Here is a 56,005-nt window from a genome sequence, read left to right as displayed (position 1 = left end):
CACTCCGCGATCGCGAGCTTCTCCGAGTGATCGCGGATCGCCTGCGGCTTGTTGAAAACGCGCGCGCCGTTGCGCTCGGCGATCTCCAGCAGCCAGGTAGCGTTGACGTATTCGAGGTCGAACGGCGGATCCTTGCGCATCAGCACGGCATCGAAATGCGTGAGCGGCAGATGCTCCGCCTGCTCGGCCGCGTACCACGGCCAGCGGTCGCTGTTCGCCTCGTCGCCGACGATCGCGATTCGCCGCACGCTCGCCTCGACCTTGACGCCCGTCCACGCGAGATGCTGCGGCTCGCACGCATAGAGCACGTGGCCGCGCCGCGCGGCTTCGGCCATCATCGCGTAGGTCGTGTCCTTGTAGATCTTGAAACGATCGAGCGGGTCGGCGATAAAGAGGATGTTCATGAGAATTCGCTAGTTCGGTGCGCGGCCTGCGAGCTTACCGCAAGCCGCCGCTTCTCACCTTGTTCACACCTGAATGGCTTCCGGATCGGTCTTCTCGAGTTCGAGCGATGCCGCCAGCAGCCCGAGCCGCGCGACCACGCCGTACATGTAGAAGCGATTCGGCGGCGCGGCGCCGGGTTTGGCGTGCGTGTCGGGCAGCGCCGTGTGCTCGAAGCCGAGCGGCACGAAGTGCATGCCCGGCGCGTTGAGGTTCTGATCGCGTTCGCGCGAGTCGTGCACGCGATAAAAGCCGCCGACCACGTACCGGTCGATCATGTACACCACCGGTTCGGCGACCGCGTTCTCCACACGCTCGAACGTATGCACGCCTTCCTGCACGATCACGTCGTGGACTTGCAGCCCTTCCTTCGCGTCGTTCATCTTCGTGCGCTCGCGCTTGGTCAGCGCGGCAACCTCGCTCGCGTCGTGGACGGTCATCACGCCCTTTCCGTACGTGCCGGCGTCCGCCTTGATCACGACATACGGACGCTCGCTGATACCGTACTCGCGATACTTCTTCGCGATCTTCTTGAGCACGCCGTCGATCGCTTCGGCAAGCGCTTCCTCGCCGGTGCGCGCTTCGTAATCGACGCCTTCCACGTGCGCGAAATACGGATTCACCATCCACGGATCGATCTCGACGAGCTTCGAAAACTTCTTGGCGACGTCGTCATAGCAGGAGAAGTGCGTCGATTTGCGGCGCACGGCCCAGCCTGCGTGCAGCGGCGGCAGCAGATATTGCTCGTGCAGATTCTCCAGCACATGCGGAATGCCGGCGGAGAGATCGTTGTTGAGCAGGATCGAGCAGGGATCGAAGTTCTTCAGGCCCAGACGCCGCGGCGTGCGCTCGAGCGGCTCCAGCACGATTTTCTGACCATCCGCGAGCGCGATGGTCACCGGACCGTGGATGTTCTCGTCGAGCGTCCCGAAGCGGATATTGAGTCCGGCCTGCCGCATGATCAGCGCGAGGCGCGCGACGTTCTCCAGATAGAACGCGTTGCGCGTATGGCGCTCGGGGATGACGAGCAGATTCTTCGCGTCGGGGCAGATTTTTTCGATGGACGCCATCGCCGCCTGCACCGCGAGCGGCAGCACTTCCTGCGGCAGATTATTAAATCCGCCGGGAAAGAGATTGGTGTCGACGGGCGCGAGCTTGAACCCCGCGTTGCGCAGATCGACCGAGCAGTAAAACGGCGGCGTGTGCTCTTGCCATTCGAGCCGGAACCACCGCTCGATAGCAGGCATGGCCTCGAGAATTTTCCGCTCGAGGTCGAGCAGCGGGCCACTTAACGCCGTAACTAGGTGCGGAACCATTGATTACTCGCGGACGGAAGACGAAAGATTGTAGAGCAATTGCTTTGCCTAATTGGGTATGAACCGCCAATTGACAAGGTTTCCCGGCAATTGCCGCCCGCGCGTGCCTTGACGAAAACCCGACGAAAAACGGTCGGGCAAAAAAATGCCCGCCATGAAGGCGGGCGAAGTCGCTGCGCTCGTTCTTTGCGTCGAAACGGACGTCCTCCCGCGACGTCCGCCTGGCGACGAATGCCTTACTCGACGTGCTCGCCGTGCAGCGTGACGTCGAGACCTTCGCGTTCCTGTTCTTCCGTGACGCGCAGGCCCATGGTCATGTCGATGATCTTCAGCAACACGAAGCTGACGACGCCGCTGTAGACCAGCGTGACGAGCACGCCCTTCGCCTGCACCAGCACGCTGCCGTCGAAGCCGCCGATGTCCTTCACCGCGAACACGCCCGTCAGCAGCGCGCCGATGATCCCGCCCACGCCGTGCACGCCGAACGCGTCGAGCGAATCGTCGTAGTTGAACTTGTGCTTGAGCCACGTCGCCGACCAGAAGCAGACCACGCCCGCGACGATACCGATCACGATCGCGCCCGTCACGCCGACGAAGCCCGAAGCCGGCGTCACCGCCACGAGACCCGCGACCGCGCCCGAAATGATGCCGAGCACCGACGGCTTGCCCTTCGTGATCCACTCCGCGAACATCCAGCCGAAAGCGGCGAAGGCGGTGGCGATCTGCGTCGTGAGCATCGCGAAGCCGGCACGGCCGTCAGCCGCGACTGCCGAACCCGCGTTGAAGCCGAACCAGCCCACCCACAGCATCGATGCGCCGATCAGCGAGAGCACGAGGTTGTGCGGAGCCATCACTTCACGGCCGTAACCGACGCGCTTGCCGAGCACCAGACAGCACATCAGGCCCGCGATACCGGCGTTGATGTGAACCACCGTGCCGCCCGCGAAGTCGAGCACGCCAGCCGACGCGAGCCAGCCGGTCGGTTCCCAGACCATGTGCGCGACCGGCGAGTAGACGATCAGCGACCACAGCGCCATGAACACGAGCATCGCCGAGAACTTCATGCGGTCAGCGAATGCGCCGGTGATGAGCGCCGGGGTGATGATCGCGAACGTCAGCTGGAACGCGAAGTAGACCGACTCCGGAATGGTCGTGGCGAGGTGGCTCACGGTGAGCGTGGTCGCCTTGTCGCCCTTGATGTAGGCCATGCCGTGCAGGAACACGCGCGAGAAGCCGCCGAGGAACGAACCGCCCGGCGTGAACGCGATGCTGTACCCGACGACGGTCCAGAGAATCGTCACGAGACAGCAGATCGCGAAGCTCTGCATCGCCGTGGCGAGCACGTTCTTCTTGCGCACCATGCCCGCGTAGAAGAGCGCGAGACCCGGGACCGTCATGAACAGCACGAGGGCGACCGAGGTCAGCATCCAGGCGGTGTCGCCCGAGCTGATCTTGGTGGAATCGACCATGACCGGTTCGGTCGGCGCGGCGGGCGCGGCATCGGATGCGCCCGATGCTGCCGCCGCAGCCGATGCGGCATCGGCGGACGACGCCATCGCCGTGTTGGCGGAGGCCGGTGCACTTGCGGCGGTATCGGACGACGCGGGTGCCGAGGCAGCGGCCGGAGCGGACGCATCCTGGGCGAGAGCGGTGCCGACATTCGCGCCGACCAGCGCGCCCGCCACCAACAGTGACATCAAAAAGTTACGCATTCTTCTGGTTCCTCTTATCGCCAATTTCTTGTTAGAGCGCGTCGGCGCCGGTCTCGCCGGTGCGGATGCGAATGACCTGTTCAATCGCGGTGACGAAGATCTTTCCGTCACCGATCTTTCCCGTGCGCGCGGCGCGTTCGACGGCTTCGATCGCCTGATCGACGATGTCGTCCGAAACGGCCGCCTCGATCTTCACTTTCGGCAGGAAGTCGACGACGTATTCCGCGCCCCGATAGAGCTCGGTGTGCCCTTTCTGTCGGCCGAAGCCTTTCACCTCGGTCACCGTGATGCCCGAGACGCCGATGGCCGACAACGCTTCACGCGCTTCGTCCAGCTTGAACGGCTTGATGATTGCGGTAATGAGCTTCATGTGTCCCTCGCTGTGGTGTGCTGATCCTTCGATGCCTTCTAAAGCGGGATGCGCTGGGTGCTACCGCGACGTCTGCCCTGCCGGGCCGCTCAGAGAAGCGTGCAGAAAAGGTCCGCGCCAGTTATGCAACTCGTATGCCAAGCGAGTGTTCATGGGGGATTCCGGCGGTTTACGGAAACCTTCCGTTGCGGGGTATGCCGAACGGCCAACGTGCGCCGCGCGTGCTGGCGCCGGGGTGTGTTCGTTGCTAGAGTGGTCTCGAAGTCCCGCAAAAAGGGGCATGGGCGGACAACGCGAGTGAGCGGCAGCGCTAAAATCGCGGCGCCTCAACGGTGCTCCGGGCATGCCGGCACACTCGGCGGCACGCACCAAGATCGAACATTCGATAATTCGGGGCACTGACCTAACAATGAATGCACTTTTTTAGTGCAAGAAGGGAGAAAACGATGAAGCAGCCCAACGACGTGTTCAACGATCTGCAGCAGAAGATGAGCGATCTCTTCAAGAACTCGCCTGCGAAGGACGTCGAAAAAAACATGAAGGCGATGCTCTCGCAGGGGTTCTCGAAGCTGGATCTCGTGACGCGCGAGGAATTCGACACCCAGACGCAAGTGCTCGTGCGCACGCGCGCACGCCTTGAGGAACTCGAGAAGCGCGTCGCGCAACTGGAGCAGCGTCTCGCGGGCGGAAGCGCCAGCACCGCGCAGGACTAAGCGCCAGCCTCATCGCATACCTCGGCTAGCGAGCCGTGAGTCTCCAGTTTTATTGCCGGCGCGGTTGAAGCGCCGTTTCAGGTGAAATCATGTCGCTTGCCGTGGTACGCAGCCGCGCGCCCGCTCCTGGGCGCGCGCCCGAAGTCGTCGTCGAAGTCCATCTCGCCAACGGGTTGCCGTCGTTTTCCATCGTCGGTCTGCCCGATCTCGAAGTCCGCGAAAGCCGCGAGCGCGTGCGCGCCGCGCTTCAGAACTGCGGCTTCGACTTTCCCGTCCGCAGAATCACCGTCAATCTCGCCCCCGCCGATCTGCCTAAGGAAAGCGGTCGCTTCGATCTGCCGATCGCGCTCGGCATTCTCGCCGCGAGCGGGCAGATTCCAGCCGAATCGCTGGAGCATCGCGAGTTCGCCGGCGAGCTGTCGCTGACCGGCGCGCTGCGTCCGATGCGCGGCGCGTTCGCAATGGTCTGCGGCGCGGCGCGTCACTACGCATCGATGCGCGCTTCGGACGCGCGCATCCCGGAAATCTACGTGCCGCTCGCGAGCGCGGCGGAGGCGGCGCTGGTGCCGGGCATCGATGTCTTCGGCGCGGCGGACTTGCCGACGCTCTGCGCGCATCTGAACGATGTCCCCGATGCGCGACTCCGACCGATTCACGCCGCACCGCTCGCCCCGACAAATACGCCAGCCGCCGATCTCGCCGACGTGATCGGTCATCCCGCCGCGCGCCGCGCACTCGAAGTAGCGGCGGCGGGCGGACATCACCTCTTGATGGTCGGGCCGCCCGGCGCGGGCAAATCGATGCTCGCCGCGCGCCTGCCGGGTCTGCTTCCGCCGATGAACGACGACGAAGCGCTCACCTCGGCGGCGATCCTCTCGGCGAGTTCGATCGGCTTCACGCCCGAGCAGTGGCGGCGGCGGCCATTTCGCGCGCCGCATCACTCGTCGAGCGCGGCGGCGCTCGTCGGCGGGCGCAATCCGCCGCAGCCGGGCGAGATCACGCTTGCGCATCTCGGCGTTTTATTTCTCGACGAATTTCCCGAGTTCGATCGCAAGGTGCTGGAAACCCTGCGCGAGCCGCTCGAAGTCGGGCAGATCACGATTTCGCGCGCCGCGCATCAGGCGGATTTTCCGGCGGCCTGCCAGCTCGTCGCCGCGATGAACCCGTGCCCGTGCGGCTGGCGCGGCGATCCGAGCGGACGTTGCCGCTGCTCGCCCGATGTCGCCGCGCGCTATCTGCGCAAATTGTCGGGTCCGCTGATGGACCGCATCGACATTCAGATCGAATTGCCGGCGTTGTCGCCCGCGGAATTGTCGGCGCGTGTGGTGGAGCGCGGCGAGTCGAGCGCCAGCGTCGCGGCGCGTGTCGCGGCAGCGCGCGACATCCAGATGCAGCGTCAGGGCAAGATCAACCGCGATCTCGATGGCCGCGAAGCCGACGGAGTCTGCCGCCCCGATTCCGCGGGCGAAGCGTTGCTGCGCGCGGCAGGCGAGCGTTTCGGCTGGTCGGCGCGGGCGTATTACCGTGTGCTCAAAGTTGTGCGGACGATCGCCGATCTCGCCCGCGCCGATATGCCCGATGCGTCGCATGTCGCCGAAGCGGTTCAGTATCGCCGCCTGTTGACGGCCGCGTGATGCCCTAAGGGCGGACGCTGGCCCACGCCCTGCTAGCGGAAAAGCGCTTGTCAAGACTTGACTTATGCACACTGAGGCGATCCGGGGCGCTTTTTCATCCGATCAAACCCCTGTTTTCAGTTGATTTTGCAGACCATTGATTTTATTGAATTATTTAACTTGCCACGAACAAAGGCAAAGTAAGGTAAACCGTATGAACTGGGCTTTTGCGCGGCACCGCACACTCTTTTCCACAATGTTATCCACAGACATTGTGGATAGCGGAAAAAGTCCATACGAATCCGTGAATTAGCGCGTAAACTTACGAAGGAACTTAGCTTCTCTCTGCCGCACTAAGGCACTCTTAAATCAGTACCTGCAGAATTTCGAGGCCTTCCTCTAAAAGAGTTTGAAGGACGTAAAAAACTGATCCGCCTGCTCCCGTGGCGGCGCTTTGTCCGACACGATCGCCAGTTGATAGACATGCGCGCCACGCGCGACGAATCGCGCCTGGATCGTCCGCGATTCGCGCCTCTCCCCGCCTTCGCCCTTCACTTCCATCTCGCTCCCCAGCACGCGCCCACCGGCGGCAAGCTCGATTTGCGTCGCGCGCGCGGCGGGCTGCGCGTTGACGTTGCGCGCGAGCCCTTGCTGAAGGAAATCGAGCGTCGCGCGCTGCAATTGCGGATCGGCGCTCGGCAGCACTACCGTGCCGACGGCGAACACAGCGTCGCCGGCTTCGGCGGTTTGCATGCGCATCGTCATCGGCTGGCCGGCGATTTCGATCTTGCGCTCATCCGAACGCGGCTTCGCCGGCAACGTCACTTCATAGCCGTCGTCGTTGTTCATCACGGTGCGCCAGTCGTATGACGGCGTGCAGGCTAGCAGCGCGCCGCATGCGACAGATGCGCACACCAGTTTGTTCGCCGAAGCAATGTTCGGAAGAAAGCGCACAGTCGCGCGATGCAAAAGGGACGGAAACACGGAGAAAACTCGTTTCATGAGGAACCACTACGTGAAAACCATCATTATCGCGCTGCAATGCCGGGCTTATCGGCGTGTCATGAAGCCATCCCGAAATTGGCGCTAAAATACGCAGCAGTCTCCATCGCGGCGGTGTCCGCCGTTTGCGGGAGAGCAACACGAGGTTCGACATGTCCCAATCCACGCAAGACACATCCACGCGCGCCAAGAGCCCACTGCGCTACATCGTGATGGCGCTCGTCGCGGGCGTGATCGCCTGCACCGGGTATTTCGCCTTCGGCGGCCAGCAGAAGGTGCCGGACGCGACCTTCACGCTGCTTTCGGGACAGAAGATTTCCACATCCGGCGATCTCAAGGGCAAGGTCTATCTCGTCAACTTCTGGGCGACGAGCTGCGAGACCTGCATGAAGGAAATGCCGCAGATGATCGACACGTACAACAAGTTCAAGGGCCGTGGCCTGGAATTCGTCGCGGTCGCGATGAACTACGACGCGCCGATGTACGTCAGCAACTACGCGCAGACGCGCAACCTGCCGTTCAAGGTCGCGATGGACGACGGCAGCGCCGCGAAGCAGTTCGGCAACGTGCAACTGACGCCGACGACCTTCGTCATCGACAAGAACGGCAAGATTCTGAAGCGCTATGTCGGCGAGCCGACGTTCGCGGAACTGGATCAACTGCTCGACAAGGCGCTGGGTTCGGCTTAAGCACGCTCGACACAAGGCAAAAGATAAAGGCCCGCTGGCTGCAACCAGCGGGCCTTTTTTATCGCTCGGACGAATCGCCCTTCACGACGATTCCATATCGTTTGATCTTCTCGTACAGCGTCGCCTTGCCGAGCTGCAGCCGGTCCGCAGCCACCGCGACCGCGCCGCCGCAGTGCTCCAGCGCTTCCGCGATCACCGCGCGCTCGAACTGCTCGGTGCGTTCCTTGAGCGATTGCGTCGAGACATCGAGCGAGGCCGCGCCGCCGTCATCGAGAATGCCGAGCACCATGCGATCCGCCGCGTTGCGCAGCTCGCGCACGTTGCCGGGCCAGTCGCGCTGCATCAGATCCGCGCGCTGACGATCCGTGATGAGCGGCGCGGGGCGCTCGTAGCGCACGGCTGCATCGAGCAGAAAATGTTCGAAGAGCGGAACGATGTCTTCGCGGCGTTCGTTGAGCGGCGGCAGCGTGATCGTCACCACGTTCAGCCGATACAACAGGTCGCGGCGGAACGTGCCATCGGCGACGTGTTCGTTCATGTCGCCCTTCGCGGCCGCGACGACGCGCAGATTCGCGCGCACCGGCTGATTCGAGCCGAGCCGCTCCAGCACGCCGTCCTGCAGCACGCGCAGCAGTTTCACTTGCAACGAAAGCGGCATGCTCTCGATTTCATCGAGAAAAAGCGTGCCGCCCGACGCGTGTTCCAGCTTGCCGACACGCCGCTTCTGCGCGCCGGTAAACGCGCCCGCCTCGTAGCCGAACATCTCCGATTCGAACATCTGCTCCGGGAGCGCCCCGCAATTCACCGCGATGAACGGCTTGTCGCGACGCGGCGACATTTCGTGCAGGCTGCGCGCGATCAGTTCCTTGCCCGCGCCCGTATCGCCGTTGATGAGCACGGAAGCATCCGTCGGCGCGATGTTCGCGATCAGCCGCCGCACCTGCTCGATCGCCGGACTGCGCCCGATGATGCGGCTTTGGCCCGCCAGCTCCCGCCGCAACGCCTGATTTTCGAGCACCAGCGACCGGCGCTCCAGCGCGCGGCGCACCGCTTCGATCAACCGCTCGGACGCGAACGGCTTTTCGATGAAGTCATACGCGCCGTCGCGCATCGCCTGCACGGCCATCGAGATATCGCCGTGGCCGGTAACGAGGATCACCGGCACTTCGGGCGCGCGCTCGCGACATTGCGCGAGCAGATCGAGGCCGCTCGCGCCGGGCAAACGGATATCGCTCACGATCACGCCGGGGAAACTCGCGTCGATCGCGCGCGCGGCGGATTCGACGCTGCCGTGGCCGGTCACGTCGAAACCCGCGAGTTGCAGGGTCTGCACGCTCGCGCGGCGCACGAGTTCGTCGTCTTCGATGAAGATCACCTGCAAACCGGTGCTCATTGTCTTGTCTCGATTCAATGTTTCGAATGCTACGCGCGACGCAGCGTCAGTACGAATTCTGCGCCGTACGATCCGTCCGCGTCGGCCTGTGTGCCGCCTTCGGGTCCGTCCGCGACGATCGGCGCCTCGCGATTGCGCGCGAGCAGCGTGCCGCCGTAATCGCGTGCAATCGCCGATGAGATCGCGAGCCCGAGGCCCAGGCCCTGCCCCATTTCCTTCGTCGTGAAGAACGGCTCGAAAAGACGCGGCAGCGCGTCGGCGGGAATGCCGGGGCCGTTATCGCGCACCACGAGTTCGATCGTGTCCGCGTGCACATTCAGTTCGATGACGATGCGCGGCTTGTCGCACGACGCGACCGCATCGAGCGCGTTGCCGATCAGATTGATGAACACTTGTTCGAGCCGCAAATCCTCGCAGCGCACGAACATGGGCGCGCTGCCTTCCGCAAGCTCGGGCGCGATATCGACGGCGACATTCTTCGTGCGCGGCCGCAGCATCGAGAACACTTGGCGCAGCGCTCGCGCGACGTCCGCGCGCGCGTTCTTCGGCCGCGCCTTCGTGACGAAGAGCTTCAACTGATTCGTGATGTTGCCCATGCGCTCGGTCAGCGATGCGATCGCTTCGAGATTCTCGCGCGCCGCCGCCTGATCGCCACGATCGATCAGCACGCGCGTGTTGTCGGAGAAACTGCGCAACGCGGCGAGCGGCTGATTGAGTTCGTGCGTGATGCCCGCCGCCATCTGGCCGAGCGCGGCGAGCTTGCTCGCCTGAATGAGTTCGTCGTGCGCGGCGCGCAAATCCTGCTCCGCACGCGTGCGCTCGTTGACCTCTTTCGTCAGTTGCGCGTTCGCTTCGGACAAGTCGGCCGTGCGCTCCGCGACACGCTGATTCAACTCGGCGTACGCGGTCTGCAGCAACTCGCGGCTGCGGATCATTTCGCGCACGCGCGCGCGGCGCATGCGCCAGTAGAACGCGAGCAGGCACAGCGACACGAACACGAGCGCCGTGACGATGACCGCGTTCTGCGCCGCGCTTTCGACGGGATCGAGCGCGGCCATCGTGATCAGTTGCCAGTCGGGCTCGCCGATCGAACGATGCGTCGCGAGATACGCCGGCGCCTTGCGCCCGCCGCCGACACGCACGATCTGCGCGCCGCCTTCGAGCGTTTTCACGACGGTCATCGGCAGCGGCGTGATGGCTTGCTGCGCGTACTGGCGCGTCGCATAGACCGACGCCTCGATGTTCTGCGGCAGCGGCCGCACCGTGTGATATTTCCACGCCGGCACCGACGAAAGAAAGATCACGCCGTGATCGTCCGTGACGATGAGCGGCTCGGACGCATCGGCGCCTTGCAGCCATTCGAGATTGAGCTTCACCACCGCGACGCCGATGATCTCGCGCGTGCCCTCGCGATAGACCGGCTGCGAGATGTAATAGCCCGGTTCGATCGAGATGGTTCCGATGCCGAAGAAGCGGCCGACGCCGCCTTTCATCGCATCGATGAAATACGGCCGGAAGTTATAGTCCACGCCGACGAAGCTGTCCGCCGCGTTCCAGTTGCTCGCGGCGACGCTGATGCCGTTCGAGCGGACCAGATAGGTGACCGTGGCATGCGCGCGCGCGTTGAGATCTTCGAGATAGCGGTTCGCGCGCTCGACGTTGGCTTTATCGGGATGATCGAGTGCGTTCTGCACGACAGGATGCCGCGACAGCAGATACGGCAGATATTCGTAGCGGTCGAGCGTGCTCTTGAGCGTGTTCGTCGTGCGATCGACGCGCGCGGCGGCATTGAGCCTCAGTTCGTCGATGCCGCTCTGCCACGCGAGATGCCACGTGAGCGCGCAGCACGCCACGAGCGCGGCGCACAGCGCGAAAAACACGAGGATGCGACGCGTCACGTGAGCAGAATCCCGCGAATGAGGATCTGTCATTGTGGCATACGCGCCTTCTGGGTAAGGCTTCGAGAACGAGCCGGCGAGCGAACGCGGCGAAGCGCTCGTGGATCGAGGCTTCGCCGCGTTCATGATGTGCTCGCGCTCAGACCGTTTCGGCTTCGTTGCGGTCGGTCACGTCGACTTCGCGTGACAGCGCCGCCTTCAGCTTGCTGCGGTCGAGTTCCTTCTCCCACGCCGACACGACGACCGTCGCCACGCCGTTACCGACGATGTTCGTCAGCGCGCGGCATTCCGACATGAAGCGGTCGATGCCGAGAATCAGCACCATGCCCGCGAGCGGAATGGTCGGCACGACGGCGAGCGTCGCCGCCAGCGTGATGAAGCCCGCGCCGGTCACGCCGCTCGCGCCCTTCGACGTGAGCATCGTCACCGCGAGCAGCGTCAACTGCTGGCCCCACGTGAGATCGGTGTTGGTTGCCTGGGCGATGAACAGCACGGCCATCGTCATGTAGATGTTGGTGCCGTCGAGGTTGAACGAATAACCGGTCGGCACGACGAGACCCACGACCGAGCGCGAGCAGCCGAGCTTTTCGAGCTTGAGCATCAGTTGCGGGAGCGCCGCTTCCGAAGACGACGTGCCGAGCACGATCAGCATTTCTTCCTTGATGTACGCGACGAACTTCAGGATGCTGAAGCCGACCATGCGCGCGATCGCGCCGAGCACGAAGACGACGAAGATGATCGAGGTCAGATAGAACGTGCCGACGAGCTTGAGCATCGGCAGCAGCGAGCCGATGCCGTACTTGCCGATGGTGAACGCCATCGCGCCGAACGCACCGATCGGCGCGAGCTTCGTGATGATGCCGACCATGCCGAACAGGATGCTCGACAGCCCTTCGATGAAATTCGTCACGACCTTGCCGCGCTCGCCGATATGCGCGAGCACCGAGCCGAACAGCAGCGCGATCAGCAGGATCTGGAGGATTTCGCCCTGCGCGAACGCCGACACCAGCGTGTCCGGGATGATGTGCATGAAGAAGTCGACCGTGCTCTGACCGTGCGCCTTCGTCGCGAACGAATCGACGGCCTTGTGGTCGAGCGTGGCCGGATCGACGTTGAAGCCGACGCCGGGCTTCAGGATGTGCGTCGCGGCGAGGCCGAGGATCAGCGCGAACGTCGACACGATTTCGAAGTACAGAAGCGCCTTGCCGCCGACGCGCCCGACCTTCTTCATGTCTTCCATGCCGGCGATGCCGGTGACGACGGTACAGAAGATGATCGGTCCGATCACCATCTTGATGAGCTTGATGAACCCGTCGCCGAGCGGCTTCATGTCCGTGGCGAGCGTGGGATAGAAGTGCCCGAGCGCGATGCCGATGATGATGGCCACGATCACCTGCACGTACAGGACTTTATGGATAGGTTTTTTCACGATGGTTCCAGGCAATAACAAGCGATTGGCAGAGGTACAGCCAGCGGCGAGCTTGGACGTGGAGAAGCTTTCTGGGTGCGCGGATGAATCTGTGGGATGCGCACGCTGAATCGCGCCGCGTAAGCGAAAAGCCGCTTCGTCGACGGACTCAGGGACGTTTGGATGCGAGAGGGTTCATCTGTTTGTCTCCTTGACTTTTATGGGCGGCTCATGGGCCGTGCCGTTTATATCGCAAGGGCGATGCCAGGCTTCGTGCTTTTTAAGTCGTTGATTCGCTGGGATATTTCTTAGTGCATGATCATGCGCAATCCGGGTTTCTGGAAATCCGGAATGCGGGTGTCCGATGATCTGGACGGCTGCAACATTCATTCAAGCATAAAAAAACCCACGGTCGCCCGTGGGTTTTTTCTTTTCAGGCAGAGCCGGAAGCGCTCAAACCACGCCCGCACCGTGCGCCTGCAAATCCGCGTGATAGCTCGAACGCACCATCGCGCCGACCGCCGCGTGCGTGAAGCCCATCTTGTACGCCTCTTCCTCGTACATCTTGAACGTATCCGGATGCACATAAGCCCGCACCGGCAGATGGTGTTCCGACGGTTGCAGATATTGACCGATCGTCAGCATATCCACGTCGTGCGCGCGCAGATCGCGCATCACCTGAAGGATTTCTTCTTCCGTTTCGCCCAGACCGACCATCAGGCCCGATTTCGTCGCGACTTCCGGATGCAGCGCCTTGAAGTCCTTCAGAAGCTTCAGCGAATGGTGATAGTCCGAACCCGGACGCGCTTCCTTGTAGAGGCGCGGCACCGTTTCGAGATTGTGGTTCATAACGTCGGGCGGCGCGGCGGTCAGAATGCCGATCGCACGATCCAGACGGCCACGGAAATCGGGCGTCAGAATTTCGATGCGCGTTTCCGGCGAATGCTCGCGAACCTGTTTGATGCACTCGACGAAGTGCGCCGCGCCGCCATCGCGCAGATCATCGCGATCGACGGACGTGATCACCACGTACTTCAGCTTCAGCGCGCCGATGGTGCGCGCGAGATTCAGCGGCTCGTCCGCGTCGAGCGGATCGGGGCGTCCGTGGCCGACGTCGCAGAACGGGCAGCGGCGTGTGCACTTGTCGCCCATGATCATGAACGTCGCGGTGCCTTTGCCGAAGCATTCGCCGATGTTCGGGCAGCTCGCTTCCTCGCACACCGTATGCAGGTTGTGCTCGCGCAGGATGTGCTTGATCTCGTTGAAGCGCGAGTTGCCGGTCGCCGTGCGCACGCGGATCCAGTCCGGCTTCTTCAGCTTCTCGATCGGGATGACCTTGATCGGAATACGCGACGTCTTCGCTTGTGCCTTCTGCTTTGCAGTGGCGTCGTAGACAGGAGCAGCGGTATCGCCGGCCAGGTTTGCGGTTGCGTCAGTCATTCGGTCGATCCGGTTGTTGCGGCGGAAGTTGCGGGGAGGCCGCCGATTTGAAGTGCCAGCCGTTCGGCGAGCACGAGAGCTACGTCGCGCCAGTCGGCCGCGACGCCGAGCGTCGCCATGTCGACCGTTTCGAGTCCCGCGTAGCCGCACGGGTTGATTGCGAGGAACGGCTGCAAGTCCATGCTCACATTGAGGCTCACGCCGTGATAGCTGCAGCCGTTGCGAATCTTGAGTCCGAGCGCGGCGATCTTCGCGCCTTGATGGAGCTCGCGCGAACGAACGTTCGCGCCTCGTTCGGCCTGCCGCGCCGATGGCCGCGCCACATAGATGCCCGGCGCGCCGGCCTTGCGGTCGGTCGCGAGATTATACGTCGCGAGGGTTTCGATCACGGCCTCTTCGATGCGCCGCACGAGCTCGCGCACCATCAGTTTGCGGCGCCGCAGATCGATCAGCAGATAAGCGACGATCTGCCCCGGCCCGTGATACGTGATTTGTCCGCCGCGATCCACCTTGACGAGCGGAATGCCGCTTTGAGCGAGCAGAAGATGCGCGGGATCGCCCGCGAGACCGAGCGTGAAGACGGGCGGATGCTCGACGAGCCAGATTTCGTCCTGCGTTTCGGGCCTGCGGGCGTCGGTGAAGGCGCGCATCGCGTCGAAACTCTGGCCGTACGGCTCGAGGCCGCGCCAGCGCAACGCGACCGGAAACTCACCGGAACTGAGCACGGTGTCGGGCGCGTCGTCGAATTCTTGTGGGACTGCGAGCGATGTGGCGGACATGGTGCCGGTAGTTTACCGAAATAGCCCCATGCCCGCCGATGGTGAATTCGCATGCCTTCGATGGCAAATGCGAATAGTTGGCTCAGACGGTGCGCCATCCGGCGCGGAACCGCTGCGCGAGGCGCTCGATGCTGGTCGAAACCCAGTGCATCGCACGCTCGTCGCAGCGCGGCAGGATCGTGAAGACGACATAAGCCGGACGGTCGCCTTCGACGGAAAGCCAGAGCCGCTCGCGTTCGCGCAGCTTGAGGTTATCGCCGGGGACGAGCCAGTAATCTTCGATGTCATTGCTGCGCGTCGCCCAGACGGCGCTGCCGTGGACTGTGAGACGCGTACCGCGTGCGATGCGCATCGGCACGGTTTCGCCGGGCTTGATTTCGAAGGTGACGCTTGTTGATATTTCTCGCATGATCGACTCCGCCAAGGGAACGTTTCGATGACTACAATCCTAGGCGTGGCAAGGCATCAGGCAAAACGATCAATTTTCACTGCTATGTGAGCTGTATTGACAACGACAACGCCGACAATCCACATGGACCTTCGACAGCTTCCCGCTCTGAACGCGCTGCGCGCCTTCGAAGCCGCCGCCCGACACGAGAGCTTTTCCCGCGCCGCCGACGAGCTTTTCGTCACGCACGGCGCGGTCAGTCATCAGATCCGCGCGCTGGAGGCCGAACTCGGCGTGTCGCTCTTCGCGCGCGACGGCAAGCGCGTGCGTCTCACCGACCGCGGCAGGCAATACGCGGCGGAAGTGCGCGCGGCGCTCGTCGCACTGGCCGAATCGACGCGGCGCATCCGTTCGGGCGATCGCGACCGCCGGCTGATCGTCTCGATGCTGTCGTCGTTTTCGGCGCGGTGGCTGACGACGCGCGTGGGCCGGTTCATCGAAAAGCATCCGGAAATCGATCTCGAATTGCTGTCGACGAACGCGCTCACCGATTTCAACCGCGACGACGTGGATGTCGCGATCCGCTTCGGTTTCGGCAAGTACGCGGGGCTGCACTCGGAGGAATTGCTCGACGAAGTGTTCTTCCCCGCGTGCGCGCCGAATTTTCGCGGCGGCGAGTTGCCGCGAACGCCGCGCGATCTCGCGAACCTGCCGTTATTGCGCTCGGAAGATGAGCGTTGGCGCCCTTGGTTCGACGCGGCCGGGCTTACCGATATCGAGGAACCGAGGCGCGGCGTTCTGTATGAGGATTCGTCGAATCTGCTGCAGGCGGCGATCGACGGTCAGGGCATCGCGCTCGTGCGCCGCTCGCTCTCGATGCAGGAAATCGGTGCGGGACGGCTCGTGCGGCTGTTCAATATCGACGGCCCGAGCCCGTGGAAGTACTACTTCGTGTGCCCAACGGCGCTGCTTCAGACGAAGCGCGTGCAGGCGTTCAGGGAATGGGTTTTCGAGGAGGCCGAGCAGTTCAGGCTGCTCTACGAGCGCACGCCGGCGGTGTGCGACGCGCCGGCGGGCAAGATCAAAGCACTACCTTGACCATCGGATGGCCGGTGAGCGCGCGATAGATGTCGTCGAGATGCGGGCGATTCTGCGCGCGCACGGTGCAGGTGAGCCCCGTGTAATTGCCGCCGGACGACGGACGCGCCTCGACACGCGATGCGTCGAAGTCCTTGTCGAACTCCTTGAGCAGGCTGACGATCGTGTCGTGAAATTCCGGATGCGTCTTGCCCATCACCTTGATCGGGAAATCGCAGGGAAAGTCGAACAACTCGTCGGCGCTGTGCGCGGCGGAATCGGTAGGATCGGTGGATTGTTGCTTGTCGGTCATGGCTTTCTCCTTCACTTCGCGCTTCATTTGGCCCGCGCGGCCTCTTCCGCGAACTCGCGCGCCTTGGCCCGCTGGTAGGCGTCATAAAGTGCAGCATAGATCGGACCGGGCCGGCCGTCGCCGACGCTTTTTCCGTCGAGCGTGGTGATCGGCATGACTTCCTTGGTCGCGGAGCTGATCATGACTTCGTCGGCCGAACGCAACTCGGCTTCGGCGATATCGCGCTCCTCGAACGGAATGCCCGCCTCGCGCGCCAGTTCCTCGATGAGCCCGTAGCGGATGCCTTCCAGAATACGCGGCCCGCGCGGCGCGCCCAGCAAGGTGCCGCCCTTCACGATCCACACATTTGAGGACGAACCTTCGGTAAGCAAGCCGTCGCGCAACTGGATGGTTTCGAGCGCGTCGTTTTCGGCGGCGTGCTGCGCCATCAGCACGTTGCCGAGCAGCGATACCGATTTGATGTCGCAATGCAGCCAGCGCTTGTCTTCGGCGGTCACGGCCACCGCGCCGCGCGCACGATCCGCCACGCTCGGAAACACGAGCTGGCCGAGCATGACGAACACGGTCGGCGTGATGCCCGCCGGAAATGCATGCCCGCGCCGCTTCGCGACACCGCGCGTGACCTGAATGTAGACGAGCGCGTCGCCGGTGCCGACGTTTTCGCCGATGGCGCGATCGATCAACGCGCGCCAGCCGGCGTCGTCGAAAGGATTGTCGATGCGGATCTTGCCGAGACTGCGATTCAGCCGCGCGAGATGCTGCTTGAGGCGGAACGGCAGGCGAGCGCCATCGGCTTGCGCGTAGAGCGGCACGACTTCATACACGCCGTCGCCGAAAATGAACCCGCGATCGAGCACGGGAATGCGCGCTTCGGAAAGCGGCCCCCACTCGCCGTTCAGATAAACCGTGGGATCGAAGACTTCGGCTTGGCTCATCGGGACCGCTCCTTTCTCAACCTGTCGTTCAACTTCGCTTACTTGGATTACTTGCGCTTTTGCCACCAGAGCAGCGCCGAATCCCACAGGCGGCCGAAGATGCCCGCTTCCGGCACGTCCTGCAGCGCGACGAGCGGGAATTGCGCGACTTCCTTGCCGTCGGCCATCATCTTGACGGAGCCGATCTGCTGGCCCTTCTTGATCGGCGCGACGAGCAGATCGCTGTGCGTGACCGTCGGCTTGACCTTCTCGCCCAGACCCTTCGGCACGGTGATGTACTGGTCCGTCATGACGCCAGCCTGCACGCTGTCGGCGGCGCCCTTGTACACGCGCGGCGAGTCGATCACCTGATTCGCCTTGTACAGGCGCAGCGCGTCGTACGCGGTGTAGCCGTAGTTCAGCATCTTCAGGCTGTCCTGCACGCGGTTGTGCTCTTTCGGCTCGCCCATCATCACGGCGACGAGACGGCGGCTCGCATCGGGCACGCCGACGAGCGAGCGCTTCGCGGTCGCGATCAGGCAGTAGCCCGCGGCCTTCGTGTGGCCGGTCTTGAGGCCATCGACGGTCGGATCGAGCCACAGCAGGCGATTGCGGTTCGGCTGCTTGATCTTGTTGTACGTGAATTCCTTAACCGAGAAGATGCTGTAGTACTCGGGGAAGTCGCGCACGAGGCGCGTGGACAGCACGGCGAGATCGCCGGCGGTCGTGTAGTGCTGCGGATCGGGCATGCCGTTCACATCGGCGAAATTCGTGTTCTTCATGCCGATGCGCTTCGCCGCCGCGTTCATCAGCTGCACGAAGTTGCTTTCGCTGCCGCCGACGAGCTCCGCCAGCGCGATAGCCGCGTCGTTGCCCGACTGCACGATCATGCCGTAGACGAGATCGTGCACGGTGACCGGCTTGTTCGCTTCGATGAACATGCGCGACTCGTCCGTGCGCACGCGGCGCACGGCCTCGCTCGGCATGACCGTCTGGTCCATGTTGATCTTCTTCGCCTTCAGCGCATCGAAAACGAGATACGCGGTCATCAGCTTTGTGAGCGATGCAGGCTCGACGCGCTCATCGGGATTGCCCGACGCGAGCACCTGATTGCTGGTGGCATCGACGAGCACCCACGAGCGCGCGGTCACCTCGGGCGGGGCTACTTGCGCGAACGCGCTCGCGGTGGCCAGCACGGTGGGCAGCACGAGTGCGGCTTTGATGGTTCGATGATGAACGATGGAAACAGAAGGGAAAGACAGGCCGGCAGGGACAAAGCGCATAGGATCGATCGGCGGAAAAAGCAGGCTGCGACGAGGACGATCGGGGATCGGATGATCGGCGAAGCACGGGTTGAACAGGCTGACCGTCGCTGTTGATCGGGCTTATCGCCAGGACAGCGGCACGCGCGGCGCCGCGGCGAAAAGCGCTCGTTCGACAGACGGACGCGAAAACGGTTCTCGGAAGCCGGCGTTTCGATGACTGCGAGAAATTCGGCGGCATCGCACGGCCGGAAACAGCGAAAAAATTCTGCGCCATTATACGCGCGGCCCGCTTCCGTTTTCCTTCGAATCTGCGCTGTTGCCGTGGGTTTTAACGTTTTTCAGGCTGCGCTTAGCCGCTTTTACCGGTCACGAAACGATGAGCGAACAAAGCCCTTCAGGCACCTTGCGACGCTCGTTCGAGGATGAAATGCTCAGCGCCACGCGTCGACGATCACGCGCTTGAGAATATGCAGCTTGCGGTGAAAGAAGTGCTCGCCGCCCGGAATCACGACGACGGGCAATTCCTGCGGCCGCGCCCAGTCGTAGACGGATTGAATCGGCACGGTGTCGTCGACTTCGCCGTGAATCACGAGCGTGGTGTCGGGCACGGGCGCGACTTCCCAGCGGCTCGCCGCCGTGCCGACGAACACCATGCGCTCGATGTCCTTCCCCGCTTCGAGCATGCGCCTCGCGACATGCGACAGCACGAACGTGCCGAATGAAAAGCCCGCGAGCACGATCGGCACGTCGGCCTGACCGGGTTGCGCGCGCATGTGGTCGATCAGCGCGAGCAGATCGTCCTGCTCGCCGATGCCGTTGTCATGCTCGCCGGCCGTCGCGCCGACGCCGCGAAAATTCGAGCGATACGTCACGTAACCGAGCTGGACCATGGTGCGCGCGAGTGTCTGCGCGACCTTGTTGTCCATCGTGCCGCCGAAGAGCGGATGCGGATGCGCGACGAGCGCGATGCCGCGTGCGGGCTGGCTGTTGGCATCGGTGCGATCGAGCGCACACTCGATCTTGCCGACCGGCCCGTCGATCAGGAATTTTTCGGTTTGCGCGTTCATGGCTGCCGTTATGCGGGTTGATCGATGAGAAGACGTTCGACGATCTTGCCGTTGGCCAGATGCGACTCCACGATTTCGTCGATGTCGGTTTCATCGACATACGTGTACCACGTGCCTTCCGGATACACGACCACGACCGGCCCGAGTTCGCAGCGGTCCAGACACCCGGCCTTGTTGATGCGCACCTTGCCTTCGCCCGCGAGGCCGAGTTGCTTCACGCGTTTCTTCGCGTGCTCCTGCATGGCCTGCGCGTTGCAGTTCGCGCAGCTCGGGCGCGGCGCGTCGGCATCGCGCTGGTTCAGGCAAAAGAACACGTGGTACTTGTAGAAGGAATCCATGAGCGTGGGCGATGAGAGTGTCGGTCGATTATAGCGAGCGATGTTCGTGCCCGCCGCGTCACACCGGCCGGTTCGCCTTGCGCGCGCGACGCCGCGCGAGCCACGCGCGCTCCGCCGCGGACGCGAGCCAGCCGAGCGCCGCATACGGCCATACCCACGCGAGCCAGTGCGCGAGCCCGTTGAAATGCAGATAGCGGCCCTGCCGCCAGTCGGCGAGCACGATATCGAAATACGGATTCACCGGCAGCAGATTGACGATTGCGAGCGAAACGACGAGCGCCGCGCCCGCGAGCGCCGCCCGCAGTCCGCGCGGCAGCGATACCGACAGCACGCCCGCCGTGATCGCGATGCCGATGCCTTCGAGCGCGCCGTCCGTCGCCCAGTCGAAAGTCAGGCCCGCGCGCGATTGCAGGAACGTCGCGCCCGCCTTCGCGAAAAGCGTGATCGCGACGAGGCCGAGCATCAGCCGGATACGCGGCGCGCGATGGCGCGTGAGGAGCGTCAGGAGCACGAGCGCCGCGAACAGGCTCGTCGATGTGATCAGCGCTTCCCACGCGTCGTCGGGCAGCAGCGCGCCGATCCGGTCCGGCCAGCTTTCGACGTCCCATGCGGCGGGCGTCCACGCGAGGATCGCGTCCTGCATCGCCGGGTCGAGCTCGTCCCATAGCACGCGCGGCAGATCGCCGCCGCCGAAGAGATACGGCGCGGGGAACATCGCCGCGAACGGCCACAGCGCCGACAAGCCGATGACATACGCCGCGTCGCGCTCGAACCACGTGAAGCGGATGCGTCGCAGGAGGCCCCGGTCGAGCAGCGCGCTCGTCGCGGGCGCGATCAGCACGCCGCCGACAAGCGCGCCGAACGCATTGGCGGCGAGATCGAGATTCGAGGCGACGCGCGTCGGCAGATACGTCTGGATGGCTTCCATCGTGCCGGACAGCAACGCGCCGCCGACGAGCGCCGCGCCCACCGCAAGCGTGCCGCGCACACGCGGATACAGCGCGAGCACGATCAGCGAACCGAGCGGCATGTAGCCGAGCACGTTCGTGACGACATCGAAGACGGTCAGATACCGCGGCAGCGGATCGGCGAGATACGCGAGCGGGCTCAGGCCCAGCGAGCGCCAGCCGGAAAAAGGATAGAGCGAACCGTAGACCACGAGCACCGCGTATGCGGCGAGCGCCTGCCGGGAAAACGCCGACGGGCGGCGCTGCCATTGCTTGATCGTCATGAGCCGCCCGGACGCCTCCGTGCTGGGCGGATGGTGAAACTACCGAAGGTCATCGCGAAGCGGAAAGGGGTTGCGCGGCAAGCCACGTGGAAAGTTGCGCGATCACGTCGTCCGATGCGGCCGCGAGCGCCCGCGCGCCGCCGGATGCGTCGGCGCTCGGCGCAGGCGCACTCGCGGCGAAACTGCGCTGGCCGATCACGCGGCCTTGCTGCGTGAGCGTCGCGCGCACGGACACGAGGCCGTGGCTTTGCTCGGGCGCGTCGAAGACCTGCTCGAAGCTCGTCAGCTCGACTTCGAGCAGCGGCACGGCGCGCACCGGATCGGCACCCGACAGGATCGGGCCGCGCGCCGCGAGCGCCTCGCGCAACCGCTGCGTGAGCAGTTGCGCGGGCGGCATCGTCCAGTGGCTGTCCGAGTAGTTGCCGGTGCGTTGTGCGTCGACGTAGCTCAGCCGATACGCGAACGAGTCGGTTTCCAGACTGCGCGGCGCGCCCACCGCGAGCACCTTCACCGGCGGCATCGGCAGGCTGTTGGCCGTCGCGTCGAGGGCGGGCGGCGCGCCGAGATCGTAATGCGCGTTGGGCATCGCGGTCGGCGTCGATCCGCAAGCCGCGAGCAGCGTGACGCAAGCGAGCGCGAACGCCGCGACTGCTCCTTTCATGTCGATGTCTGCCATGTCGTTTTCTCGATCAATGCGCTGCTTTCGCGGGCCACGTGAAGCCCGGCTCGCCCGGTCCCGGCTCCTTTTGCGGCGCGCCGAAGAGCACGCTGCGCGGATTGGTGCTGAACGCGTCGGCGGCGCGATCGACCGAACGCGCCGCCGCGCTCACGTCGTCGCCGAACGAATAGAAGCGCGGCAACGCCTCGAAGCCGACGCGCGCCGTCACGAAGCGCAGCGACTCGTTCATGTCCGCGAGCGCCGCGCCGGCTTCCTCGGCGGCCTTGCCCGCCTTGTTCAGATTGGCGACGAACGGGCCATCCGGACGATTCAGGTTCTGCACGAACTGGTTGGTCGAGGCGAGCGTGGTGTTGAGTTGCTTCAGCGTCTGCGGCAACTGGGCCACCGCAGGCTGGACCTGACCCGCGAGCGCGGTGATGCTGTCCGCCGCGCCCTGCAGGCTTTTCGTCGTGGCCATGAGCTGATCGCGCACGTCGTCGGAAAGGAATTTGTCGGCGTCCTCGGACAGGCGCTCGAACTTCTTCAGGATCACGTCTCCGCGCTGCTGCAACTGTTCGAAGAGGCCCGCGCGCATCGGCACTTCGGCAACATTTTGCGGCGACGAATCGAGCGGCGAGGTGTCCTTGCCGGTGTCGTCGAGTTGCACGAACGCGATGCCCGTCACGCCCTGAAAGCCGAGCGTCGCGAAGGTCGAGTGCGTCATCGGTGCGTTCTTGTCGACGAGAATGCGGATACGGATCTGGCCCGGATGCTCCTTGTCGAAGCGGATCGATTGCACCTTGCCGACGCCCAGACCGCGATAACGCACGGCCGCATCCGTGAAGAGGCCGGTCACGTTGGTGCGCGCGATCAGGTCGTAAGGCACGCGCACGGTGCGGTCCACGTTGAAGAAGAACACGGCGAACGCGATGGCCAGCACGAGGACGATCGTGAAGAGACCGGTCCAGAACGCGTGTGATTTGTTTTCCATCGGCAGGTTCCTTTGACTTCGCGGCGGCGTCGGTGAGGCGTCGTTCGGCTATTTGTTGACGGCGATCGGCGCGTCCTCGAGCGCGGCCGGCGGCAGTTTCGCGCGGCGCTCGGGCGGCAGCGCCTGCAACGCGCGACGCCCGCGCCGCCCGAGAAAATACTCGCGGATGAACGGATGATCCACCGCGCACGCCTCCTCCACCGGCGCCGCGACGAGCACGCGCCGTTCCGCGAGCACGGCGACACGCGTCGAGAGCGCGACCATCGTATCGAGATCGTGCGTGACGAGAACGACGGTCAGCCCGAGCGCGCGATGCAGCGTCGCGATCAGATCGACGAACTCGTCCGATGCCTTCGGATCGAGGCCGGCGGTCGGTTCGTCGAGAAAGAGCAGTTCCGGCTCCAGCGCGATCGCCCGCGCGATGCCCACGCGCTTCACCATCCCGCCCGACAGCGCCGACGGCATCTTGCTCGCGTGCTTGCACGACAGCCCGACCATCTCGAGCTTCAACATCACGAATTCGCGGATCAGGTCCTCGGGAATCTTGCCGAGTTCGCGAAACGGCTGCGCGATGTTGTCGTACACGGTCAGCGACGAGAACAGCGCGCCTTGCTGGAACATCATGCCCGAGCGCGTGCGCAGCATTTTCGCCGTTTCCTCGTCCATCTGCGCCCATTCCTCGCCGAGCACGCGGATGGTGCCCGATGTCGGCGATTCCAGCCCGAGCATCTGCCGCACGAGCGTGGTCTTGCCCGAGCCCGATCCGCCGAGCAGCGCGACAATCTCGCCGCGCCGCACATCCAGATTCAGATGCTCGTGGATCACCGTGCGCCCGTAGCGCTTGGTGAGATCGCGCACCTCGATCACCGGTTCCGCGATGACGGGCGGCGGCTGATGGCGAACGGCTGTGGCGAGCGTGGTCGACATGGCGGTCAGAGTCCGACGTTCTGAAACAGGATCGCGAACACGGCGTCCGCGAGAATCACGATGGTGATCGATGTCACGACGGATGTCGTCGTGCCTTCGCCGAGACTCTGCGAATTCGCCTTGATGCGGAAACCGAAGTGACACGCGGCGAGCGCGATCAGCATGCCGAACACGACGCCCTTGCCGAGCCCGATCCACAGATTCGCGATCGGCACGACCGATGGCAGCGAGCGGATGAAGAAGTTCATGTCGATCGACAGCACGAGCTTCGCCGCGAGCGCGCCGCCCGTCAACGCGATGATATTGGTCCACATGACGAGCAGCGGCATCGCGATGCCGAGCGCGATCACGCGCGGCAGCACGAGCCGCAGTCCGTGGGGAATGCCCATGACCTGCATCGCGTCGAGCTCTTCGGTGACGCGCATCACGCCGATCTGCGCGGTGATCGCGGAACCCGAGCGCCCGGCGACGAGAATCGCGGAGAGCACCGGTCCGAGCTCGCGGATCACCGAAAGCCCGAGAATGTTGACGATGTACTGATTCGCGCCGAACGCCTGCAACTGTTGCGCGGACAGATAGCTCAGCACGATGCCGATCAGAAACGCGACGAGCGCGGTGATCGCGAGCGCCTGCGCGCCGGCGCTGTAGATGTTGGCGGAGATTTCCGTCCACGGAATGCGCTGCGGACGCCGCACGAGCCCGACGAGATCGAGCACGAAGGCGCCGAACATCGCGAGGCCGCCGTAGAGGTGATCGAAGAAATCGAAGATGAGCTGGCCGAGGCGCGTGACGGGATCGACGCGATCGACGGGCTCGGGTTCCTCGCGCTCGGCGTCGAGCAGCGCGACGCGCTCGAAGATTTCGCGCTGGGTATCGGACAGCGCGATGGTCGCGGGCATCTTGCGGCCCCACACGCGCCACAGCGCCTGACCGCCGACGTGATCGAGCCGCTCGATCGACAGCAGATCCCACTGGCCGATCGCCTCGCGCCCGATGGCGCGCAGCCGTCGCGTGACGCCGCTCTTCGCGCGGTCGCGGGCGAGCGCGAGCGCGGTCCACTGGCCCGAGAGCCGGACCACCTTGCCCTGCTGACCGGCTTCCACTCTTAGGCGCGGCGGCGTGTCGAAGTCCAAGGATCGATGGCGCGGTGAGACGCGGTTGAACGGGAGAGGACATTGTAGCGAAGTGTGTCGCGGGGGCGAGGGGATGATCTCGCGCCGCGAAAGCCCGGAATCGGCGTCACAGCTTACAAGGCGAGGTTTCAGCAAGCGAAAAACCCGCATAGCGCCGCTACAATATCCGCCATGAACTCAACTCCCTTCGCCCCCGATGCGCCCTGGCGCATCGACCGCACCCGGCTCGCGACGCTCGCCGAACGGCCCGCCCGCGACTGGACCATCGATATCGTCGACGAAACGGGCTCGACGAACGCCGACGTGATGGAGCAGTTGCGCGCCTCGCGTCGCGGCAGCACGCCCGCGCCGCTCGCCCGCGTCGCGTATTCGCAGACCGCCGGGCGCGGACGGCGCGGCCGCGCATGGCTTGCCGAGCCGGGCAATGCGCTGCTGATGTCGGTCGGCTGCGTGCTGAAGCGGCCGATCGAAGGGCTGTCGGGTCTGAGTCTCGCCATCGGCACCGCCGTGCTCGATGCGCTCGCGCATCTGCCGCTCTCGCCATCCGCGCGACCCGCGCTGAAATGGCCGAACGACGTCCTGCTCGACGACGGCAAGCTCGCCGGCATCCTGATCGAAACCGCGTGGAATACGCCGAACGCGACGGCGGTCGTGATCGGCATCGGCGTGAATTTGCATGGCGCGGAGCAACTGGCCGCTCAGGTCGACGATGCCAACCGCCAGGCCACGTCTTCCGCGCCCGGCACCACGCCCGCGGCGCTCGCGCGCGCATGGCCCGACGCCAATCTCACCGACACCCTCGCCGCGCTCCTCAACGCGCTCGACGCCGCGCTGCCGCGTTTCGAAACTGAAGGCTTCCGGCCGTTCCGCCAGCGCTGGCTCGACGCGCACGCCTGGGCCGGACGCGAAGTCGTGCTGATGGATCAGGGCATGGAAGTGACGCGCGGGATTGCATCGGGTGTCGATGAGAGCGGCCAGTTGCTGATCGACGCGCCCGAGGGCCCGCGCACCGTCACGACCGGCGAACTCACGCTGCGCCTCGCGCGGGAGCGTCCGTGAGCGAAGCGCCGTACCTGCTCATTGATGCGGGCAACAGCCGTATCAAGTGGTCGCTCGTCGATGAAACCGGCGCGTCGCTGTCGAACGGCGCGTTCGAACACGCGCATCATTCGACCGCCGCCGATGACGCCGCGCTCGACGCCTGGTCCGGGTTGCCCACGCCTTCGAGCGCATGGATTTCGAACGTCGCGGGCATGCCGGTGCAGAACCGCATCCAGCGTCTGATCGACGCGCGCTGGCCGACGCTCCCGCGCACCGTCGTACGCGCGCGCGCCGAGCAGTGCGGCGTGATCAACACTTACGCGGATCCGACGCGCCTCGGCAGCGATCGCTGGGCCGGCATGATTGCCGCGCGGGCGGCCTATCCGGGCGAGCATCTGCTGGTCGCGACGTTCGGCACCGCGACGACGCTCGAAGCATTGCGCGCCGACGGCGTCTTCACGGGCGGCCTGATCGCGCCCGGCTGGTCGCTGATGATGGAATCGCTCGGCAGCCACACCGCGCAGTTGCCGACGCTCGACGCGGCATCGGCGCGTGAGGCCCTGAATCAGACACGCAGTCTCTTCGCCACCGACACCGCCGCCGCGCTCTCCGCCGGATGCCTGCTCGCGCAGGCGGCGCTGATCGAACGCGCGTGGCGCGACCTGAAAGCAGACTGGCACGCCGACGTCCGGCTCGTGCTCGGCGGCGGCGCGGCAAATGAAATCGCGGGGGCACTCGACGTGCCGTACACGCGACACGATTCCCTCGTGCTGTCCGGCCTCGCGCTCATCGCGCGCGACGCGACGGCGCGCCAGTCGTCTGACTGACCGATTTGTTTGATGGACGGAGCAAAAGAATGCTGCGCTGGCTGATCGCCCTTCTGATTCTCGGCAACCTGCTGATGTTCGCGGTCATGCGCGGCATGTTCGGCCCGCTTCCCGCCGCGGGCGCGCGCGAGCCGCATCATCTGTTGCAGCAGGTTCATCCCGAAGCGCTCGCTACGCGACCGCTGAGCCCCGAAGAAGCGTTCGATCAGCCGCGCGTCGGCGGACCGGCGCCTGCCGCCAACGTGCAGTCCGCGCCGCTCGGGCAGTGATTCCGCGAGCGCGAATCAGGACTGCGCGCGGACCTTTTTGAGCAGCGCGGTCGTCGATCGATCGTGCTCGAACGCGATGGCGAGCGCCTTGCCGCCCCAGCCGCGCACCAGCGCCGATTCGGCCAGCTTGTCCATGTCGTAGTCGCCGCCCTTCACGAGCACGTCGGGGCGCAGAGCATCGATCAGTTCCAGCGGCGTCGGTTCCTCGAACTTCACGACCCAGTCGACGCTTTCCAGCGCCGCGAGCAACGCCATGCGATCGTCTTCGCGATTGATCGGGCGATCGTCGCCCTTGCCGAGCGTGCGCACGGACGCATCGCTGTTCACGCCGACGATGAGCGTCGCGCCGAGCGCTTTCGCATCGGCGAGATAGCTCACGTGACCGCGATGAAGAATATCGAAGACGCCGTTGGTAAAGACGACGGGACCGGCAAGAGCCGGACGGCGCGCGGCGAGCGCTTCGCGCGTGATGATCTTGCGTTCGAAAATGGCGGACATGTCGGCGCTCGTTGCGATGTGCTGAAAGCGCGCATTGTGCCACGGCGCTTTCGACGCGAATCGAATCTAATCGATGCGGGCAGAAATGCAAACGGCCCGCCGGTTCTACCAGGCGGGCCGTTTCGTCGAAGGCGTGAAGGACTGAACGCTCAGGCCGGTTGCTCGGCCGCGCCGCCCGGCGCCGCTTGCAGACGCAGCGTCACTTCCTTGCGATAGCGATTCAATTCCTGCGCGGTCACGAACGAACGCTCGAACAGAATGGACAGGTTGTGCAGGATGCGCTCGACGACCTTCTTTTCCCAGCTATCGTCGAAGCGGATCTGGTCGTCCAGCCAGCGTTCGAGCCATTCCGGATCAGGCAGGCGCGACTGCACGGTGTCGCGCGGGAAGAGCGCCTGATTCACATGCAGGTTGGTCGGATGCAGCGGCTTTTCCGTGCGGCGCGCCGACGCCATCAGCACGCCGATCTTCGCGAACGCCGCGCGCGCGGTGTCGCCCGCATTCGCGAGCGCCTTCTTCATGTAGCGCAGATAAGCGCCGCCGTGGCGTGCTTCGTCGCGCGAGATGGTTTCGTAGATGTGCTTGATGACCGGTTCCGTGTGCCACTCGGCTGCGCGTCGGTACCAGTGATTCAGACGGATTTCGCCGCAGAAATGCAGCATCAGCGTTTCGAGCGGCGGCGCCGGATCGAATTCGAAGCGCACCGCGTGCAGCTCCTCTTCGCTCGGGACCATGTCCGGCTTGAAGCGCCGCAGGTATTCCATCAGCACCAACGAATGCTTCTGTTCCTCGAAGAACCACACGCTCATGAAAGCGGAGAAGTCGCTGTCATGGTGGTTGTCACGCAGGAACATTTCGGTTGCGGGAAGAGCGGACCATTCGGTGATCGCGTTCATCTTGATCGTCCTGGCCTGCTCGTCGGTGAGCAGGGACGCATCGAATTTGTCCCAGGGAATGTCTTTCTCCATATCCCAGCGGACGGATTCCAGCGATTTATATAGTTCCGGATAAAGCATGGTGTTCATTGTCCACCCCTGATGCCACGTATGCGACGTTATATCTAATGACTTCGGCCGGGACGCGCGTGAAAACCTGCGCGCAAGCAGCCAAGCTTTCAATTTTACGCGGGATTCGGTCGGCCTAAGACCAAAAGCGACAACGAGCGCTGAAATTCGGCGCTGCGGCGACGCGTCGCGCCGCGAAAACACTGCACTTCCTTGTGCAAATGTTGCTGTTGTGCGTCTTGTTCTACCGTGGGTGAGGAGCGAAACCTGTGCCTGAGGTATGGTCGAGTGGCGCCGAACCTGCTGCCGGCACTGCGCCGGCCGTGCAATATGACGTTCTCACATGACAGCGATGCGCATGCCACGCGAATTCCGCGCCAATGCTCGCCGCAGCGAGCGTTTTTCATCATAGCATGGCCGATTGGCGCCAATCCGCGACGGTTTCATCGATCGGGGTCAACCCCGTGACGTAGTGCACGCCGTCGTTGAACTTGCGGCGCAGCGCGGGACTGCTGCCGCCGACCCAGATGCGCACGTGCGGGGGCAGCAGGTTGCGCAGATCGGTCAGGCCGTTCGCGATGGACTGCGCCGGCAGCACCGCCGTGAACGACAGCGCGACGATATCGACCTTGTGCGCCGCCACGGCATCGACGATATCGTGCAGCGGCGTTTGCAGCCCGAGCTGGACGCAATCGCAATCGGAGAGCGTGAACATCGCCTCGGCCATCAGGATGCCGAGGCCGTGGCCTTCGCCCGAGAGCGTCGTGAGCAGCACGCGCGGACGGCCGCCGCGCCCACGAACGGCGTCGGAGAGCGGGCGCATCAGCGTGCGCATCGCGGACTGGATCGCTTCGCTGAACAAATGTTCGTGATAGACCTGCAACGTGCCCGCCGCCCACGCATTGCCGACCCGCGCCGACAGCGGCGCCGCCACGTCCAGCACGAAGCGCTCGAGCCCGTCGCGCGTCGCGCGCTTCAATAGTCCGAAGCGGAATTCATCGTAGGCGCTTGCGCGCAACAACGAGATCAGATGATCGAGTTCCGCGTCCGGCGCGTCCTGACCGACGCCCGAACTCTCGGCCAGTTGCTGTAACAGTTCGATCGATTGTCCAAGCACCTTACTCGGCCGGTGGCCCGCGTCGAGCAGGCGCTTCACGAGCCGCAGCTTCGTGACCTGGTCCTGTGGGTAGAGCCGCTCGCCGCCGGGCGAACGCATCGGCTGGGGAAAGCCGTATCGACGCTCCCAGACACGCAATGTGTCCTTCGTCAGACCAATCTCCTGAGCGATCGCGCCAATGCCGATTCCGGTTGTGCCTGACGGCGCAGCGCGCGGCGGGACGGGTTCCGGCAGTTCGGCGCCATCGGAAGCCGGGTCAGAGTCGAAGTCCTGTTCTGATGTGTTTGTCATAGACAGATCGATTTAAAGACACGCGCTTCACTCGATGCAGGTTACGTGCCCGACCCCGCATGGTGGACAAATTTATACGCCGTCGATGTTTCATCATAGACAAAATCGAAACGTGCGTCGGTGCTGAGACACATTTCCGCACTACTTTGGATCAGATGACGCGAGACGCGGTCCGATGCAGTCTTGCATCGAAGGAAAACGAATGGTGTGCCCGGCGACGCGTTGCACGCCGCCGGGCATAAAAATCAGACGGGCTTCTTGCGCGGCGCGGCCTTGCGCGCGGGCGTTTTCTTCGCGGCGGACTCAGATTTGTCCGCGGCGTCGTTCGCCGCCTGCCCGGCGTCGGTTTCGCCAGCGGCGAGCTGCTCGCCTTCCCCGCCCGTCGCGTTGAACGGGCCGGTCATGCCCGGCTGGAGCATGGCGAGATGCGCGAGCTGATTGAACTGCGATTGCAGCACGTTCCACCAGCCGGTCGGATCGAAGCCGGGCGGCGTTGCGGCGTCGCCTGCCACGTCCTCGCCTTCAGCCGCTGTCGCGCTCGCCGGCGCTTCACGTGCCGGCTCCTGCTTCGGCGCGTCCGCTTTGGCCGTGCCGCCCATCGGCCAGCCGGCGGCAACGGTCTTCTTGTTTTCCGCCGCCGCGCCTTGCGCGCTCTCGACCGACGACTGCGCATACGCGCCGAACGCCCGCAGCGTCGCGAGCGTCGCGCGCTGCACTTCCAGCGCCTGAATCGCCGATTGCAGCATGTTGAGATTGAGCTTCAGCCAGTGCTCGACGGCGCGCATATCCGTCACACGCTTGTCGAGTTCTTCGATGTTGGTGAGCGGAGCGAGCATGTCGGACATCATCGAGAGAGAGGGACCCATGCCCTGCCCGCCGCCCGGCATCGCGGCGGCGAACGGATTCAGGCGCATCAGCTCCCACATCTTGCCCATCATGTCGGCCTGGCCGAATCCGGGAAAACCGGGAATCGTGTAGGGCGGCGTGCCGCCGGCGTTATCGGTCATTCGACTCTCCTTGTTTTCTTGCGTGTGAGATTCGCGTGGCTCAGAACGGCGCGCCGCCCGGAAAGTCCGGCGCGCGCCGCTCGCGCAGCGAACGCATGCCTTCGTGGACGTCCGGCCCCGCGAAACCCATGAATTCGAGCGCGAGCGAGGTATCGAATGTCGGCCCCGCCGAGCGCAGCCAGTTGTTCAGCGCGTACTTGGTCCAGCGGATCGCGGTTTGCGAGCCTTGCGCGAGACGATTCGCCACTTCGATCGCCTTCGGCATGAGTTCGTTCTCGTCGACGGCGAGCGACACGAGGCCGATGCGCTCGGCCTCCTCGCCGCTCACCGGCTCGCACAGCAGCAGATAGTACTTGGCCTTCGCCATGCCGCACAGCAACGGCCACACGATCGCCGCGTGATCGCCCGCCGCGACGCCGAGCCGCGTGTGCCCGTCGATGATGCGCGCCGACTTCGTCGCGATCGAGATATCCGCGAGCAGACCCGCGACCAGTCCCGCGCCGACCGCGGGGCCGTGCATCGCGGAGACGATCGGCTTGCCGCAGTTGATCACGTTATAGACGAGATCGCGCGCCTCGCGCCATACGCGCGCGCGCACATCGAAGTCGTTCGCCATCTCCTCGACGAGCCCGAGATCGCCGCCCGCCGAAAAGCCCTTGCCTTCGCCGCGGATCAGCGCGACGCGCGTATCGGGATCGCGGTCGATGTCGCGCCAGATATCCGCGAGTTCGCGATGCATGTTGGCGTCGGCGGTGGAGAGGTTGCTCTTGTTCGCGCCCGCGCCGGGCATCACCACTTCGAGCACGCCGTGCGGATGGCGGCGCAACTCCAGCGACTTGTAGCTCGCGTAGAGGGAGAGATCGCTCATGATCCAGTTCAATCGAGAGTTAGCGCGGCTGATAGAGCCACTTGCCGTCGCGGATCTCGACCATCACGCGCGCGCGCTGGTCGAGGCCAATGTGATCGTTGGGCGTCATGTTGACCTGCCCGTTGGTGTCGGAGAAATTCTTCGTGCCTTCGAGCGCATCGCGCAGCGCGGCGCGAAATGCCGGCGTGCCGGGCGCGCCCGCCTTCATCGCGATCGGCACCGCGCGATTGAGCAGCATGCCCGCGTCCCACGCATACGAGCCGAATGCGGATACGGTGCCCGCGCCCTGCTTCGCTTCGTACAGTTTGATGTATTCGAGCGCGAGGCGCTTGGCCGGATGATCGTCGGGCAACTGCGCGGCGACGAGCACCGGGCTCGCTGGCAGGAACGTGCCGTTGCAGTCCGCGCCGCACACGCGCAGGAAGTCGCGGTTGCCCACGCCGTGGTTGTGATAGACCTTGCCCTTGTAGCCACGTTGCGCGAGCGTCTTCGGCGGCAACGCGGCGGGCGTGCCGGCCGCGCCGACGACCACCGCATCCGGCTTCGCCGCGAGAATCTTGAGGATCTGCCCGGTCACGCTCGGATCGGTGCGGTTGAAGCGTTCGTTCGCGACGACTTCGATCTTGTGCAGTTGCGCGAACTTCGCGACTTCGGCATAGAAGGTCTCGCCGAGCGCATCCGCCTGACCGATGTACGCGAGCGTCTTCACGCCGTGATTGCTCGCGTGCTCGGCGATCGCGGAGGCCATCATCGCGTCGGTTTGCGGTGTCTTGAAGACCCAGCGGCGCTTGTCGTCGACAGGTTCGATGATCTTCGACGACGACGCGAGCGAGATCATCGGCGTTTGCCCTTGCGCCACGACATCGATCATCGCGAGCGAGTTCGGCGTGATCGACGAGCCGATGATCGCATCGACCTGATCCTCGCTGATGAGCTTCTTCGTGGACTGAACGGCTTGCGTGGTGTCGGATGCATCGTCGAGCACGATGTAATCGACGGGCTTGCCGCCCATCTCCTTCGGCAGCAGCGCCACGGTGTCACGCGCGGGAATGCCGAGCGACGCGGCCGGTCCCGTGAGCGACAGCACGAGCCCGATCTTCACGTGCTGCGCCGTCTGCGCGAATGCCGCTGTCGTCGCGGCGAGCGTGAGCACCGCGCCCGCCAGAAATGTCCACTTGCCTGCCGCCATCGATGTCTCCTTTTCTTTTGATCGTTTTATCGCTGCGCGAAGCAGCCCGGCAAAGTGTAAGGCGAGCCTTGCGCATGCCGCATCGGGCGAAACCCGTTCAGTGCTCCGGCTGGACGACCGCCTGATCGATCGCGCCGAAGATCGATTTGCCCTCTTCGTCGAACATTTCGATCTTCACGCTATCGCCGAACTTCATGAACTCCGTCTGCGGCGCGCCGTGTTCGATGGTCTCCAGACAGCGCTTCTCGGCGATGCAGCAGTAGCCGCGCTTCGTGTCCTTGTTCGAGATCGTGCCCGAGCCGACGATAGAGCCCGCGCGCAGATTGCGCGTCTTCGCGGCGTGCGCGATCAGTTGCCCGAAGTGGAACACCATGTCCGTGCCGCAATCCGGCTGGCCGACCTTCTTGCCGTTCCAGTGCACGATCATCGGCCGATGCACGCGGCCTTCGCGCCACGCGTCGCCGAGTTCGTCGGGCGTGACGGCGACGGGCGAGAACGCGGTCGCGGGCTTGCTCTGGAAGAAGCCGAAGCCCTTCGCGAGTTCGGCGGGAATGAGATTGCGCAGCGACACGTCGTTCACGAGCATCAGCAAACGCACGCTGCGCAGCGCTTCGTCGGGCATCGCGGCCATGTGGACATCGGATGTGATGACGGCGACTTCCGCCTCGAAGTCGATGCCATACGATTCCGTCGCGCACACGATGTCGTCCGTCGGGCCGATGAAGTCGTCGCTGCCGCCCTGATACATGAGCGGATCGGTCCAGAATTCGGGCGGCATGTCCGCCTTGCGCGCCTTACGCACGAGTTCGACGTGATTCACATACGACGAGCCGTCCGCCCACTGGAACGCGCGCGGCAGCGGCGCCATGCAGGCCTTCGAATCGAACTGGAACGTGTTGCGCGCGCGGCCGAGGTTCAGCGCTTCGTAGACGTCCATGAGTTGCGGCGCGTAGAAGGTCCAGTCGTCGAGCGCGCGTTGCAGCGTCGATACGATTCCATCGGCGATGGCCGCCGTGCGCAGATCGCGTGAAACGACGATCAGTTGGCCGTCGCGCGTGCCGTCCTTCAGCGTGGCAAGTTTCATAGGGCGGTTGTGGGTGACTTGGGATGACGTTAAGGGAAATCTATTTTACGATGGTGAATCCCTCGGCTGTGCTTTCGCGCTTCATGCAATCGACCCAATCCGCCATTCCCGACGACGAAGACAACCTCGACGCCACCGACACCGCCGAGGAAAAAACACGCTCCGGCATTCAGTCGATCGAAGTCGGCTTCCGGCTGCTCGACGTGCTCACCAACGAGCCGCGCGCGATGATGCTGCGCGATCTTGCGCAGCGCGCCGGCATGAGCCCGGCGAAGGCGCATCGCTATCTCGTGAGTTTTTTGCGGCTCGGCGTCGCGTCGCAGGATCCGGTGTCGGGGCGCTACGAGCTCGGCGGATTCGCGTTGCAGATGGGGCTGGCGCGGCTCGCGCGCGTCGATGGCGTGAGGCTCGCGCGTATCGCGCTCGCCGAAATGCGCGACCGGCTCGATCAGACGGTCGGTATCGCCGTGTGGGGCAATCAGGGGCCGACCGTCGTGCACTGGATGGAATCGAGTCATCCGGCGAAGGCGTCGCTCAAGCTGGGCGACGTGATGCCGCTGCTCTCGTCCGCGACCGGGCTGCTCTTCGCCGCGTATCTGCCGCGCAGCAAGACGCAGGCGATGCTCGACCGCGAACTCGCCGCCATGAAGCGGACGATGGCCGATGTCGAGCCGCTGCTCGCCGAAGTGCGCGAGCATGGCGCGGCGCGCGTCGAAGGCATGCTGCTGCCGACGATCCACGCATTCTGCACGCCCGTTTTCGACTCGACGGGCGAACTGGCGCTGGGGCTCATCGCGCTCGGTCACGAAGGTACGTTCGATACGCGCTGGGACGGTGAAATCGATTCGGCTCTGCGCGAATGCGCGCGCGGGTTGTCGTATGAACTGGGGTACAAGGCCGGAGCGCGTTGACGGCGCTCGTCGACGCGGGCGAGGAACATCGCTTCCATCGCGCGTGTCTTATGCGTTTCGCCTGACCCGCAACTCACGTCTTTCACCCCCCGCACGATGCCACTGTTTCAGTTCCGCCGTCCTCGCCCCGCGTCGGGCGAGCCGCCCGATCCCGCTTCCGAATCCGCCACGCCGCGACGCTGGCCGCGCTGGGTGCTGGCCGTGCTGATCGTCGCGGGCCTGCACTGGAGCGCGATGCGGTGGATCGAACATAATCGGCAGCCGACGAACGCGCCGCCGGAGGCTCCGCCCGTGCAGGTGGAATTGCTGACGCCCAAGCCGATTGCGCCGCCCGCGCCGACGCCGCCCAAACCGGCCGCTCCCGTGCCGGCGCCGCCGAAGCCCGCCGCGCCCGCCCCCGCAACGAAAGCGACGCCCGCGCCCGCTCCGGTGTTGACCGCGGCGACGCCGCAGCCGGACGCGCCCGCCGCCGCGTCGGGCGTGGCGGAATCCGCGCCCGCGCAGGCGCAAACGCAAACGCCAGCGTCCGCGGCACAACCCGCAGCCGCGTCGGGCGACAAGTTCAGTGTTCCGCCCTCGGGCGAGTTACGTTACGACACGCTCGTAAATGGCGTGATGAATCAGACCGGCACGATCCACTGGATCAACGACAGCCAGCATTACGAAATGGTCGTTTCGATCCCGTTGCCCTTCGTCGGTCCGTATGTGTATTCGAGCAAGGGTCATATCGACGGCTTCGGCATAGCGCCCGAACAGTATTCCGAACAGCGCGGCCGCCGCGCCGCCGACATCGCCATCTTCAATCGCGAGACGAAGCAGATCGTCTACACGAAGACGCCGCAGAGTCAGCCGCTCACGGACGGCGCGCAGGACCGCTTCAGCGTCGTCATGCAACTGGCGAGTCTCGTGCGCGGCGCGCCGGACAAGTACAAGCCGGGCGTCACGCGGCAATTCAGCGTCGCGGACAACGACAGCAACGAAATCTGGCCGATCGAAACCGTCGGCGATGAAACCGTGCAGGCGCGCGGCGGCTTCACGACCGCGCGCCATTTCACGCGCCTGCCGCGCAAGGAAGGCGACCGCCGCAAGCTCGACATCTGGCTCGCGCCGTCGATCGGCTGGCTGCCCGTGCGGATTCTGCAAACCGAACCGAACGGCATGCAAATCGAACTGCTCTGGGCCGGCAAACTCACGCCGCCATCGCAGTCGACAGGACAAGCTGTCACGCCGGGCACGCAAGATGCGTCTGAGGAAACCGCGCCCGCTGCGCCCGAGTCGTCCGAAACGCCCGAGTCGGACAGACCGTAACGCGGCCGTCACACTCCGTGACACCGGGCACGACGAAGGCGCAGTCAATCGCGAACCGCAGTCTTTACGGAGCCGATATGCAGTTGACGATCAATCGCATCGATACACGCTATGTTCTCGACAACGAAGGCGGCGGTCCCTGGCTCGTCTTCGTCCATCAGCTTGCCGGCGATCTCTCTGTCTGGGATCAGATGGCCGGCTACTTCCGCCATGAGTTCACTGTCCTGCGCTACGACTTGCGCGGTCACGGCGAAACGGCCGTGTCGACGGATTCGTTCACGATCGACGATCTCGCCGACGATCTCGCGCAATTGCTCGACAAGCTGGGCGCGCCGTCGGCGCATGTGGTCGGGCTGTCGATCGGCGGAATGGTCGCGCAGAAGTTCGCGATCAACCATGCGGACAAAGTGGAATCGCTGACGGTTGTGGGCGCGCCGGCCTTTATTCCCGAGGACGCGCGTCCGACATTCGCGCAACGGGCAGCGTCCGTGCGCGAACACGGGACAGCGAGTATCGTGGAAGCGACGCTCGAACGCTGGCTCACGCCTGAATTCCGCAAGGCGCATCCCGAAGTGGTCGAGCAAATCGGGGATACGATCGCGCGCACACCCGCCGAGGGGTTCGCGCGCGCAGCGGAGGCGGTCAGCCGTTTCGATGCGCGAGACAAACTGGCCTCTGTGCAGAAGCGCACGCTGGTTGTCGCGGGCGAGCACGATGTTGGCACGCCGCGTGCTGCTTCTCGGGTGGTTGCAGACACGGTGCCGGGCGCGCAATTCGAATTACTCAACGCGGCGCACCTTTCACCGGTGGAGGAATCGCAACGCTTTTCCGCTTTACTGGCGGCCTTTTTACGCGATTCCACTTGATTCTCCCGTTTTTGTTGCAGAAGAAAGCCTCGATACAATCGGCATCACATCGAGGCCACCCCTTGAATTCCAACCCAGTCGCTCCAACTAAGCGTCAGGATTGCCACGGAGCAAACGAGGAATAAGGAGTGTCGCCATGCAAATGATCTACAACAGCCCCAACTATTGCGTCGTCGAATTTCCACCGCAAGACAACCATCTCGCCATGAAGGCGGGCGGTTACGAGATCGTCGACAAGAACACGCAGCGGGAGATTTTCATCGACGGCGCGCTTGCCGCGAAGTTTCGCGAGCACGTGCAGCAACTGATCTCGGAAGAGCCGTCGCTAGAAGATGTGGATGAGTTCCTCGGACAGTTCGATATCTTGATGAATCAACCCGTCGTGCTCCACTGATGCATGCACGCGCGCGGGCGGCTCGTCGCCGTCCGCGCCCGCCGCCGCGCGGACCCGCGGCTCAGGCGACACTCGCCGTTCCCAAAGACCCCGCCCCGCAATGGCGGGGTTCTTTTTTTGCCGGCATCGAACGCCATGCGTGCCCGCCCGCCGAAGGCGAGCGCCCCGCGCTGCGGCTACAATGTCAGGCTATTTCACCTTTGGTGCAGGCCTCGTCCGTCATGACCCAGAACGCCCTTCCGAAATCCCTCGCGCGCGCCTACACGCGCGGCGCCGCGTTGCCCGCGCTGCTGCAAAAACGCATCCTGATCCTCGATGGCGCGATGGGCACGATGATCCAGCGCTACAAGCTGGACGAAGCCGCGTATCGCGGCGAGCGCTTCAAGGACTACGGCCGCGACATCAAGGGCAACAACGAGTTGTTGTCGATCACGCAGCCGCAGGTCATCCGCGAGATTCACGAGCAGTATCTGGCTGCGGGCGCCGACATTCTCGAAACGAACACGTTCGGCGCCACGCGCGTCGCGCAGGCCGATTACGGCATGGAAGACCTCGCTGCGGAGATGAACATCGAGTCGGTGAAGCTCGCGCGCGAAGCCGGCGACAAATATTCGACACCGGACAAGCCGCGCTTCGTCGCGGGCGCGATCGGACCGACGCCCAAGACCGCGAGCATTTCGCCCGACGTGAACGATCCGGGCGCGCGCAACGTCACGTTCGACGAACTGCGCGAGGCGTACTACGAACAGGCGAAGGCGCTGCTCGACGCGGGCTGCGACCTGTTTCTCGTCGAAACGATCTTCGACACGCTGAACGCGAAGGCCGCCTTGTTCGCGCTCGATCAGCTCTTCGACGATACCGGCGAACTCCTGCCCATCATGATTTCGGGCACCGTCACCGATGCATCGGGCCGCATTCTGTCCGGGCAAACGGTGGAAGCGTTCTGGAACTCGCTGCGTCACGCGAAGCCGCTCACGTTCGGCCTGAACTGCGCGCTCGGCGCGGCGCTGATGCGCCCGTACATCGCCGAACTGTCGAAGCTGTGCGACACCTACGTGTCCTGCTATCCGAACGCGGGCCTGCCGAATCCGATGAGCGACACCGGCTTCGACGAAACACCGGACGTCACATCGGGATTGCTGAAGGAATTCGCGACGGCGGGCCTCGTGAATATCGCGGGCGGCTGCTGCGGCACGACGCCGGAGCACATCGCGGAAATCGCGAAAGCGCTCGCGCAAGTGAAGCCGCGCGCCTTCCCCTCGCAGTATCGCGAGGTTGCGTAAAACAGCGCGCCTGACATCGAATCAAAGACAAAGACACCATGACCGATCACACGATGCGTCTCTCCGGCCTCGAGCCGTTCAACGTCAACGACGGCTCGCTTTTCATCAACGTCGGCGAGCGCACGAACGTGACCGGCTCGAAGGCGTTCGCGCGCATGATCCTGAACGGCCAGTTCGACGAGGCGCTCGCCGTCGCGCGGCAGCAGGTCGAGAACGGCGCGCAGGTCATCGACATCAACATGGACGAGGCCATGCTCGATTCGAAAGCCGCGATGGTGCGCTTTCTGAATCTGATCGCGTCGGAGCCCGACATCGCGCGCGTGCCGATCATGATCGACTCGTCGAAATGGGAGGTGATCGAAGCGGGCCTGAAGTGCGTGCAAGGCAAGGCGATCGTCAACTCGATCTCGCTCAAGGAAGGCGAGGACGCGTTCAGGCATCACGCGAAGCTGATCCGCCGATACGGCGCGGCATCGGTCGTGATGGCGTTCGACGAAAAAGGCCAGGCCGACACGTTCCAGCGCAAGACCGAAATCTGCAAGCGCTCCTACGACATCCTCGTGAACGAAGTGGGCTTCGAGCCCGAGGACATCATCTTCGACCCGAACATCTTCGCAATCGCGACGGGCATCGAAGAGCACAACAACTATGCGGTCGATTTCATCAACGCGACGCGCTGGATCAAGCAGAACCTGCCGCACGCAAAGGTGAGCGGCGGCGTGTCGAACGTGTCGTTCTCGTTTCGCGGCAACGATCCCGTGCGCGAGGCCATTCATACCGTGTTCCTGTATCACGCGATTCAGGCGGGCATGGACATGGGCATCGTGAACGCGGGCCAGCTCGGCGTGTATGCCGATCTCGACGCCGAGTTGCGCGAAAAAGTCGAAGACGTCGTGCTGAATCGGCGCGATGACGGCACGGACCGTCTGCTCGAAGTCGCCGACAAGTTCAAGACCGGCGCCGCGAAGAAGGAAGAGAACCTCGAATGGCGCAATCAGCCGGTCGAGGCGCGTCTGTCGCACGCGCTCGTGCACGGCATCACGAATTTCATCGTCGAGGATACGGAGGAAGTGCGTCAGAAGATCGACGCCGCCGGCGGCCGTCCGATCAACGTGATCGAAGGGCCGTTGATGGACGGCATGAACATCGTCGGCGACCTGTTCGGCGCGGGCAAGATGTTCCTGCCGCAAGTCGTCAAATCGGCGCGCGTGATGAAGCAGGCGGTCGCGCATCTGATTCCGTTCATCGAGGAAGAGAAGAAGCGTCTCGCCGATGCCGGCGCGGACGTGCGGCCGAAGGGCAAGATCGTCATCGCGACCGTGAAGGGCGATGTGCACGATATCGGCAAGAACATCGTGTCGGTCGTGCTCCAGTGCAACAACTTCGAAGTGGTCAACATGGGCGTGATGGTGCCCTGCGCGACCATTTTGCAGAAGGCGAAGGAAGAAGGCGCGGACATCATCGGGCTTTCCGGCCTGATCACGCCGAGTCTCGAAGAGATGGCCTACGTCGCGTCGGAAATGCAGCGCGACGACTATTTCCGCGGCAAGCAGACGCCTTTGCTGATCGGCGGCGCGACGACTTCGCGCGTGCATACCGCCGTGAAGATCGCGCCGCATTACGAGGGGCCGGTCGTGTACGTGCCGGACGCGTCGCGTTCGGTGTCGGTTGCGTCGAGTCTCCTGTCGGACGAAGGCGCGGCCAAGTATCTCGATGAACTCAAGAGCGACTACGATCGCATCCGCACGCAGCACGCCAACCGGAAAGCGCAGCCGATGGTCACGTACGACGCGGCGCGCGCCAACAAGACGAAGATCGACTGGAGCGCGTACACGCCGAAGAAGCCGACCTTCATCGGCCGGCGCATGTTCAAGAACTATGACCTCGCGGAACTGGCGAACTACATCGACTGGGGTCCGTTCTTCCAGACGTGGGATCTCGCGGGCCCCTATCCGGCGATTCTCAACGACGAGATCGTCGGCGAATCGGCGCGGCGCGTGTTCTCCGACGGCAAGTCGATGCTCTCGCGCCTGATTCAGGGCCGCTGGCTCACGGCGAACGGCGTAATCATGCTGATGCCCGCGAACACCGTGAACGACGACGACATCGAAATCTACACGGACGAATCGCGCTCGCAGGTCGCGATGACATGGCGCAATCTGCGCCAGCAGAGCGTGCGTCCGGTCGTCGATGGCGTGATGCGTCCGAACCGCTCGCTCGCCGATTTCATCGCGCCGAAGGACTCGGGCGTGAAAGATTACATCGGCCTCTTCGCGGTGACGGCGGGCCTGGGCGTCGATAAAAAGGAACAACAGTTCGAAGCCGATCACGACGACTACAGCGCGATCATGCTCAAGGCGCTGGCCGACCGTTTCGCGGAAGCGTTCGCCGAAGCGCTGCACGCGCGCGTGCGCCGCGAACTGTGGGGCTATGCGTCGAACGAGACGCTCGACAACGATGCGCTGATCGCGGAAAAGTACGTCGGCATTCGTCCGGCGCCGGGCTATCCGGCGTGCCCGGATCACCTCGTGAAACGCGATATGTTCGAAGTGCTTCAGGCGGAAGAAATCGGCATGAGCGTGACCGAATCGCTGGCGATGCTGCCGGCCGCGAGCGTGTCGGGCTTCTACATCGCGCATCCCGACAGCACGTACTTTTCGGTGGGCAAGATCGGCGACGATCAGCTCGCGAGCTACGCCGAACGCATGGCAATGCCGATCGCGGATGCCGAACGCGCGCTCGCGCCGCAGCGCTGACGGCGAGACAACATATGCCGCGCGTGATGGCGGAAATATGCACGGAACCGGCGGGAAAATTTTGGTTTCCGTAGACTTGTCAGCGCGAAAAGCCGTCGCCATGACGGCTCACGCAATCCTTTCGTCAACGGAGAAAGTCGCATGAAGAAGATGACGTCCGCCGTAACCGTAGCGATCGCCGCGGCTTTGCTCGCAGCATCGAGCTCCGCTGCTTTCGCGCAAGCGAGCAGCACTCAGGCGTCTTCCTACTCGCCGCCGCAGTCGGAGCACAAGAAGAAGCCGAAGAAGCCGAAAAAGCCGCATACGCCTGCGAAACCCGCCGGCGCGGAAAGCGGTCAGTCGCAGTAATTCGCAGCACCGCGACCGAAGCCGTCAGACGTTTCATCGGAAGAAAAAAACCCGCATCGGCGACGATGCGGGTTTTTTGTTTGCGAGCGCTGCGAATAGCGCGAATCAGACGCCCCAGAGAATGTCCGTGTTGTCCTTTTGCGCGAGGCGCAGCATATCCAGGAACGGATAGGCGCGCTGTGCGAGCCCGATGGGAATCTCGTGCGGCTCGTGGCCTTCCTCGCCTTCGTGGAAATGGCCGTCGTGCTCGGCGCGCACTTTCTTGTCGGTGACGATGGCGGATTCGAGTTTCTGAATGGCCGAAGGCAGTTCGTCGTGAGTGATGACGCCGCGCTCGTTGAGCTGCTTGCCGATGATGCCGAGCAAGTACTCCGCGAGGTCTTCGAGCATCATGACATCCGGTGCGGCCGAGGTTTTGAATGTGATGAGCATGGCATGGTCCTTTTGTTTATGTTGGGTCATTGGCGGTTTGCAAACGAAACGCGCAGACGAGCCGGTCTCCCTGACAACATGACGACACCCTGATTCGACATATTAGCACCTGCTAAAATCCCCACTTTATGTGGTAGCCGATTCTGTTCGGCTGCGAACATCACATACCGGGGCCGACGCGCCGCACAGTCGCCCGTCCGAGTCGATGCAGACGCCGGTACGCGCCGCGTCAGCGCCCGCTCCACTGGATCACATTCAGCATGCTGCCCGCACACAAACACACTCTCGAAACGCTCCTCACCGACGCGGTCCAGCAGGTCGCGCAAGCCACTCAAGGCGCCAGCGAAGCGGCCTTCGTCACGCCCACGATCGTCCTCGAACGACCGAAGGTCGCGGCGCACGGCGACGTGGCGTCGAATGTCGCGATGCAGCTCGCCAAGCCGCTGCGCGCGAATCCGCGCCAGCTCGCACAGCAGATCGTCGATGCGGTGCTCGGCCTTCCGGCCGCGAAAGGTCTCGTCGAGAGCGCCGAAGTGGCGGGTCCCGGCTTCATCAATCTGCGTCTTGCAGCCACCGCGAAGCAAGCGGTGATCCCGGCCGTGCTGGGCGACGGCGCGAGCTTTGGCCGCTCGACGCGCGACGCGGGCAGGCACGTGCTCGTCGAATTCGTGTCGGCGAATCCGACGGGTCCGCTGCACGTCGGCCACGGCCGTCAGGCGGCGCTCGGCGATGCGCTCTCGAACCTGCTCGAAACGCAGGGCTACGACGTTCATCGCGAGTTCTACTACAACGACGCGGGCGTGCAGATCGCCAACCTCGCCGCCTCGACTCAGTTGCGCGCGCGCGGCCTCAAGCCGGGCGATGCCGAGTGGCCGGAAGCCGCGTACAACGGCGAGTACATCGCCGACATCGCGCGCGACTACATGGCGGGCGAAACGGTCACCGCGAAAGACGGCGAGCCGGTGAAGGGCAAGGGCGACGTCGAGGATATCGACGCCATCCGTCATTTCGCGGTCGCGTATCTGCGTCACGAACAGGACATGGATCTGACCGCGTTCGGCGTGAAGTTCGACCAGTTCTATCTGGAGTCGTCGCTGTACAAGGAAGGCCGCGTCGAGAAGACGGTGGCGGCGCTCGTCGATGCAGGCAAGACCTACGAGCAGGACGGCGCGCTGTGGCTGCGCACCACCGACAATGGCGACGACAAAGACCGCGTCATGAAGAAGTCCGACGGCACGTACACGTACTTCGTGCCGGACGTCGCGTATCACGTGACCAAGTGGGAGCGCGGCTACACGAAGGTCATCAATATCCAGGGCTCGGACCATCACGGCACGATCGCGCGCGTGCGCGCCGGCCTGCAAGGGCTCGGCGTCGGCATTCCGAAGGGCTATCCGGACTACGTGCTGCACAAGATGGTGACCGTCATGCGCGACGGCCAGGAAGTGAAGATTTCCAAGCGCGCGGGCAGCTACGTGACCGTGCGCGATCTGATCGAATGGTCGGGCGGTCTCACGCCGGGCCACGAGCCCGCGCCCGACCAGATCGACGAGGACACCATCCGCCGCGGCCGCGACGCGGTGCGTTTCTTCCTGATCTCGCGCAAGGCGGATACCGAATTCGTGTTCGATATCGACCTCGCGCTCAAGCAGAACGACGAAAACCCGGTGTACTACGTGCAATACGCGCACGCGCGCATCTGCACGATTCTGAGCGACTGGAAGGAACGCTACGCCGGCGACGTGTCGAAGGCGGCGCAAGCCGACCTCTCGCCGCTGTCGAGCGATCGCGCGATGGCGCTGCTCAACAAGCTCGCCGAGTTCCCGGAGATGCTCGCCCACGCCGCCGAGGAACTCGCGCCGCACGCGGTCGCGTTCTACCTGCGCGACCTCGCTGGCGAATTTCACTCGTTCTACAATGCGGAGCGCGTGCTCGTGGACGACGAGAAGGAACGCACCGCGCGCATCGCGCTGCTGGCGGCGACACGCCAGGTCCTCGAAAACGGTCTCGCGACCATCGGCGTTTCCGCTCCTCAAAAGATGTAATCGCCCGCTGCCCCGTTGCACACGCCGAAATTAGGAGTTTTCGGCGTGCGCGGACGGGAGCCTGGCGCAGGCGTGTCTTGACCCACGGCTATAATCGTCGCCCAACCAGAAGACTTTCTCGCAGGTGATTCATACGATGGCAAAACCACGCCGCACATCGAAGCAGTCGAAACAAACCGGGGGAACGTTTATCGGCATCGTGCTGGGCCTGATCGTCGGCCTCGCGATCGCCGTGATCGTCGCGCTATACATCACGCGTGCGCCCACGCCGTTCGTGGCGAAGGTCGCGCCGCCGTCGGAGGCCAACTCCGCGCCCGCCGCCGCGCAGCCGTACGATCCGAACCGTCCGCTGCAAGGCAAGACGCCGGGCCAGCCGGTGCCGCAAGCCGCGCAGCCCACGCCGCCGAACACCGCGCCAGGCCAGACCAACAATCAGACGCAGTCGTCGGGCATGCTCGACGAGCCGCAGATCGTCGAAGTGCCGCCTTCGGGCACGACGGCATCCGCGCCGAAGACCGCGAGCACGACGCCCGCGAAGAAGCCTGAAGCCGCGCCGAACGCGACGAGCAACGCCACGGCCACGCCGCCGAAGGGCGGCTCGGCGCCCACGACGGCGAAGGCCACGCCGCCCGCGCCTGGCGAGCCGAACACCGGTTATTTCCTGCAGGTGGGCGCATACAAGACGCAGGCGGATGCGGAGCAGCAGCGCGCACGCCTCGGCTTCCAGGGCTTCGAATCGAAGGTCACGCAGCGCGATGCGGGCGGCGTGACGTACTATCGTGTGCGCATCGGACCGTTCGCGAAGTTCGAGGACATGAATACCGCGCGTCAGCGCCTGTCCGACGCGGGCGTCGATACCGCCGTGATCCGTTTCTCGAAGCAATAACGCAACAAAGCGCCTGCGCGGCTGCAAGGCGGCCGCGCGAGCGCTTTGACATTTAAGCGTGGTTTAAGCGTCGTATGTCCCACTGACGAACCTGCTTTTGTTCCGTCGCGTATCCATTGCGTACCCTCTTCAATCATGAAAAAAATCTTTAGCGCGTTGGCTCTCTCCCTTGGCATCGCAGCCGCATCGATGAGCGTCGCGAGTTCGGCGATGGCCGCGCCCGCCGCCGGCAAGGACTACACGGTGCTGCAGGCGGCTCAGCCGGTCGCGGCGCCCGCGGGCAAGGTCGAGGTCATCGAGTTCTTCTGGTACGGCTGCCCGCACTGCAACGAGTTCGAGCCGTACATCGAGGCATGGGCGAAGAAGCAAGGCCCGGACGTCGTGTTCAAGCGCGTGCCGGTGGCTTTCCGCGACGACTTCATTCCGCATTCGAAGATGTATCACGCGCTCGACGCGCTCGGCGTCGCTGAAAAGGTCACGCCGGCCGTGTTCAACGAAATCCACGTGAAGAAGAACTATCTGCTGACGCCGCAGGCGCAGGCGGACTTCCTCAAGACGCAGGGCATCGATCCGAAGAAGTACATGGACGCGTATAACTCGTTCTCGACGCAGAGCGCGGTGCAGCGCGACGCCAAGCTCCTGCAGGACTACAAGATCGACGGCGTGCCGACGGTCATCGTGCAGGGCAAGTACGAAACCGGTCCGGCGATGACCAACAGCCTGCCGGGCACGACGCAGGTGATGGACTTCCTCGTCCAGCAAGTCCGCGACAAGAAGCTGTAAATGCCGTTCGCGCCGGCATGACTGCAGTTCGCCTGAAGGTCTTCATCACCGGCGCATCGAGCGGCATCGGCCTCGCACTGGCCGAGGAATATGTGAAGCGCGGGGCCGTGCTCGGCCTCGTCGCCCGCCGCGCCGATTCCCTCGCGGCCTTCGCGGCCCGCCATCCGCAAAGCGCCATCTCGATCTACCCCGCCGACGTGCGCGACGCCGATGCGCTCGCCGATGCCGCGCGCCGTTTCATCGCGGAGCATGGCCCGGCGGATATCGTCATCGCGAACGCGGGCATGAGCCGCGGCGCACTGACGGGTCACGGCGATCTCGACACCTTCCGCACCGTGATGGACGTGAACTACTTCGGCATGGTCGCGACGTTCGAGCCCTTCGTCGCGTCGATGACATCCGCGCGGCGCGGCACGCTCGTCGGCATTGCGAGCGTCGCGGGCGTGCGCGGGTTGCCGGGCGGCGGCGCATACAGCGCGTCGAAATCGGCGGTGGCGAAGTATCTGGAAGCCTTGCGCGTCGAGATGCGGCCGCTCGGCGTGGCCGTCGTCACGATCGCACCGGGTTATGTGCGCTCGGAGATGACCGCGCACAATCCGTATCGGATGCCCTTTCTCATGGACGCCGACCGCTTCGCCGCGAAAACCGCCGACGCCATCAATCGCAAGGTGCGTTATGCGACCTTTCCCTGGCAGATGCGCATCGCGGGCATGTTGATGCACGCGCTCCCGCGCTGGCTCTACGATGCACTCGCCGAACGCGCGCCACGCAAACCGCGTGCGAGCGAGTGACAAAAAAACCGGCTGCGCAAAAACGCAGCCGGTTTTTCATTTGCGGACCGCCTGACCGGAATCGATCTCCGGTCAGGTCATCGGCCGATCAGAACGCAACGTAAGCCGGGTTGTTCGGCAACTCGTATCCGACGTACACATGCCGGCCGAAGAAGAACGGCAGACCGAAGTCGAAGAAGTTCGACATGCTCAACTGGCCGCCGAGGCTATTGAACGCGAACTTGTTCTTGCCCGAGGTCAGCGTACTTGCGTTGGCGAGCAGGAACGGCACGACAGCGCTGTTGCCTTCGGTGCCGACGATGGTCGTCGACAGCGACTGCTGCGAGCTCGGACAATAGAACGCGGTCGAACTCGAGCACTGCGGGAAATTATCCTGGAAGAAATTGCCGTTCGATCCCGTGTCGAAGAACGTCTTGTACGTCTTGCCCTTGTAGGTGCCGTTCAGGTCGCCGTAGGGGTCCGTGCCGTACTTCGTCACGCCGCTTACCGTGTTGTTGCTCTGCGTGCCGATGCCGAATATCAGCACGCCGGTCGCACTGGCCGCGCCGTTATCCGGAACCGGCGGCAACTGCACGATCACGCCGTTGTTGTTGACCGCGAACTTCGTGACGGGATTCGTCACCTGCTGCGCGAGCGGCACGGCGACCGGCGAGCAGTTCGCGCCGTTGCTGCACGCGAAGTACATCGCGTTGAGCGACGTGCTCACGCATCCGTTGCCGCAGTCGTACGTCTGCGGGCCGATGCCGAGAATCCCGTTCGCGCCGATGTCGCCGGTGGTGTTCTCGTCGTTGCCCGACGGACAGCCGTTATCGCCGGTGGGCGCCGCCGATGCGTTCAGGTCGCCGATGATCTGAATCGGCACGTTCGACGCGACTTCCGTACCCATCTTCACGTCGGCGGTGCGCACGGTGCCCCACGTATAGCCGTCGGCGAAGCCAGCGCACTCGGCGAGCTGACCGCCGTTCGATGCTTGCGAAACGGGCAGATTGCCGAGCACGGACTGCGCCGCCGATCCGAGAATGCGCAGGCCGAACGACGCCGTATCGAGCTGAATGTTGTCGATCTGCTGACATACCGTCGAACCCGGCGCGCACACCGTCACCGAGACGTTCGGGATATTGACGAAGCCCGCGACGCCGGTGTTGACGTTGATCGGCACCGCGTTCGTGCCGTTGGGCGCGATCGGCTGCGCGTTCGCGCTGCTGGTGCCGGAGCTGCCGCCGCCCGAGCCGCCGCCGGAACCGCCGCCCGACGACGAGCCGCCGCTGCTGGAACTGGAGTTGTTGTCGCTGCCGCCGCCGCAGGCCGCGAGCATGACGGACAGACAAAGCACGCCGAGCCAGCGGGCGAAGCCGCCGCGTCGGGATGAAGAGAGGGCGGGATGGCCGAGTGTCGTTCGATGCATACTGAGTCTCCCGTCGCTTACTGGATATCGCTGGCGGATACGCCGGCGGGCAACGATTGCGGCAGATACGCGCTGCCCGCGAACGAGCCCATGTGACCGCCCGATTCCACGACAAGCCCGGAATCCTGCACGCTTACCTGCCCACGGCCGCCGCGCGCGGCGCGCTGTGCCTTCAGGCCCTGCTGATACTGCGGGAAATAGCTGCCGAGCAGGCTGGCGAGGTCCGGCACGCGCGGCCCGTGCCACGCGATGCCGAACACCACACCCTGCGCGGACAAGTATTCGTTGATGACCGTGCCGCTCGCGAGCGTGGTCGTGAGAACGGTGTAGTTCGACGCCGACGTTGCCGCTGCCGACGATGCGTTCGATGCGCCGCTCGCGACCGCGGCCCGAGCGACTGCTGTCGTGGACGCCGTGGCGGCGCCTTGCGGCGCGCTCATCGGCTCGCCGCCGAGCACTGCGTAGGCTGGCGCCGTACACACGCTCAATGCGCCCGCGACGAACGCGAGCGCGCTTACAAGATGCCCATGACGGGATTGCTTCGGTGCCTTCACTGGGCCTCCTATCGGTTTTCGATCGGCCGCGTGCCCCTGCTCGCGACCGGCTCTTGACGATTGAGTGACAGATGCGCCACCGCATTTCGCCCCTGTTTTTTCGAGCGCGAATACCATCAGTATGCCAGCCGCGAGGAATAGTCCTAACGTTCGCAAGCGCACACAATAAAAAACGCGGAGCGCAATGGTATGCGCTCCGCGTGTCTTTGTAACGCTGAGTACGTCGAAACGACGACTATTTGAAAGCGCCTCAGAAGCCGAGGCTGGCGAGCAGATCGTCCACTTGCGATTGATCCTGCACGACGTCGCTGCGCCCTTCCGGCTTGATCTGCGGCCCGTTGAGCAAGCTTTCCGGACTGCCGGTCGCCGACGACATCAGCGCCGCCGCCGATGCCGCGAACTGCTCGCGCCGCTCCGGCGCGATGTTTTCGAGCAGCACGCCCAGCAATTGCTGCTCGATCAGATACACGACGTCCGTAATCTTCTTGATCACCTGCCCGGTCAGATCCTGGAAATCCTGCGCGAGCATGATCTCCAGCAACTGCGCGTTGGTCGCCTGGGTCCGCTCCGGCACGCTCTGCAGGAACGTGCGCGTTTGCGCGAGAAGCTCGCCCGCCTCGCCCTGCGCGAGCGGCGCGTCGTACCATTTGGCCCAGCGGGCGTCGAGCGCCTGCGCTTCCGTCTGCATCGCTTCCTGCATCGGCTTCGCGAGCTCGATCGCGTTGAGCGCGCGCTCCGCCGCTTGCTCGGTCATCGTCGCGACATATTTCAACCGATCGCGCGCGTCGGGCACGGCTTGCGCGGCGGCTTCGACCTGCTTGTCGAGGCCGAGCTCGCGCATCGAGTCGCGCAGCGTGCGCGTGAGCTGTCCGATGCGCGCGAGGATGCGGTCGCTCGATGGATCGGCTTCAGCTTCGGCAACCGCGGCTGCCAGTTCAGTGGTCAGATCGTTCACGATCAGCTCCCGGCTTTGGCCATCTTCTCGAGAATCTTGGTGAGCTTCTCGTCGAGCGTGGCGGCCGTGAAGGGCTTCACCACATAACCGTTCGCGCCTGCTTGCGCCGCCGCGATGATGTTTTCCTTCTTCGACTCCGCCGTCACCATCAGCACCGGCAGATGCGCGAGCGCCGCGTCCGCGCGGATCTGCTGCAGCATCGAAAGGCCGTCGAGGTTCGGCATGTTCCAGTCGGTGATCACGAAGTCGAAGCCGCCGCCGCGCAGGCGCGCGAGGCCGGCCGCGCCGTCTTCGGCTTCGTCGACGTTGCCGTAGCCCAGCTCCTTGAGCAGGTTACGCACGATACGGCGCATCGTCGGAAAATCGTCGACGACGAGGATCTTCATGTTCTTGTCCATCATTACTCCCTTGAGTTCTCATGCGGCGGCGCCGCTCAATCCAAAAAGTTCAGACGCGCTGCACGCGTTCGCCCATCGAGGCAAGCCGCGCCATGACGCGCCGGCTCATTTCAGAGAGCGGCGCGATTTCGCTTGCGCCGCCCATTGCAATTGCTTCGCGCGGCATGCCGAACACCACGCAACTCGCTTCGTCCTGCGCGAGCGTGTACGCGCCCGCCTGCTGCATGTCGAGGAGACCGGCGGCGCCGTCGCGGCCCATGCCGGTCAGGATCACGCCGATGGCGTTTTTGCCCGCGTGCTGCGCCGCCGAGCGGAACAGCACATCCACCGATGGCCGATGCCGGTTCACCGGCGGCGCGTCCGACAGATGCGCGACATAGTTCGCGCCGCTGCGCGCGAGCACCAGATGCGCGTGGCCCGGCGCGATATACGCGTGGCCCGGCAACACGCGCTCGCCGTGCTCCGCTTCCTTCACGGTGATGCGGCACAGCCCGTTCAGGCGCTGCGCGAACGACTTCGTGAAGCCCGGCGGCATGTGCTGCGCGATCAGCACCGCGGGCGCATCGGGCGGCAGCGGCACGAGCACTTCGCGGATCGCTTCGGTGCCACCCGTCGATGCGCCGACGATCACGAGCTTTTCCGTCGACACGAGCGGGTTGTTGAAATGCGGCGCTGGCTTGTGCGCTGCATGCGTCTGCGTCTGCGCGACGTGGCTCACCTGCTTCACGCGCGCACGCGATGCGGCGCGCACCTTGTCGGCGAGTTTTTCGGCGTAGTCGAGCATGCCGTCGCGAATGCCGACCTTCGGCTTCGTGACGAAATCGACCGCGCCGAGTTCCAGCGCGCGCAGCGTGATTTCGTTGCCGCGCTCGGTCAGCGACGACACCATCACGACCGGCATCGGCCGCAGGCGCATCAGCTTCTCCAGAAAGTCGAGGCCGTCCATGCGCGGCATTTCGACGTCGAGCGTGAGCACGTCCGGGTTGTGCAGCTTGATCAGTTCGCGTGCGACGAGCGGGTCGGGCGCGGTCGCGCACACGTGCATGTCGGGCTGCGAGTTGATGATCTCGGTCATCAGGCTGCGCACGAGCGCCGAATCGTCGACGCACAGCACCTTGATTTTCGGCGCGTGGCTGAGTGTCATGCTTCCTCCACGGTCTTCATGCGCGACGTGAACAGTTCCACGCGCGGGCGCTTCACGTTCGACGCATTCGTCGTGAACAATTCCGCGCGCGGCTTCGCGGCCGTCGCGTTCGACTGAAACAGCTCGACACGCGCACGCGCCTTCGCGAGCCGCTCGGCGCGCTCTTCGGGCGAGCGCTGCACGAGCGCCTGCTCGCGCTCGACCACGATCGGATCGTGCGCAGTCTTCAGCTTCTTGACCATCACCTGACCGGAGCGCGGCATGAACGCGACCTTGCGCGGATGCATGCCCTGCAAATCCTCGGCGACGATGCGAATCTTCTCCAGCGCGAGATAGCGCCGCACGAACTCCGAATTGCGATCGCCGATGTTGATGGTCGTCATGCCCGCGAGCACCGCGCCGCCGCCGAACACCTTCGCTTCGAAGCGCTCGCGCCGGCCGCCGCGCTTGATGAGTTCGTTGATGAGCACTTCCATCGCGTACGCGCCGTAGCGCATCGAATCGGACGATGCATGCGACGCGTCGGAGCCGTCGTCGGGGAGCATGAAGTGATTCATTCCGCCGATGCCCGCCGTGCGGTCGTTGATGCACGCCGCCACGCACGAGCCGAGCACGGTGACGAGCACCATGTCTTCGCTCGTCATGTAGAACTCGTTCGGCAGGAGCTTCACGCCCGGCTTCTTGAAATGGTTGTCGAAATAGAGGTTCGACGCGATCGGCAGTCCGCTCATGCCGTCTCCCCTGCGAGCGCGCGCTGCGGCTTGCCCGTCTGCTTCAGGTCGCGCGACAGCTCGTACACGGTCTGGCCGCGCAGCCTGAACGCCTGCGACACATACGTGAAGTTCTCCGAATGTCCCGCGAACAACAGCGCGCCCGGCTTCATCAGCGGCTCGAAGCGCGAAAGCACCTGTCCTTGCGTCGGCTTGTCGAAGTAGATCATCACGTTGCGGCAGAAGATCGCGTCGAACGGGCCTTTCAGGTCGTAGCGCGCGTCCGTCAGATTGACGCGGCCGAAATTCACCATCGCGCGCAGTTCCGGTCGCACTTTCACGAGACCCGCGTGCGAACCCGTGCCCTTCAGGAAGAAGCGCTTGAGACGCTCGACGGACAACGCCTTCACCTGATCGAGCGAATACACGCCCGCTTCGGCTTTCGCGAGCACCTGGCTGTCGATGTCGCTCGCGAACACCGTGCACTGGCGCGCCGCATGTTCTCCCAAGGCTTCGACGAGCGTCATCGCGATGGAATACGGCTCTTCCCCGGTGGAAGCCGCCGAGCACCACACCGAGAACGGCTGGCTCCTGCGCTTCACGAATTCCGCAAGAATCGGAAAGTGATGCGACTCGCGAAAGAACGCCGTCAGATTCGTGGTCAGCGCGTTGACGAACGCTTCCCATTCGGCGTTGTCGTCGTTCGTTTCGAGGCGATCGAGATACTGCCTGAACGTATCGATGCCGCAGGCGCGCAGACGGCGCGCGAGCCGGCTGTACGCCATGTCGCGTTTGTGGTCCGACAGCGAGATGCCCGCGCGCCGATGAATCAGCTCGCGAATGCGGGCGAAGTCCGCTGCCGTGAATTCGAAATCGCGCTCGACTTCCGGACCGCGCACACTGGCGCCCAGGTCGATACGCGGGTTGCGCGTTGCCATCATGATGTTTCGTGCTTCCTTGACACCCTTAGCGGCGCCCGATGTGGCGCGTTCTTCGCGCTCGACCCTGCGGACTCGCGCATGCCGTGCGTTTCGATGAAACGCCGGCTATCGATCGTGATGCGCGATGCCTGCATGGTCGTGTTCGTTTTCGGATTCGGTTAGAAGGTTTCCCAGTCGCCGTCGGCGGCGACCGTCGCCTTGGCGCGCGGCGCGGGCGCGGGCTTTACGGCGCTCGCCGGCTTGACCGCCGGATTGCTCGCGGCCTTGCCTGCTTCCTTGATAACGGCCGCTTCCGGCGCAACTTTCGCGTTCTGAGCGGACTTCGCGTGCTTTTCGGCTTTCGACGCAACCGCAGCCGACGACGGCTCGATGCGCGCAGCCGGCGCCGACGCCTTGATACGCGCCGCTGCCGTCGATGCGCTCGCGCGCACCGGCGCCGCGCTTTCCAGACGCCATTGCGCGACCACGTCCTTCAGTTGACGCGTCTGCTCTTCGAGCGATGCCGCGGCAGCCGCCGCTTGCTCGACGAGCGCGGCGTTCTGCTGCGTCACGCTGTCCATCTGCGTGACGGCGCGATTGACCTGCTCGATGCCGTCCGATTGCTCCTCCGACGCCGCGCTGATCTCGCCCATGATGTCGGTCACGCGGCGTACCGCCTGCACGATCTCGCCCATCGTCTGACCGGCGCGCGCGACGAGTTCCGTGCCGCTGTCGACCTTCGCGGTCGAATCGCCGATCAATGCCTTGATTTCCTTCGCCGCCGCCGCGCTGCGTTGCGCGAGCGAGCGCACTTCGCCCGCGACCACCGCGAAGCCGCGGCCTTCCTCGCCCGCACGCGCCGCTTCGACGGCCGCGTTCAACGCGAGAATGTTGGTCTGGAACGCGATGCCTTCGATCACGCCGATGATGTCGACGACCTTGTTCGAACTCGACGCGATCGCGTGCATCGTCTCGACGACCTGCTCGACGACTTCGCCGCCCCGCGACGCGATATCCGACGCGCTCACCGCGAGCTGGCTCGCCTGGCGCGCGTTGTCGGCGTTCTGCTTCACGGTGCTCGTCAGCTCTTCCATGCTCGACGCCGTTTCCTGCAGCGACGCCGCCTGCTCTTCCGTGCGCTGCGACAGATCCGTGTTGCCGCTCGCGATTTCATGCGCGCCGACATCGATCGATTCCGCGCCGCGATGCACCGAGCCGACCATCGCCGTCAGGTTGCCGCGCATGCGCTCGATGCCCGCGAACAGGCGGCCGATTTCGTTGGTCCGGTCCGTATGCGCGGACTGCGTAAGATCGCCGCGCGAGATGCGGTCGAAGTGATCGACGGCATCGTTGATCGGCTTCACGATCAGGCTGGACAGCGCCATGCGCGTGCCGATGAGCATCAGCACCGCGAGCACGAGCACCGCGCCGATCGTCATGTTGAGCGCCGCGATATGCGAGGCCGTGCTCGCGCGCGACGTCTCCGCGTGCTCCTGATGCGAGGCCACCGCCGCCGTCACGGCCTGATCGAAGGAGACGAACATCGGGCTGATCTTCGTGTCGGCGATCGCGTGATACGCGGCCATGTCGTTCGCGCGGATCGCGGCGAATTCCGGCTCCACGCCGGTCTTCACGAGCGCGTCGCGCTGGGCGACGAGCGCGTCGAACGTTTCCTTCGGCAGCGTCGGTTTCGGCGTGTCGAGATAGACCTTCCAATTTTCATTGCTCTTGTCGAGCAGATACTGGCCGCGATCGATCGCCTTCTTCGCTTCTTCCGTGCTGCCCGCTTCGGCGAGCGAGCGCACGCGGTCGAGCGTGATGCGCGAGCGCAGCAGATACGACGACGTTTCCGAGAGCGCGCGCATCGCGACCAGGTCTTCCTGCGCGAGCGACGAGAGCGACGCGTTGGCGGAATTGAGTCCGGCGAGCGCGAGCGCGCCGATCAGCGCAGCGCATCCGGTGAACAGCAGGCCGACGAGCGTGAGCGTCGTGCGGATCGACAACTTCTTCAGCATGGCTTCTTTCTCTTCGCTCGTTATGCGGCAACGGAGTCGATCAACTCCATCTCGCGGCTCGTCATGAGCTTTTCGATGTCCATCAGAATCAGCATGCGGCCGTCGACCGTGCCGAGACCCGTCAGATATTCCGTCGCGAGCGTGCCGCCGAATTCCGGCGCGGGCATCACCTGCTCCTGCGCGAGCGTGAGCACGTCCGACACGCCGTCGACCACCATGCCGACCACGCGATGCGCCACATTCAGGATGATCACGACGGTCTGGTTGTCGTACTCGACGCGGCCCAGATTGAACTTGATGCGCATATCGACGATCGGCACGATGATGCCGCGCAGATTGATCACGCCCTTGATGAACGCGGGCGCATTCGCGATGCGCGTAACGTTGTCGTAGCCGCGAATTTCCTGCACCTTCAGGATGTCGATGCCGTATTCCTCGGCGCCGAGCGTGAACACGAGGAATTCCTGTCCGGCCGCTTCGGCGTGACCCGCATCACGTCGCGAAGGCGCAGCGGTATGAATCGTTTGAACGTCTGCCATGAATGGCTCCTTCGGTGTTAGTGAGAGTGCGCGCCGTGCTGTGCGCGCGATTCGCGGTTGAGCGCGGCCACGTCGACGATCAGCGCGACACGGCCGTCGCCCAGGATGGTCGCGGCGGAAATGCCGTGCACCTTGCGGTAATTCGTTTCGAGGTTTTTCACGACCACTTGCTGCTGGCCGACGAGTTCGTCTATCAGCATCGCGAAGCGGCGTCCTTCCGTCTGCATGATCGTGACGATGCCCTGCGTCGGCTCGGTGCGCGCGCCTTCGACATCGAACACGCGATGCAGC

At 64.3% G+C, this 56,005-nt stretch carries 57 protein-coding genes (1 of these 57 running past the window's edge); 18 read left to right on the top strand and 39 right to left on the bottom strand.

Going from position 1 to position 56,005, the window contains the following annotated elements; translation table 11 throughout:
* From gshB to QCE73_RS01150, 4 genes are all read right to left on the bottom strand, one after another.
* A protein-coding gene (gene gshB, locus QCE73_RS01165) for a glutathione synthase (protein WP_238209625.1) crosses the window boundary here: on the bottom strand, nt 1-404 show its 5' portion. The gene continues 553 nt to the left of window position 1, outside the view; 404 of the gene's 957 nt are visible here — the first part of the coding sequence; the start codon lies at nt 402-404; its stop codon lies beyond the left edge, outside the window.
* 63 nt (nt 405-467) lie between these two features.
* Nucleotides 468-1,757, bottom strand: a complete 1,290-nt coding sequence (gene gshA, locus QCE73_RS01160; protein WP_035497523.1) for a glutamate--cysteine ligase — start codon at nt 1,755-1,757, stop codon at nt 468-470.
* Nucleotides 1,758-1,993: 236 nt separating this feature from the next.
* Nucleotides 1,994-3,469: an ammonium transporter gene (locus QCE73_RS01155; RefSeq protein ID WP_309879464.1), complete on the bottom strand. Its 1,476-nt coding sequence runs from the start codon at nt 3,467-3,469 to the stop codon at nt 1,994-1,996.
* 31 nt (nt 3,470-3,500) lie between these two features.
* Nucleotides 3,501-3,839: a P-II family nitrogen regulator gene (locus tag QCE73_RS01150; RefSeq protein WP_014190273.1), complete on the bottom strand. Its 339-nt coding sequence runs from the start codon at nt 3,837-3,839 to the stop codon at nt 3,501-3,503.
* Between the two features lie 446 nt (nt 3,840-4,285).
* Here QCE73_RS01150 and QCE73_RS01145 point away from each other — a divergent pair, with 446 nt between their 5' ends.
* Complete coding sequence (locus QCE73_RS01145) at nt 4,286-4,552, top strand: accessory factor UbiK family protein (protein WP_187608680.1); 267 nt, start codon at nt 4,286-4,288, stop codon at nt 4,550-4,552.
* Between the two features lie 89 nt (nt 4,553-4,641).
* Nucleotides 4,642-6,186: a YifB family Mg chelatase-like AAA ATPase gene (locus QCE73_RS01140; RefSeq protein ID WP_309879463.1), complete on the top strand. Its 1,545-nt coding sequence runs from the start codon at nt 4,642-4,644 to the stop codon at nt 6,184-6,186.
* Between the two features lie 378 nt (nt 6,187-6,564).
* Here QCE73_RS01140 and QCE73_RS01135 read toward each other — a convergent pair whose 3' ends face one another.
* Nucleotides 6,565-7,167, bottom strand: a complete 603-nt coding sequence (locus tag QCE73_RS01135; protein WP_404989726.1) for a hypothetical protein — start codon at nt 7,165-7,167, stop codon at nt 6,565-6,567.
* A gap of 152 nt (nt 7,168-7,319) precedes the next feature.
* Between QCE73_RS01135 and QCE73_RS01130 the strand changes: the two genes are divergently transcribed.
* On the top strand, nt 7,320-7,856 hold the full coding sequence (locus QCE73_RS01130) for a peroxiredoxin (protein ID WP_061116845.1): 537 nt from the start codon (nt 7,320-7,322) through the stop codon (nt 7,854-7,856).
* A gap of 58 nt (nt 7,857-7,914) precedes the next feature.
* Here QCE73_RS01130 and QCE73_RS01125 read toward each other — a convergent pair whose 3' ends face one another.
* From QCE73_RS01125 to QCE73_RS01100, 6 genes are all read right to left on the bottom strand, one after another.
* The gene (locus QCE73_RS01125; protein ID WP_309879461.1) at nt 7,915-9,249 is read right to left on the bottom strand and encodes a sigma-54 dependent transcriptional regulator; all 1,335 of its coding nucleotides are present in this window, start codon (nt 9,247-9,249) and stop codon (nt 7,915-7,917) included.
* A gap of 29 nt (nt 9,250-9,278) precedes the next feature.
* Nucleotides 9,279-11,273: an ATP-binding protein gene (locus QCE73_RS01120; RefSeq protein ID WP_404989725.1), complete on the bottom strand. Its 1,995-nt coding sequence runs from the start codon at nt 11,271-11,273 to the stop codon at nt 9,279-9,281.
* 13 nt (nt 11,274-11,286) lie between these two features.
* On the bottom strand, nt 11,287-12,576 hold the full coding sequence (locus QCE73_RS01115; protein ID WP_035497514.1) for a dicarboxylate/amino acid:cation symporter: 1,290 nt from the start codon (nt 12,574-12,576) through the stop codon (nt 11,287-11,289).
* Nucleotides 12,577-13,008: 432 nt separating this feature from the next.
* The gene (lipA, locus tag QCE73_RS01110; protein ID WP_309879459.1) at nt 13,009-13,995 is read right to left on the bottom strand and encodes a lipoyl synthase; all 987 of its coding nucleotides are present in this window, start codon (nt 13,993-13,995) and stop codon (nt 13,009-13,011) included.
* A complete protein-coding gene (lipB, locus tag QCE73_RS01105) occupies nt 13,992-14,774 on the bottom strand; it encodes a lipoyl(octanoyl) transferase LipB (RefSeq protein ID WP_309879458.1) in 783 nt (260 codons plus the stop codon). Before lipB ends, lipA begins: the two co-directional genes overlap by 4 nt.
* Before the next feature lie 82 nt (nt 14,775-14,856).
* Complete coding sequence (locus QCE73_RS01100) at nt 14,857-15,183, bottom strand: DUF2917 domain-containing protein (RefSeq protein ID WP_035497927.1); 327 nt, start codon at nt 15,181-15,183, stop codon at nt 14,857-14,859.
* 123 nt (nt 15,184-15,306) lie between these two features.
* Between QCE73_RS01100 and QCE73_RS01095 the strand changes: the two genes are divergently transcribed.
* Nucleotides 15,307-16,260: a transcriptional regulator GcvA gene (locus QCE73_RS01095; protein ID WP_035497511.1), complete on the top strand. Its 954-nt coding sequence runs from the start codon at nt 15,307-15,309 to the stop codon at nt 16,258-16,260.
* On the opposite strand, the gene QCE73_RS01090 is transcribed toward QCE73_RS01095, so the two are convergent.
* The 10 genes from QCE73_RS01090 to QCE73_RS01045 all read right to left on the bottom strand — a co-directional run bounded on the left by QCE73_RS01090 (nt 16,244) and on the right by QCE73_RS01045 (nt 25,076).
* Nucleotides 16,244-16,552: a DUF493 family protein gene (locus QCE73_RS01090; protein WP_187608689.1), complete on the bottom strand. Its 309-nt coding sequence runs from the start codon at nt 16,550-16,552 to the stop codon at nt 16,244-16,246. The genes QCE73_RS01095 and QCE73_RS01090 overlap by 17 nt on opposite strands.
* A 23-nt stretch (nt 16,553-16,575) precedes the next feature.
* Nucleotides 16,576-17,487: a D-amino acid aminotransferase gene (locus QCE73_RS01085; RefSeq protein ID WP_309879456.1), complete on the bottom strand. Its 912-nt coding sequence runs from the start codon at nt 17,485-17,487 to the stop codon at nt 16,576-16,578.
* A 47-nt stretch (nt 17,488-17,534) separates the two neighbouring features.
* Nucleotides 17,535-18,749: a D-alanyl-D-alanine carboxypeptidase family protein gene (locus QCE73_RS01080; protein ID WP_309879455.1), complete on the bottom strand. Its 1,215-nt coding sequence runs from the start codon at nt 18,747-18,749 to the stop codon at nt 17,535-17,537.
* Between the two features lie 413 nt (nt 18,750-19,162).
* Nucleotides 19,163-19,798 (bottom strand): serine aminopeptidase domain-containing protein, encoded by a 636-nt coding sequence (locus tag QCE73_RS01075; RefSeq protein ID WP_309879453.1) that lies wholly within the window; start codon nt 19,796-19,798, stop codon nt 19,163-19,165.
* Between the two features lie 8 nt (nt 19,799-19,806).
* Nucleotides 19,807-20,136, bottom strand: coding sequence for a ferredoxin (locus tag QCE73_RS01070; protein ID WP_035497506.1), 330 nt, complete (start codon nt 20,134-20,136; stop codon nt 19,807-19,809).
* Nucleotides 20,137-20,194: 58 nt separating this feature from the next.
* Entirely contained in the window at nt 20,195-21,367 is a 1,173-nt protein-coding gene (locus tag QCE73_RS01065; RefSeq protein WP_309879452.1) for a VanZ family protein, read from the bottom strand.
* A 49-nt stretch (nt 21,368-21,416) separates the two neighbouring features.
* Nucleotides 21,417-22,043, bottom strand: coding sequence for an ABC-type transport auxiliary lipoprotein family protein (locus QCE73_RS01060; RefSeq protein WP_309879451.1), 627 nt, complete (start codon nt 22,041-22,043; stop codon nt 21,417-21,419).
* Between the two features lie 13 nt (nt 22,044-22,056).
* Complete coding sequence (locus tag QCE73_RS01055; protein ID WP_309879450.1) at nt 22,057-23,016, bottom strand: MlaD family protein; 960 nt, start codon at nt 23,014-23,016, stop codon at nt 22,057-22,059.
* 48 nt (nt 23,017-23,064) lie between these two features.
* Nucleotides 23,065-23,943, bottom strand: a complete 879-nt coding sequence (locus QCE73_RS01050; RefSeq protein WP_035497499.1) for an ABC transporter ATP-binding protein — start codon at nt 23,941-23,943, stop codon at nt 23,065-23,067.
* Nucleotides 23,944-23,948: 5 nt separating this feature from the next.
* Nucleotides 23,949-25,076 carry an ABC transporter permease gene (locus tag QCE73_RS01045; protein ID WP_035497497.1) on the bottom strand — a complete coding sequence of 376 codons (1,128 nt, stop codon included), beginning with the start codon at nt 25,074-25,076 and terminating at the stop codon, nt 23,949-23,951.
* A 171-nt stretch (nt 25,077-25,247) separates the two neighbouring features.
* Here QCE73_RS01045 and QCE73_RS01040 point away from each other — a divergent pair, with 171 nt between their 5' ends.
* From QCE73_RS01040 to QCE73_RS01030, 3 genes are read left to right on the top strand one after another with little or no spacing between them, the layout of a single operon-like run.
* Complete coding sequence (locus tag QCE73_RS01040) at nt 25,248-26,135, top strand: biotin--[acetyl-CoA-carboxylase] ligase (protein ID WP_309879449.1); 888 nt, start codon at nt 25,248-25,250, stop codon at nt 26,133-26,135.
* Entirely contained in the window at nt 26,132-26,944 is an 813-nt protein-coding gene (locus tag QCE73_RS01035; RefSeq protein WP_309879448.1) for a type III pantothenate kinase, read from the top strand. Before QCE73_RS01040 ends, QCE73_RS01035 begins: the two co-directional genes overlap by 4 nt.
* 29 nt (nt 26,945-26,973) lie before the next feature.
* Nucleotides 26,974-27,213, top strand: a complete 240-nt coding sequence (locus QCE73_RS01030; RefSeq protein WP_035497494.1) for a hypothetical protein — start codon at nt 26,974-26,976, stop codon at nt 27,211-27,213.
* A 15-nt stretch (nt 27,214-27,228) separates the two neighbouring features.
* Here the strand turns inward: QCE73_RS01030 and rfaE2 are convergent, their stop codons facing one another.
* From rfaE2 to QCE73_RS00995, 7 genes are all read right to left on the bottom strand, one after another.
* Nucleotides 27,229-27,711 carry a D-glycero-beta-D-manno-heptose 1-phosphate adenylyltransferase gene (rfaE2, locus tag QCE73_RS01025; RefSeq protein WP_309879447.1) on the bottom strand — a complete coding sequence of 161 codons (483 nt, stop codon included), beginning with the start codon at nt 27,709-27,711 and terminating at the stop codon, nt 27,229-27,231.
* Between the two features lie 149 nt (nt 27,712-27,860).
* On the bottom strand, nt 27,861-28,736 hold the full coding sequence (locus QCE73_RS01020) for an acyl-ACP desaturase (protein ID WP_035497492.1): 876 nt from the start codon (nt 28,734-28,736) through the stop codon (nt 27,861-27,863).
* A 385-nt stretch (nt 28,737-29,121) separates the two neighbouring features.
* On the bottom strand, nt 29,122-30,123 hold the full coding sequence (locus QCE73_RS01015; protein ID WP_051626582.1) for a MerR family transcriptional regulator: 1,002 nt from the start codon (nt 30,121-30,123) through the stop codon (nt 29,122-29,124).
* 245 nt (nt 30,124-30,368) lie between these two features.
* Nucleotides 30,369-31,130, bottom strand: coding sequence for a PhaM family polyhydroxyalkanoate granule multifunctional regulatory protein (locus QCE73_RS01010; RefSeq protein WP_309879446.1), 762 nt, complete (start codon nt 31,128-31,130; stop codon nt 30,369-30,371).
* A 40-nt stretch (nt 31,131-31,170) separates the two neighbouring features.
* Nucleotides 31,171-31,998: an enoyl-CoA hydratase/isomerase family protein gene (locus tag QCE73_RS01005; RefSeq protein WP_035497923.1), complete on the bottom strand. Its 828-nt coding sequence runs from the start codon at nt 31,996-31,998 to the stop codon at nt 31,171-31,173.
* Nucleotides 31,999-32,017: 19 nt separating this feature from the next.
* A complete protein-coding gene (locus tag QCE73_RS01000; protein WP_035497488.1) occupies nt 32,018-33,187 on the bottom strand; it encodes an ABC transporter substrate-binding protein in 1,170 nt (389 codons plus the stop codon).
* A gap of 97 nt (nt 33,188-33,284) precedes the next feature.
* Nucleotides 33,285-34,271 (bottom strand): fumarylacetoacetate hydrolase family protein, encoded by a 987-nt coding sequence (locus tag QCE73_RS00995; protein ID WP_309879444.1) that lies wholly within the window; start codon nt 34,269-34,271, stop codon nt 33,285-33,287.
* A gap of 83 nt (nt 34,272-34,354) precedes the next feature.
* On the opposite strand from QCE73_RS00995, the gene QCE73_RS00990 reads away from it, so the two are divergent.
* The 7 genes from QCE73_RS00990 to QCE73_RS00960 all read left to right on the top strand — a co-directional run bounded on the left by QCE73_RS00990 (nt 34,355) and on the right by QCE73_RS00960 (nt 42,137).
* Nucleotides 34,355-35,182, top strand: coding sequence for an IclR family transcriptional regulator (locus tag QCE73_RS00990; protein ID WP_404989724.1), 828 nt, complete (start codon nt 34,355-34,357; stop codon nt 35,180-35,182).
* A gap of 96 nt (nt 35,183-35,278) precedes the next feature.
* Nucleotides 35,279-36,490 (top strand): DUF3108 domain-containing protein, encoded by a 1,212-nt coding sequence (locus tag QCE73_RS00985; RefSeq protein ID WP_309879442.1) that lies wholly within the window; start codon nt 35,279-35,281, stop codon nt 36,488-36,490.
* A 77-nt stretch (nt 36,491-36,567) separates the two neighbouring features.
* Nucleotides 36,568-37,356 (top strand): alpha/beta fold hydrolase, encoded by a 789-nt coding sequence (locus QCE73_RS00980; RefSeq protein WP_309879441.1) that lies wholly within the window; start codon nt 36,568-36,570, stop codon nt 37,354-37,356.
* A gap of 136 nt (nt 37,357-37,492) precedes the next feature.
* A complete protein-coding gene (locus tag QCE73_RS00975; RefSeq protein WP_035497483.1) occupies nt 37,493-37,750 on the top strand; it encodes a DUF3567 domain-containing protein in 258 nt (85 codons plus the stop codon).
* A 221-nt stretch (nt 37,751-37,971) separates the two neighbouring features.
* Nucleotides 37,972-39,033 carry a homocysteine S-methyltransferase family protein gene (locus QCE73_RS00970; RefSeq protein ID WP_309879440.1) on the top strand — a complete coding sequence of 354 codons (1,062 nt, stop codon included), beginning with the start codon at nt 37,972-37,974 and terminating at the stop codon, nt 39,031-39,033.
* Between the two features lie 38 nt (nt 39,034-39,071).
* Nucleotides 39,072-41,789, top strand: a complete 2,718-nt coding sequence (metH, locus tag QCE73_RS00965) for a methionine synthase (protein ID WP_309879438.1) — start codon at nt 39,072-39,074, stop codon at nt 41,787-41,789.
* Between the two features lie 141 nt (nt 41,790-41,930).
* Entirely contained in the window at nt 41,931-42,137 is a 207-nt protein-coding gene (locus QCE73_RS00960) for a hypothetical protein (RefSeq protein WP_035497479.1), read from the top strand.
* 105 nt (nt 42,138-42,242) lie between these two features.
* On the opposite strand, the gene QCE73_RS00955 is transcribed toward QCE73_RS00960, so the two are convergent.
* Entirely contained in the window at nt 42,243-42,569 is a 327-nt protein-coding gene (locus tag QCE73_RS00955; RefSeq protein ID WP_035497921.1) for a DUF1840 domain-containing protein, read from the bottom strand.
* A 260-nt stretch (nt 42,570-42,829) separates the two neighbouring features.
* Here QCE73_RS00955 and argS point away from each other — a divergent pair, with 260 nt between their 5' ends.
* The 4 genes from argS (at nt 42,830) to QCE73_RS00935 (ending at nt 47,074) form a co-directional block, all read left to right on the top strand.
* A complete protein-coding gene (gene argS, locus QCE73_RS00950) occupies nt 42,830-44,614 on the top strand; it encodes an arginine--tRNA ligase (RefSeq protein WP_309879437.1) in 1,785 nt (594 codons plus the stop codon).
* Between the two features lie 136 nt (nt 44,615-44,750).
* Nucleotides 44,751-45,500 carry an SPOR domain-containing protein gene (locus tag QCE73_RS00945; RefSeq protein WP_035497475.1) on the top strand — a complete coding sequence of 250 codons (750 nt, stop codon included), beginning with the start codon at nt 44,751-44,753 and terminating at the stop codon, nt 45,498-45,500.
* A gap of 135 nt (nt 45,501-45,635) precedes the next feature.
* Entirely contained in the window at nt 45,636-46,283 is a 648-nt protein-coding gene (locus tag QCE73_RS00940; protein ID WP_187608709.1) for a thiol:disulfide interchange protein DsbA/DsbL, read from the top strand.
* 17 nt (nt 46,284-46,300) lie between these two features.
* Entirely contained in the window at nt 46,301-47,074 is a 774-nt protein-coding gene (locus tag QCE73_RS00935; protein ID WP_309879436.1) for an SDR family oxidoreductase, read from the top strand.
* A gap of 88 nt (nt 47,075-47,162) precedes the next feature.
* Here the strand turns inward: QCE73_RS00935 and QCE73_RS00930 are convergent, their stop codons facing one another.
* The 10 genes from QCE73_RS00930 to QCE73_RS00885 form a co-directional block, all read right to left on the bottom strand.
* The gene (locus tag QCE73_RS00930; protein WP_309879435.1) at nt 47,163-48,479 is read right to left on the bottom strand and encodes a DUF3443 domain-containing protein; all 1,317 of its coding nucleotides are present in this window, start codon (nt 48,477-48,479) and stop codon (nt 47,163-47,165) included.
* Between the two features lie 17 nt (nt 48,480-48,496).
* On the bottom strand, nt 48,497-49,033 hold the full coding sequence (locus tag QCE73_RS00925) for a DUF2844 domain-containing protein (RefSeq protein ID WP_035497470.1): 537 nt from the start codon (nt 49,031-49,033) through the stop codon (nt 48,497-48,499).
* A 250-nt stretch (nt 49,034-49,283) separates the two neighbouring features.
* Nucleotides 49,284-49,988 carry a protein phosphatase CheZ gene (gene cheZ / locus QCE73_RS00920; RefSeq protein ID WP_035497469.1) on the bottom strand — a complete coding sequence of 235 codons (705 nt, stop codon included), beginning with the start codon at nt 49,986-49,988 and terminating at the stop codon, nt 49,284-49,286.
* Nucleotides 49,989-49,990: 2 nt separating this feature from the next.
* Nucleotides 49,991-50,386 carry a chemotaxis response regulator CheY gene (gene cheY / locus QCE73_RS00915; protein WP_035497920.1) on the bottom strand — a complete coding sequence of 132 codons (396 nt, stop codon included), beginning with the start codon at nt 50,384-50,386 and terminating at the stop codon, nt 49,991-49,993.
* Nucleotides 50,387-50,435: 49 nt separating this feature from the next.
* Nucleotides 50,436-51,530: a chemotaxis response regulator protein-glutamate methylesterase gene (locus QCE73_RS00910; RefSeq protein WP_035497468.1), complete on the bottom strand. Its 1,095-nt coding sequence runs from the start codon at nt 51,528-51,530 to the stop codon at nt 50,436-50,438.
* On the bottom strand, nt 51,527-52,261 hold the full coding sequence (cheD, locus tag QCE73_RS00905) for a chemoreceptor glutamine deamidase CheD (protein ID WP_035497467.1): 735 nt from the start codon (nt 52,259-52,261) through the stop codon (nt 51,527-51,529). The genes QCE73_RS00910 and cheD overlap by 4 nt, the downstream gene beginning before the upstream one ends.
* Nucleotides 52,258-53,181: a CheR family methyltransferase gene (locus QCE73_RS00900; protein ID WP_404989723.1), complete on the bottom strand. Its 924-nt coding sequence runs from the start codon at nt 53,179-53,181 to the stop codon at nt 52,258-52,260. The genes cheD and QCE73_RS00900 overlap by 4 nt, the downstream gene beginning before the upstream one ends.
* Before the next feature lie 158 nt (nt 53,182-53,339).
* On the bottom strand, nt 53,340-55,175 hold the full coding sequence (locus QCE73_RS00895) for a methyl-accepting chemotaxis protein (protein ID WP_309879433.1): 1,836 nt from the start codon (nt 55,173-55,175) through the stop codon (nt 53,340-53,342).
* Between the two features lie 20 nt (nt 55,176-55,195).
* Nucleotides 55,196-55,714, bottom strand: coding sequence for a chemotaxis protein CheW (cheW, locus tag QCE73_RS00890; RefSeq protein ID WP_035497463.1), 519 nt, complete (start codon nt 55,712-55,714; stop codon nt 55,196-55,198).
* A 17-nt stretch (nt 55,715-55,731) separates the two neighbouring features.
* The coding region (locus QCE73_RS00885; RefSeq protein WP_309879432.1) for a chemotaxis protein CheW at nt 55,732-56,005 on the bottom strand (274 nt) is incomplete at its 5' end.

The sequence above is a fragment of the Caballeronia sp. LZ029 genome, assembly GCF_031451275.1.
GTDB classification, from domain to species: domain Bacteria; phylum Pseudomonadota; class Gammaproteobacteria; order Burkholderiales; family Burkholderiaceae; genus Caballeronia; species Caballeronia jiangsuensis.
The sequence above is the reverse complement of the archived record's forward strand: the minus strand, read 5'-3'. Positions and strand labels throughout refer to the sequence as shown.

Coding starts and splice junctions, on each gene's coding strand:
- lipB (WP_309879458.1), bottom strand. CDS start 14,774: ATGTCCGCCACATCGCTCGCAGTCCCACAAGAATTCGACGACGCGCCC.
- QCE73_RS01080 (WP_309879455.1), bottom strand. CDS start 18,749: ATGCGCTTTGTCCCTGCCGGCCTGTCTTTCCCTTCTGTTTCCATCGTT.
- QCE73_RS01155 (WP_309879464.1), bottom strand. CDS start 3,469: ATGCGTAACTTTTTGATGTCACTGTTGGTGGCGGGCGCGCTGGTCGGC.
- QCE73_RS01010 (WP_309879446.1), bottom strand. CDS start 31,130: ATGACCGATAACGCCGGCGGCACGCCGCCCTACACGATTCCCGGTTTT.
- QCE73_RS01075 (WP_309879453.1), bottom strand. CDS start 19,798: ATGAACGCGCAAACCGAAAAATTCCTGATCGACGGGCCGGTCGGCAAG.
- cheW (WP_035497463.1), bottom strand. CDS start 55,714: ATGGCAGACGTTCAAACGATTCATACCGCTGCGCCTTCGCGACGTGAT.
- argS (WP_309879437.1), top strand. CDS start 42,830: ATGCTGCCCGCACACAAACACACTCTCGAAACGCTCCTCACCGACGCG.
- QCE73_RS00990 (WP_404989724.1), top strand. CDS start 34,355: ATGCAATCGACCCAATCCGCCATTCCCGACGACGAAGACAACCTCGAC.
- QCE73_RS00975 (WP_035497483.1), top strand. CDS start 37,493: ATGCAAATGATCTACAACAGCCCCAACTATTGCGTCGTCGAATTTCCA.
- QCE73_RS01135 (WP_404989726.1), bottom strand. CDS start 7,167: ATGAAACGAGTTTTCTCCGTGTTTCCGTCCCTTTTGCATCGCGCGACT.
- QCE73_RS01125 (WP_309879461.1), bottom strand. CDS start 9,249: ATGAGCACCGGTTTGCAGGTGATCTTCATCGAAGACGACGAACTCGTG.
- QCE73_RS01150 (WP_014190273.1), bottom strand. CDS start 3,839: ATGAAGCTCATTACCGCAATCATCAAGCCGTTCAAGCTGGACGAAGCG.
- lipA (WP_309879459.1), bottom strand. CDS start 13,995: ATGACTGACGCAACCGCAAACCTGGCCGGCGATACCGCTGCTCCTGTC.
- QCE73_RS01090 (WP_187608689.1), bottom strand. CDS start 16,552: ATGACCGACAAGCAACAATCCACCGATCCTACCGATTCCGCCGCGCAC.
- QCE73_RS01060 (WP_309879451.1), bottom strand. CDS start 22,043: ATGGCAGACATCGACATGAAAGGAGCAGTCGCGGCGTTCGCGCTCGCT.
- cheY (WP_035497920.1), bottom strand. CDS start 50,386: ATGGACAAGAACATGAAGATCCTCGTCGTCGACGATTTTCCGACGATG.
- cheD (WP_035497467.1), bottom strand. CDS start 52,261: ATGAGCGGACTGCCGATCGCGTCGAACCTCTATTTCGACAACCATTTC.
- QCE73_RS01005 (WP_035497923.1), bottom strand. CDS start 31,998: ATGAGCGATCTCTCCCTCTACGCGAGCTACAAGTCGCTGGAGTTGCGC.
- QCE73_RS01020 (WP_035497492.1), bottom strand. CDS start 28,736: ATGAACACCATGCTTTATCCGGAACTATATAAATCGCTGGAATCCGTC.
- QCE73_RS00955 (WP_035497921.1), bottom strand. CDS start 42,569: ATGCTCATCACATTCAAAACCTCGGCCGCACCGGATGTCATGATGCTC.
- QCE73_RS01070 (WP_035497506.1), bottom strand. CDS start 20,136: ATGGATTCCTTCTACAAGTACCACGTGTTCTTTTGCCTGAACCAGCGC.
- QCE73_RS00935 (WP_309879436.1), top strand. CDS start 46,301: ATGACTGCAGTTCGCCTGAAGGTCTTCATCACCGGCGCATCGAGCGGC.
- QCE73_RS00895 (WP_309879433.1), bottom strand. CDS start 55,175: ATGCTGAAGAAGTTGTCGATCCGCACGACGCTCACGCTCGTCGGCCTG.
- QCE73_RS00960 (WP_035497479.1), top strand. CDS start 41,931: ATGAAGAAGATGACGTCCGCCGTAACCGTAGCGATCGCCGCGGCTTTG.
- QCE73_RS01050 (WP_035497499.1), bottom strand. CDS start 23,943: ATGTCGACCACGCTCGCCACAGCCGTTCGCCATCAGCCGCCGCCCGTC.
- QCE73_RS01095 (WP_035497511.1), top strand. CDS start 15,307: ATGGACCTTCGACAGCTTCCCGCTCTGAACGCGCTGCGCGCCTTCGAA.
- QCE73_RS00940 (WP_187608709.1), top strand. CDS start 45,636: ATGAAAAAAATCTTTAGCGCGTTGGCTCTCTCCCTTGGCATCGCAGCC.
- rfaE2 (WP_309879447.1), bottom strand. CDS start 27,711: ATGTCCGCCATTTTCGAACGCAAGATCATCACGCGCGAAGCGCTCGCC.
- QCE73_RS00985 (WP_309879442.1), top strand. CDS start 35,279: ATGCCACTGTTTCAGTTCCGCCGTCCTCGCCCCGCGTCGGGCGAGCCG.
- QCE73_RS01130 (WP_061116845.1), top strand. CDS start 7,320: ATGTCCCAATCCACGCAAGACACATCCACGCGCGCCAAGAGCCCACTG.
- QCE73_RS00900 (WP_404989723.1), bottom strand. CDS start 53,181: ATGATGGCAACGCGCAACCCGCGTATCGACCTGGGCGCCAGTGTGCGC.
- QCE73_RS00970 (WP_309879440.1), top strand. CDS start 37,972: ATGACCCAGAACGCCCTTCCGAAATCCCTCGCGCGCGCCTACACGCGC.
- QCE73_RS01085 (WP_309879456.1), bottom strand. CDS start 17,487: ATGAGCCAAGCCGAAGTCTTCGATCCCACGGTTTATCTGAACGGCGAG.
- QCE73_RS01000 (WP_035497488.1), bottom strand. CDS start 33,187: ATGGCGGCAGGCAAGTGGACATTTCTGGCGGGCGCGGTGCTCACGCTC.
- gshA (WP_035497523.1), bottom strand. CDS start 1,757: ATGGTTCCGCACCTAGTTACGGCGTTAAGTGGCCCGCTGCTCGACCTC.
- QCE73_RS00910 (WP_035497468.1), bottom strand. CDS start 51,530: ATGACACTCAGCCACGCGCCGAAAATCAAGGTGCTGTGCGTCGACGAT.
- QCE73_RS00930 (WP_309879435.1), bottom strand. CDS start 48,479: ATGCATCGAACGACACTCGGCCATCCCGCCCTCTCTTCATCCCGACGC.
- QCE73_RS01040 (WP_309879449.1), top strand. CDS start 25,248: ATGAACTCAACTCCCTTCGCCCCCGATGCGCCCTGGCGCATCGACCGC.
- QCE73_RS00980 (WP_309879441.1), top strand. CDS start 36,568: ATGCAGTTGACGATCAATCGCATCGATACACGCTATGTTCTCGACAAC.
- QCE73_RS01145 (WP_187608680.1), top strand. CDS start 4,286: ATGAAGCAGCCCAACGACGTGTTCAACGATCTGCAGCAGAAGATGAGC.
- QCE73_RS01030 (WP_035497494.1), top strand. CDS start 26,974: ATGCTGCGCTGGCTGATCGCCCTTCTGATTCTCGGCAACCTGCTGATG.
- QCE73_RS01140 (WP_309879463.1), top strand. CDS start 4,642: ATGTCGCTTGCCGTGGTACGCAGCCGCGCGCCCGCTCCTGGGCGCGCG.
- metH (WP_309879438.1), top strand. CDS start 39,072: ATGACCGATCACACGATGCGTCTCTCCGGCCTCGAGCCGTTCAACGTC.
- QCE73_RS00945 (WP_035497475.1), top strand. CDS start 44,751: ATGGCAAAACCACGCCGCACATCGAAGCAGTCGAAACAAACCGGGGGA.
- QCE73_RS01055 (WP_309879450.1), bottom strand. CDS start 23,016: ATGGAAAACAAATCACACGCGTTCTGGACCGGTCTCTTCACGATCGTC.
- QCE73_RS01120 (WP_404989725.1), bottom strand. CDS start 11,273: ATGAACGCGGCGAAGCCTCGATCCACGAGCGCTTCGCCGCGTTCGCTC.
- QCE73_RS01100 (WP_035497927.1), bottom strand. CDS start 15,183: ATGCGAGAAATATCAACAAGCGTCACCTTCGAAATCAAGCCCGGCGAA.
- QCE73_RS01015 (WP_051626582.1), bottom strand. CDS start 30,123: ATGACAAACACATCAGAACAGGACTTCGACTCTGACCCGGCTTCCGAT.
- QCE73_RS01065 (WP_309879452.1), bottom strand. CDS start 21,367: ATGACGATCAAGCAATGGCAGCGCCGCCCGTCGGCGTTTTCCCGGCAG.
- QCE73_RS00995 (WP_309879444.1), bottom strand. CDS start 34,271: ATGAAACTTGCCACGCTGAAGGACGGCACGCGCGACGGCCAACTGATC.